Origin of the sequence: Flavihumibacter fluminis (assembly GCF_021491375.1) — a bacterium.
Lineage (GTDB): Bacteria > Bacteroidota > Bacteroidia > Chitinophagales > Chitinophagaceae > Flavihumibacter > Flavihumibacter fluminis.
In genome coordinates, this window is record NZ_JAKEVY010000001.1 from 115,343 (window position 1) to 172,723 (window position 57,381).

Annotated in this window: 54 protein-coding genes; 20 read left to right on the plus strand and 34 right to left on the minus strand. The window is 44.4% G+C overall.

Going from position 1 to position 57,381, the window contains the following annotated elements:
• The first annotated feature begins 87 nt into the window (after window positions 1–87).
• Complete coding sequence (locus L0U88_RS00505) at window positions 88–420, plus strand: tRNA-binding protein (protein WP_234863527.1); 333 nt, start codon at window positions 88–90, stop codon at window positions 418–420.
• A 3-nt stretch (window positions 421–423) separates the two neighbouring features.
• Here L0U88_RS00505 and L0U88_RS00510 read toward each other — a convergent pair whose 3' ends face one another.
• Entirely contained in the window at window positions 424–915 is a 492-nt protein-coding gene (locus tag L0U88_RS00510; protein ID WP_234863528.1) for a cytidine deaminase, read from the minus strand.
• 31 nt (window positions 916–946) lie between these two features.
• Entirely contained in the window at window positions 947–2,503 is a 1,557-nt protein-coding gene (gene lepB / locus L0U88_RS00515; RefSeq protein ID WP_234863529.1) for a signal peptidase I, read from the minus strand.
• Window positions 2,504–2,651: 148 nt separating this feature from the next.
• Here lepB and L0U88_RS00520 point away from each other — a divergent pair, with 148 nt between their 5' ends.
• Window positions 2,652–3,557 carry a MerR family transcriptional regulator gene (locus L0U88_RS00520; protein ID WP_234863530.1) on the plus strand — a complete coding sequence of 302 codons (906 nt, stop codon included), beginning with the start codon at window positions 2,652–2,654 and terminating at the stop codon, window positions 3,555–3,557.
• On the opposite strand, the gene L0U88_RS00525 is transcribed toward L0U88_RS00520, so the two are convergent.
• Entirely contained in the window at window positions 3,532–4,695 is a 1,164-nt protein-coding gene (locus tag L0U88_RS00525; RefSeq protein WP_234863531.1) for a sigma-54-dependent transcriptional regulator, read from the minus strand. The genes L0U88_RS00520 and L0U88_RS00525 overlap by 26 nt on opposite strands.
• 80 nt (window positions 4,696–4,775) lie before the next feature.
• On the opposite strand from L0U88_RS00525, the gene L0U88_RS00530 reads away from it, so the two are divergent.
• Together L0U88_RS00530 and L0U88_RS00535 are read left to right on the plus strand one after the other, a co-directional pair.
• Window positions 4,776–5,567 (plus strand): DUF4846 domain-containing protein, encoded by a 792-nt coding sequence (locus L0U88_RS00530; protein ID WP_234863532.1) that lies wholly within the window; start codon window positions 4,776–4,778, stop codon window positions 5,565–5,567.
• 108 nt (window positions 5,568–5,675) lie between these two features.
• The gene (locus L0U88_RS00535) at window positions 5,676–5,816 is read left to right on the plus strand and encodes a hypothetical protein (protein WP_234863533.1); all 141 of its coding nucleotides are present in this window, start codon (window positions 5,676–5,678) and stop codon (window positions 5,814–5,816) included.
• Window positions 5,817–5,997: 181 nt separating this feature from the next.
• Here L0U88_RS00535 and L0U88_RS00540 read toward each other — a convergent pair whose 3' ends face one another.
• The 8 genes from L0U88_RS00540 to L0U88_RS00575 form a co-directional block, all read right to left on the minus strand.
• Window positions 5,998–6,987, minus strand: coding sequence for a pyruvate dehydrogenase complex E1 component subunit beta (locus L0U88_RS00540; RefSeq protein WP_234863534.1), 990 nt, complete (start codon window positions 6,985–6,987; stop codon window positions 5,998–6,000).
• Between the two features lie 114 nt (window positions 6,988–7,101).
• On the minus strand, window positions 7,102–8,478 hold the full coding sequence (locus L0U88_RS00545; RefSeq protein ID WP_234863535.1) for a S41 family peptidase: 1,377 nt from the start codon (window positions 8,476–8,478) through the stop codon (window positions 7,102–7,104).
• A 75-nt stretch (window positions 8,479–8,553) separates the two neighbouring features.
• The gene (locus L0U88_RS00550) at window positions 8,554–9,087 is read right to left on the minus strand and encodes a GNAT family N-acetyltransferase (protein WP_234863537.1); all 534 of its coding nucleotides are present in this window, start codon (window positions 9,085–9,087) and stop codon (window positions 8,554–8,556) included.
• 9 nt (window positions 9,088–9,096) lie between these two features.
• Window positions 9,097–10,278, minus strand: a complete 1,182-nt coding sequence (locus L0U88_RS00555) for an acetyl-CoA C-acyltransferase (protein ID WP_234863538.1) — start codon at window positions 10,276–10,278, stop codon at window positions 9,097–9,099.
• A 66-nt stretch (window positions 10,279–10,344) separates the two neighbouring features.
• Complete coding sequence (locus tag L0U88_RS00560; protein WP_234863540.1) at window positions 10,345–11,370, minus strand: AI-2E family transporter; 1,026 nt, start codon at window positions 11,368–11,370, stop codon at window positions 10,345–10,347.
• A gap of 42 nt (window positions 11,371–11,412) precedes the next feature.
• Window positions 11,413–11,658 (minus strand): hypothetical protein, encoded by a 246-nt coding sequence (locus tag L0U88_RS00565; RefSeq protein ID WP_234863542.1) that lies wholly within the window; start codon window positions 11,656–11,658, stop codon window positions 11,413–11,415.
• Between the two features lie 106 nt (window positions 11,659–11,764).
• Window positions 11,765–13,900: an elongation factor G2 gene (gene fusA2 / locus L0U88_RS00570; RefSeq protein WP_234863543.1), complete on the minus strand. Its 2,136-nt coding sequence runs from the start codon at window positions 13,898–13,900 to the stop codon at window positions 11,765–11,767.
• A gap of 94 nt (window positions 13,901–13,994) precedes the next feature.
• On the minus strand, window positions 13,995–14,372 hold the full coding sequence (locus tag L0U88_RS00575; protein ID WP_234863545.1) for a hypothetical protein: 378 nt from the start codon (window positions 14,370–14,372) through the stop codon (window positions 13,995–13,997).
• A 136-nt stretch (window positions 14,373–14,508) separates the two neighbouring features.
• Here L0U88_RS00575 and L0U88_RS00580 point away from each other — a divergent pair, with 136 nt between their 5' ends.
• From L0U88_RS00580 to L0U88_RS00590, 3 genes are all read left to right on the plus strand, one after another.
• Complete coding sequence (locus L0U88_RS00580; RefSeq protein WP_234863547.1) at window positions 14,509–15,750, plus strand: ABC transporter permease; 1,242 nt, start codon at window positions 14,509–14,511, stop codon at window positions 15,748–15,750.
• A gap of 4 nt (window positions 15,751–15,754) precedes the next feature.
• Window positions 15,755–16,756, plus strand: a complete 1,002-nt coding sequence (gene tsaD, locus L0U88_RS00585) for a tRNA (adenosine(37)-N6)-threonylcarbamoyltransferase complex transferase subunit TsaD (RefSeq protein WP_234863549.1) — start codon at window positions 15,755–15,757, stop codon at window positions 16,754–16,756.
• Window positions 16,757–16,832: 76 nt separating this feature from the next.
• Window positions 16,833–17,495 carry a tRNA1(Val) (adenine(37)-N6)-methyltransferase gene (locus tag L0U88_RS00590; RefSeq protein ID WP_234863551.1) on the plus strand — a complete coding sequence of 221 codons (663 nt, stop codon included), beginning with the start codon at window positions 16,833–16,835 and terminating at the stop codon, window positions 17,493–17,495.
• Here the strand turns inward: L0U88_RS00590 and L0U88_RS00595 are convergent, their stop codons facing one another.
• On the minus strand, window positions 17,496–17,825 hold the full coding sequence (locus L0U88_RS00595) for a DMT family protein (RefSeq protein ID WP_234863552.1): 330 nt from the start codon (window positions 17,823–17,825) through the stop codon (window positions 17,496–17,498).
• 221 nt (window positions 17,826–18,046) lie between these two features.
• The gene (gene smc, locus L0U88_RS00600) at window positions 18,047–21,565 is read right to left on the minus strand and encodes a chromosome segregation protein SMC (RefSeq protein ID WP_234863554.1); all 3,519 of its coding nucleotides are present in this window, start codon (window positions 21,563–21,565) and stop codon (window positions 18,047–18,049) included.
• A gap of 291 nt (window positions 21,566–21,856) precedes the next feature.
• Here smc and L0U88_RS00605 point away from each other — a divergent pair, with 291 nt between their 5' ends.
• The 5 genes from L0U88_RS00605 (at window position 21,857) to L0U88_RS00625 (ending at window position 27,394) form a co-directional block, all read left to right on the plus strand.
• Complete coding sequence (locus L0U88_RS00605) at window positions 21,857–22,873, plus strand: threonine aldolase family protein (RefSeq protein ID WP_234863555.1); 1,017 nt, start codon at window positions 21,857–21,859, stop codon at window positions 22,871–22,873.
• Between the two features lie 29 nt (window positions 22,874–22,902).
• Entirely contained in the window at window positions 22,903–24,552 is a 1,650-nt protein-coding gene (pgi, locus tag L0U88_RS00610; RefSeq protein WP_234863556.1) for a glucose-6-phosphate isomerase, read from the plus strand.
• A gap of 423 nt (window positions 24,553–24,975) precedes the next feature.
• Complete coding sequence (accD, locus tag L0U88_RS00615) at window positions 24,976–25,893, plus strand: acetyl-CoA carboxylase, carboxyltransferase subunit beta (RefSeq protein ID WP_234863557.1); 918 nt, start codon at window positions 24,976–24,978, stop codon at window positions 25,891–25,893.
• 20 nt (window positions 25,894–25,913) lie between these two features.
• A complete protein-coding gene (gene smpB, locus L0U88_RS00620) occupies window positions 25,914–26,348 on the plus strand; it encodes an SsrA-binding protein SmpB (protein ID WP_234863558.1) in 435 nt (144 codons plus the stop codon).
• 68 nt (window positions 26,349–26,416) lie between these two features.
• Window positions 26,417–27,394, plus strand: a complete 978-nt coding sequence (locus tag L0U88_RS00625; protein WP_234863559.1) for a hypothetical protein — start codon at window positions 26,417–26,419, stop codon at window positions 27,392–27,394.
• Window positions 27,395–27,484: 90 nt separating this feature from the next.
• Here the strand turns inward: L0U88_RS00625 and L0U88_RS00630 are convergent, their stop codons facing one another.
• The 4 genes from L0U88_RS00630 to L0U88_RS00645 are packed head-to-tail and all read right to left on the minus strand — an operon-like array spanning window position 27,485 to window position 33,138.
• Window positions 27,485–30,007 (minus strand): DNA gyrase/topoisomerase IV subunit A, encoded by a 2,523-nt coding sequence (locus L0U88_RS00630; RefSeq protein WP_234863560.1) that lies wholly within the window; start codon window positions 30,005–30,007, stop codon window positions 27,485–27,487.
• A gap of 13 nt (window positions 30,008–30,020) precedes the next feature.
• Window positions 30,021–30,404: an SMU1112c/YaeR family gloxylase I-like metalloprotein gene (gene gloA2, locus L0U88_RS00635; RefSeq protein ID WP_234863561.1), complete on the minus strand. Its 384-nt coding sequence runs from the start codon at window positions 30,402–30,404 to the stop codon at window positions 30,021–30,023.
• On the minus strand, window positions 30,401–31,231 hold the full coding sequence (locus L0U88_RS00640; RefSeq protein ID WP_234863563.1) for a DUF1835 domain-containing protein: 831 nt from the start codon (window positions 31,229–31,231) through the stop codon (window positions 30,401–30,403). The genes gloA2 and L0U88_RS00640 overlap by 4 nt, the downstream gene beginning before the upstream one ends.
• 11 nt (window positions 31,232–31,242) lie before the next feature.
• A complete protein-coding gene (locus tag L0U88_RS00645; RefSeq protein ID WP_234863565.1) occupies window positions 31,243–33,138 on the minus strand; it encodes a DNA topoisomerase IV subunit B in 1,896 nt (631 codons plus the stop codon).
• A 358-nt stretch (window positions 33,139–33,496) separates the two neighbouring features.
• Here L0U88_RS00645 and L0U88_RS00650 point away from each other — a divergent pair, with 358 nt between their 5' ends.
• From L0U88_RS00650 to L0U88_RS00665, 4 genes are read left to right on the plus strand one after another with little or no spacing between them, the layout of a single operon-like run.
• Window positions 33,497–33,763: a hypothetical protein gene (locus L0U88_RS00650; RefSeq protein ID WP_234863567.1), complete on the plus strand. Its 267-nt coding sequence runs from the start codon at window positions 33,497–33,499 to the stop codon at window positions 33,761–33,763.
• Between the two features lie 35 nt (window positions 33,764–33,798).
• On the plus strand, window positions 33,799–34,065 hold the full coding sequence (locus tag L0U88_RS00655; RefSeq protein WP_234863569.1) for a hypothetical protein: 267 nt from the start codon (window positions 33,799–33,801) through the stop codon (window positions 34,063–34,065).
• Window positions 34,058–34,588 carry a YkgJ family cysteine cluster protein gene (locus L0U88_RS00660; protein ID WP_234863570.1) on the plus strand — a complete coding sequence of 177 codons (531 nt, stop codon included), beginning with the start codon at window positions 34,058–34,060 and terminating at the stop codon, window positions 34,586–34,588. The genes L0U88_RS00655 and L0U88_RS00660 overlap by 8 nt, the downstream gene beginning before the upstream one ends.
• Entirely contained in the window at window positions 34,585–35,280 is a 696-nt protein-coding gene (locus L0U88_RS00665) for a thioredoxin domain-containing protein (protein ID WP_234863571.1), read from the plus strand. The genes L0U88_RS00660 and L0U88_RS00665 overlap by 4 nt, the downstream gene beginning before the upstream one ends.
• Here L0U88_RS00665 and L0U88_RS00670 read toward each other — a convergent pair.
• Complete coding sequence (locus tag L0U88_RS00670) at window positions 35,277–36,011, minus strand: tRNA threonylcarbamoyladenosine dehydratase (protein ID WP_234863572.1); 735 nt, start codon at window positions 36,009–36,011, stop codon at window positions 35,277–35,279. The two genes, L0U88_RS00665 and L0U88_RS00670, sit on opposite strands and share 4 nt — an antisense overlap.
• A 58-nt stretch (window positions 36,012–36,069) precedes the next feature.
• Here L0U88_RS00670 and dnaG point away from each other — a divergent pair, with 58 nt between their 5' ends.
• Window positions 36,070–38,004, plus strand: coding sequence for a DNA primase (gene dnaG, locus L0U88_RS00675; protein ID WP_234863573.1), 1,935 nt, complete (start codon window positions 36,070–36,072; stop codon window positions 38,002–38,004).
• A gap of 6 nt (window positions 38,005–38,010) precedes the next feature.
• Here dnaG and L0U88_RS00680 read toward each other — a convergent pair whose 3' ends face one another.
• The 6 genes from L0U88_RS00680 to rpsO form a co-directional block, all read right to left on the minus strand.
• Window positions 38,011–38,682 carry a YdeI/OmpD-associated family protein gene (locus L0U88_RS00680; RefSeq protein WP_234863574.1) on the minus strand — a complete coding sequence of 224 codons (672 nt, stop codon included), beginning with the start codon at window positions 38,680–38,682 and terminating at the stop codon, window positions 38,011–38,013.
• 101 nt (window positions 38,683–38,783) lie between these two features.
• Window positions 38,784–39,596: a M48 family metallopeptidase gene (locus L0U88_RS00685; protein WP_234863575.1), complete on the minus strand. Its 813-nt coding sequence runs from the start codon at window positions 39,594–39,596 to the stop codon at window positions 38,784–38,786.
• Window positions 39,597–39,657: 61 nt separating this feature from the next.
• Complete coding sequence (plsY, locus tag L0U88_RS00690) at window positions 39,658–40,305, minus strand: glycerol-3-phosphate 1-O-acyltransferase PlsY (RefSeq protein WP_234863576.1); 648 nt, start codon at window positions 40,303–40,305, stop codon at window positions 39,658–39,660.
• A 77-nt stretch (window positions 40,306–40,382) separates the two neighbouring features.
• Entirely contained in the window at window positions 40,383–41,204 is an 822-nt protein-coding gene (prmA, locus tag L0U88_RS00695; RefSeq protein ID WP_234863577.1) for a 50S ribosomal protein L11 methyltransferase, read from the minus strand.
• 59 nt (window positions 41,205–41,263) lie between these two features.
• Complete coding sequence (locus L0U88_RS00700; protein WP_234863578.1) at window positions 41,264–43,438, minus strand: polyribonucleotide nucleotidyltransferase; 2,175 nt, start codon at window positions 43,436–43,438, stop codon at window positions 41,264–41,266.
• Window positions 43,439–43,553: 115 nt separating this feature from the next.
• On the minus strand, window positions 43,554–43,826 hold the full coding sequence (gene rpsO, locus L0U88_RS00705; RefSeq protein ID WP_234863579.1) for a 30S ribosomal protein S15: 273 nt from the start codon (window positions 43,824–43,826) through the stop codon (window positions 43,554–43,556).
• 129 nt (window positions 43,827–43,955) lie between these two features.
• On the opposite strand from rpsO, the gene L0U88_RS00710 reads away from it, so the two are divergent.
• The 3 genes from L0U88_RS00710 to L0U88_RS00720 are packed head-to-tail and all read left to right on the plus strand — an operon-like array spanning window position 43,956 to window position 47,191.
• Window positions 43,956–44,978 carry a Gfo/Idh/MocA family protein gene (locus L0U88_RS00710; protein WP_234863581.1) on the plus strand — a complete coding sequence of 341 codons (1,023 nt, stop codon included), beginning with the start codon at window positions 43,956–43,958 and terminating at the stop codon, window positions 44,976–44,978.
• Window positions 44,971–46,056, plus strand: a complete 1,086-nt coding sequence (locus L0U88_RS00715) for a glycosyltransferase (RefSeq protein ID WP_234863582.1) — start codon at window positions 44,971–44,973, stop codon at window positions 46,054–46,056. Before L0U88_RS00710 ends, L0U88_RS00715 begins: the two co-directional genes overlap by 8 nt.
• A gap of 7 nt (window positions 46,057–46,063) precedes the next feature.
• Window positions 46,064–47,191: a glycosyltransferase gene (locus L0U88_RS00720; protein ID WP_234863583.1), complete on the plus strand. Its 1,128-nt coding sequence runs from the start codon at window positions 46,064–46,066 to the stop codon at window positions 47,189–47,191.
• On the opposite strand, the gene L0U88_RS00725 is transcribed toward L0U88_RS00720, so the two are convergent.
• The 10 genes from L0U88_RS00725 to L0U88_RS00770 all read right to left on the minus strand — a co-directional run bounded on the left by L0U88_RS00725 (window position 47,172) and on the right by L0U88_RS00770 (window position 57,376).
• On the minus strand, window positions 47,172–47,861 hold the full coding sequence (locus L0U88_RS00725; protein ID WP_234863584.1) for a cell division ATP-binding protein FtsE: 690 nt from the start codon (window positions 47,859–47,861) through the stop codon (window positions 47,172–47,174). The two genes, L0U88_RS00720 and L0U88_RS00725, sit on opposite strands and share 20 nt — an antisense overlap.
• Window positions 47,862–47,907: 46 nt before the next feature.
• Window positions 47,908–49,155, minus strand: a complete 1,248-nt coding sequence (locus L0U88_RS00730) for a sulfate adenylyltransferase subunit 1 (protein WP_234863585.1) — start codon at window positions 49,153–49,155, stop codon at window positions 47,908–47,910.
• Window positions 49,156–49,172: 17 nt separating this feature from the next.
• Window positions 49,173–50,660, minus strand: coding sequence for a TSUP family transporter (locus L0U88_RS00735; protein ID WP_234863586.1), 1,488 nt, complete (start codon window positions 50,658–50,660; stop codon window positions 49,173–49,175).
• Window positions 50,657–51,346, minus strand: a complete 690-nt coding sequence (locus tag L0U88_RS00740) for a DUF2490 domain-containing protein (protein WP_234863588.1) — start codon at window positions 51,344–51,346, stop codon at window positions 50,657–50,659. Before L0U88_RS00740 ends, L0U88_RS00735 begins: the two co-directional genes overlap by 4 nt.
• Before the next feature lie 105 nt (window positions 51,347–51,451).
• Window positions 51,452–52,363 (minus strand): sulfate adenylyltransferase subunit CysD, encoded by a 912-nt coding sequence (gene cysD / locus L0U88_RS00745; protein WP_234863590.1) that lies wholly within the window; start codon window positions 52,361–52,363, stop codon window positions 51,452–51,454.
• Between the two features lie 23 nt (window positions 52,364–52,386).
• Window positions 52,387–53,097, minus strand: a complete 711-nt coding sequence (locus L0U88_RS00750) for a phosphoadenylyl-sulfate reductase (protein ID WP_234863591.1) — start codon at window positions 53,095–53,097, stop codon at window positions 52,387–52,389.
• 6 nt (window positions 53,098–53,103) lie between these two features.
• Window positions 53,104–54,015 (minus strand): cysteine synthase A, encoded by a 912-nt coding sequence (cysK, locus tag L0U88_RS00755; RefSeq protein WP_234863593.1) that lies wholly within the window; start codon window positions 54,013–54,015, stop codon window positions 53,104–53,106.
• 27 nt (window positions 54,016–54,042) lie between these two features.
• On the minus strand, window positions 54,043–54,855 hold the full coding sequence (gene epsC, locus L0U88_RS00760; RefSeq protein WP_234863594.1) for a serine O-acetyltransferase EpsC: 813 nt from the start codon (window positions 54,853–54,855) through the stop codon (window positions 54,043–54,045).
• Between the two features lie 12 nt (window positions 54,856–54,867).
• Window positions 54,868–55,665 carry a uroporphyrinogen-III C-methyltransferase gene (cobA, locus tag L0U88_RS00765; protein ID WP_234863595.1) on the minus strand — a complete coding sequence of 266 codons (798 nt, stop codon included), beginning with the start codon at window positions 55,663–55,665 and terminating at the stop codon, window positions 54,868–54,870.
• A gap of 1 nt (window position 55,666) precedes the next feature.
• On the minus strand, window positions 55,667–57,376 hold the full coding sequence (locus tag L0U88_RS00770) for an NADPH-dependent assimilatory sulfite reductase hemoprotein subunit (RefSeq protein WP_234863596.1): 1,710 nt from the start codon (window positions 57,374–57,376) through the stop codon (window positions 55,667–55,669).
• Window positions 57,377–57,381: the final 5 nt, after the last annotated feature.

Here is a 57,381-nt window from a genome sequence, read left to right on the forward strand (position 1 = left end):
TAGATGCCTGAATTTACGGTAGGTTTGTTTACCGATTGCGCATTGCATCAAAAAAAATCTATCATTTTGCGTTAATATCTTGGAAATATGTTCATTAACTGGTCAGACTTTGAAAAAATAGACATTCGCGTTGGAACCATTCTGGAGGTAAAGGATTTCCCAAAAGCGAGAAAACCAGCCTTCCAGTTAGTTATCGATTTTGGGGAATGCGGTATAAAAAAATCTTCCGCCCAGATTACAGAACTGTATTCAAAAGAGGAATTACCTGGCCGGCAGGTAATAGCCATCCTTAATTTTCCTCCCAAACAAATTGCCAATTTCACCAGTGAATGCCTGGTTTTGGGAGTATACGCTGAAAACAAAGAGGTGATATTATTACAACCAGATCGTCCGGTAAAAAATGGTTGGAAAATCGGATAGTGCTCAACCTTTATTTAATTCCTCCCCTGTAAAACTAAAGGGCAATAAATGACTCACTGAACTAATGACTAGTATACGTCCAACCTGTCCGCCTAATATTATTCTCATAGGAAACTGCTGCCTTTTTTCCTGCTCAATCAGTGATTGCCTACAAATACCGCAGGGGGAAATGGGGTGGTTACTTTCCGTTCCTGCTGAATGAAAACTAATCGCCATGGCATTGATTACAGCCCCAGGATAAACAGAAGAAACAGCAGCCAGTACCGTTCGTTCTGCACAAAGTCCGGCAGGAAAGGAAGCGTTTTCCTGGTTCGTTCCACTTAACAATTGTCCATTGTCCAATTTTACTGTTGCCCCTACAAAGAACCTGGAATAGGGTGCATAAGCCTGAGCCGTTACCTTACGGGCAGCATCCAGCAAAGCGGCATCTCCCTGCTGCAATTCCTCAATGGAACCGTAAACATCATAAGAAAATTCAAAGGAGTTGGCTTTCATACTGTTCGTTTTGGATTGCGATCCGGTTAGTTTAGTGAATCGTTCTGAAAAGGCGATTCCAGCGTATTCCCTTGTTCAGGCTCATCCAAATGATCCAGGCCTCTCCCACTACATGATCTTCGGGAACAAAGCCCCAAAAACGGCTATCCTGTGATTGGTGGCGGTTATCCCCCATCATCCAGAAATAATTCATCTTAAAGGTATATTGATTGGTGGACTGTCCATTAATAATAAACTGATCCCCCTGTCTTTCCAACTGGTTGCCTTCAAAAACCCGGATCGCTCTTTCGTAGATGGAATAATTATCCGCCGTTAGTGTAATTGTTGCCCCTTTTTTGGGTATCCAGATCGGACCATAAAAATCTTCTGTCCATTTATGCTTTCCATCATGCGGATAAATATCAATGGTGAATTTGGTTGGAGGCACTGCATCCGGACGAATCAGTAGTGGTGTTATCCTTTTTACCAACCCGCTTTTTTGTAATTTTTCGACTGCTTCTGCAGTGAGTAACATATTGAATACATTGCCACTGAGTCTTGCAAACTCCTGTTCATCGTTGATGTCGATATCGTATTCATCTTTCATGAACTCCGCATTCAGCGGCTGTCCGTTGGTTTCAATTTCATATAGCAACTGCGATTTGGGGGGAACAAATCCCGGCTCCCCATTTATATACACACGTCCTTCCCGAACCTCCAGGGTATCACCTGCGATTGCTACACATCGTTTGATATAATTTTCACGCTTATCTACTGGTCTTATTACCAGTGGATAGGTTTCAGGATCGCTGAGGATCATTTGTCTTCCCAAATCCATATTGCCGTTTCCAAATTGACGGGCAACATTGTAATATGGATACATCGACTGAAACTCCGGTTTATTGATAACAGTATCTCCATCCGGAAAATTAAATACAACTACATCGTTTCTTTTGACAGGACTGGCAAACCATCTGCTGTATGGCAATTTGATAAGTTCAGAATAGGATTTAGTGGTACTACCAGGTAATGAATGATGTACAAAGGGAACTGCGAGCGGTGTATTTGGAATCCTGGGCCCATAGCTTAATTTACTAACAAAGAGGAAGTCATTTACCAACAGTGTCTTTTCCATTGAACCGGTTGGAATCGTATATGCTTCAAAAATGAAGGTGCGGATCAGTGTGGCGGCTACAATTGCGAATATGCCGGCATCCACCCATTCCCGTACGGGTGTTTTTTTATAATGTTTTACTCCCTCCGGACCAATGAAACGGGTTTTTTGATCCATTCCGATCATTGGAAAATAAACGAATGGCAGCAAACAGGTTAATGTATGTTCCCAAAAGCTGAACTTATTAAAACACTTTACAAATTCAATCAGGATACCCATTGTAACGAACCATCCTACCACCGGAATAAATTGCCAGAAAAACCAGTGTTTCGGACGTTTGGCTATTTCCAGCATGGTCCAGGTATTGTAAAAGGGAACAAAGGCTTTCCATGCAGGCACTCCTGCTTTCTGAAAAAGTTTCGAAAGGCCAAAAGCCGGTAACATCACCAGTAAAAGGGAAATCAGGGATACGATCAAAATCTGATTCGTTGTCATTCAGGCAATTTTAGATGTGGGCAAAAATACCATTATAAGGTAATAATACTAGTTTCCTGCTCTATTTGTAACTGTTTTATGTAAATTATGACAGCGTAGCCCCCAAATTTTTGTTAATCGGAATATTTACCGCATTCTTGCAACCGTAATGAACAGGTTCAGCATTCGTGATATTGAAAAGCTTACAGGCATTAAAGCACATACTCTCAGGGTATGGGAGCAGCGGTACCAGTATGATTTCTCGAAGCGAAAAGAGGGTGGGCATCGATATTACGACGGGGAGGATTTAAAGAAAATACTACGACTATCCTTCTTATACAAAAGAGGAAACAAGATTTCATCCTTGCTGGAAATTGATCAGGAGCAATTGGCTTCTTATTGCCTGCAGGATTTAAACGCAGGCATTCATGCTGAGCCTTTCCGCCAACTATTGGAATCCGTTTCCAATTTTGACGAGGAAACGTTTAACCAGGTAGTTCATTTGCAGGTGCTTCACAATGGTCTTCAAAAGACGATGCTGGAAATCCTTTTTCCATTACTGAACCTGATCGGAAATAATTGGCTTTGCGACCGGGTAATTCCTGCCCAGGAGCACTTTTGCAGTGAGCTTGTAATGAAAAAGTTATTGCTTGCAATAGACGGATTAGAACCGGTATATGCTGAAAATAACAGAACCGTTTTATTATTTACACCTATTGGGGAATCTCATGAAATTCCTATTCTTTTTATGCAGTATCTGTTAAAAAAGAATGGTTCAAAATGTGTTTATTATGGCAAAAATGCAGATATCCAAGTGTTAAAGGATATTTGCGAAGTGCACCATCCTTCCCATTTGTATTTTCACCTGATCACACACCTGGATGACTGTCCGCTGGAAAAATACCTTCAGGAATTACTCAGCCATTTTCCTGACAAGAAAATAGTTGCCGCCGGGCCTGCCATGGAAAACCAATCGCTTCCTTCTCAACCATCTTTTACCTGGTTAAAAGACTGTGAGGCAATGTTGAAATTTGCAGCAGCTGACCAGGTTAATTCCTGGGTACCACATTATTGACAACATCTTCCTTCACGATTGTTTTGCCGGATAGAATAACCAGTCGCTCTACTACATTTCTCAATTCCCGGATATTACCTGTCCAGTTGTAATCGCGAAGCGCTTCCAGTGCATCTGCATCAATTTCTTTTTTGGCGATACCGTATTCCATACAGATATTCTCCAGGAATTTATCTACAAGCAGCGGGATATCATCTCTTCTATCATTAAGAGATGGAACATGAATCAGGATTACACTCAATCGATGATACAGATCGAGCCGGAAGTTTTTTTCTTCCACTTCTTTAAGCAGGTCCTTATTTGTTGCAGCTACCACACGAACGTCTACAGAAATTTCTTTATCACCCCCTACCCTTGTGATTTTTCCTTCCTGTAAAGCCCTCAATACTTTTGCCTGTGCAGATAAACTCATGTCTCCAATTTCATCCAGAAACAAAGTGCCTCCACTGGCCTGTTCAAATTTCCCAATCCGTTGTTTAATAGCGGATGTAAAGGATCCTTTTTCGTGACCAAAAAGTTCACTTTCGATTAGTTCGCCAGGGATTGCAGCACAGTTTACTTCCACTAACGGACCGGAAGAGCGATTGCTTTTCTCATGGAGCCAGCGGGCTACCAACTCTTTTCCTACACCATTTTCCCCGGTGATCAATACCCGGGCATCAGTAGGAGCTACTTTCTCAATCGTGTCTTTGATCCGCTGAATAGCAGGAGAATTCCCGATCATTTCCTGCACCTTACCTACCTTCCTTTTTAATACTTTGGTTTCCGTAACAAGGGAGGTTTTATCCATTGCATTTCGCAATGTAATTAATAGGCGATTCAGGTCTGGTGGCTTGGAAATATAATCAAAGGCACCTTTTTTAACTGCCTCAACAGCGGTTTCAATAGTGCCGTGACCAGAGATCATTATTATGGGTATATCCGGATTCGCTTCCCTTGCTTTATCCAGAAATTCGATACCATCCAGTTTCGGCATTTTGATATCACAGAGTACTACATCGAAATTCTTTTCCTTAAATTTTTTCAATCCTTCTTCCCCATCCGATGCTTCTTCGACCTTGTATCCCTCATAGGATAAAATTTCTCCCAATGTTTTGCGAATGGCTCTTTCGTCGTCGATAATTAATATTTGGGACATGTTAAAATCAGTTTATGGTATGGTATCGCTTGTGTAATTGAAATGGTATTGCATCTCAACTGTACCAAAAATACCGATTAATGCAATTGCCCCTGATACTGGCAATTATTTTGCCATTTTTTCCACGTGCTGATAAACTTAGTTCAATTGAATCCATTGCTGTTCCGGAGGGATTTGCCAGGCCGGTTGCTGCAAGAGGTAGCTATACAGACTTTCTACGCAAACTCGCATTAAAGGAAAACAAGACGGTTTATTACTATACCGGTCAGCCCAAGCCAAACCAGCAGGCTGCTTATGCAGTGCTGGACATACCAGTTCGGAACAATTCCCTGTTACAATGCGCGGATGCAGTTATGCTCATCCGGGCGACCTGGTTGTTTGACCAGAAGAAATATGAACAGATTCATTTCCTAGCAACCGACGGCACCTGGTTGAACTATATTGAATGGTGCAAGGGTGTTCGATATGTACTGAAGGGCAAAAAATTACTAACGGTAAGGCGTAGTGCTCAATCAGTTTCACCGGAATATCGGTCAAACCTGGATCGATTTCTTCAGCAGGTGTTTGCCTATTGTGGTACAGCTTCTCTTTCAAGGCAAATGAAACGAAAGTCACCCAACTCAAGTCCTGAAACGGGTGACGTATTTCTTCAACCCGGTCATCCAGGCCATGTAATGCTGGTTGTTGACATGGCAAAGAATGCAAAAGGAGAAGCCGTATTTATCCTGCTGCAGGGTTTCATGCCGGCTCAGGATATTCATCTGGTTAAATCCGTCCAAACACATTACCCGCAACCCTGGCAGCGCTTTACAGGAGGCAGCTTTCAGACGCCTCAATGGAATTTTCCGGCAGGCAGTCTGTACCAGTGGTAAAGTGAAAACGCTTCGTAATTGTACTAAAAAAAATGGGTAGAACTGTGATTGACAGGAGTTGTAAGGGATTGTATTTTTGAAGTATCCAAAATCCAAAAATATCCACCTATGAACAGACTACGTCACCCTTTGAAAAACACCCGCGAGATCAGCGTGTGGCAATTGACAACCAAACTTGTTTTATTGGCAGGCGTTTTAATGGCCTATTCGTATTGCTTCCTGCTAACGGTGGGAAGTATGTTAAAGTGAGACGTCAGACGTGAGACGTCAGACGTGAGACGTCAGATATGAAATGTGAGAAGTGAAAGCCACTTGAATCTAACGCCCTGAAAATTCAAAACCCGTAAGAGTATATTCTCCTACGGGTTTTTTTATATCGTTTCACGTCTCACATCTGACGTTTCAACTTTCACCTTTCACCTTTCACCTTTCACTTCTTCATATACATCACTTCCTTTACCAGCTTTACTGTTCTTGCTACATCGGGTAAAGCTGCTGCTACCAGGTTGGGTGCATAGTGCAACGGTGCATCTGCAGCTGTTATCCGGCGAATCGGTGCATCGAGGTAATCAAATCCTTCTTTTTGGATCCGGTAGGAAATTTCAGAAGAGATTGATGCGAATGGCCACTGTTCTTCAACGATTACCAGACGATTGGTCTTCTTTACACTTTCAAGGATGGTCATCCAGTCGAGCGGTCGAATGGTTCTAAGGTCAATCACTTCCGCATTTACGCCTTCTTTTTCCAGTTCAGCAGCTGCTCCTAAGGCAACTTTCATCATTTTATTGAAAGAAACAATGGTAACATCGGATCCTGCTTTTTTTACATCTGCTTTACCAAGAGGGATATAGTATTCTTCTTCCGGAACTTCAGACTTATCACCGTACATCAATTCGGATTCCATGAAAATCACGGGATCCTCTTCGTAACGGATGGCTTGCTTCAACAATCCCTTTGCATCATATCCATTAGACGGAGATACTACTTTGATACCCGGAATATTGGCATAATAACTTTCAAATGCAGTAGAGTGCTGGGCTCCTAATTGTCCGGCTGAACCATTGGGTCCACGAAAAACAATCGGGCAGGAAACCTGTCCGCCACTCATCGCAAGCATTTTAGAAGCAGTATTCAGGATCTGGTCGAGTGCCAGAACAGCGAAGTTCCAGGTCATAAATTCAACAATGGGACGCAGGCCATTCTGAGCTGCACCTACTGCAACTGCAGCAAATCCAAGTTCAGAAATAGGCGTATCGATCACTCGTTTTTCACCAAATTCATCGAGCATACCCTGGCTTACTTTGTAGGCTCCATTGTATTCAGCCACTTCCTCTCCCATCAGGAATACGCGATCATCGCGACGGAACTCTTCATTCATTGCTTCGCGCAGCGCTTCTCTAAATGCAATTGATCTTGCCATTCTTTTGTTTTTATAAGGAGTGGCAAATTTATTGGTTACACTCCAAATGCGCAAAAAATCCCCTATAAATGCCAAAAGCCCCGGCGAGGGGGCTTTTGACAAAACTATTTTTACTTAATTTTTTAGTTTTTCGGATAGATTATAACGGTCTTCCACCAATACTTTCATTTTCTTCATCGGCAGCCGCTGATAACTTTCCAGATAATCAGCCGTAAGGCGGCTGGATTCGCGGTTAGCAGCCCTGAAAGATCCGGTAGTCAGATACTTCATGGCGCTTGCCAAACAGTCTTCAGTCAGATCTCCCCAGGCCTTATCGAGCCCATCTGGAACCTGGCTTTCCGGAATAAATCCATTGAAATAACTTCCCTGATTGTTACTGTTCACTGTGCGGAAGCTTACCGGAAGAATATACCAATCTCCTACGGGGATCGGGAAATAACCAACCGGTTTACCATTGGACGCACTCGGACCAACGATTTTCACCTCTGTATGAGGGGTCAGGCTGTTGATAAGACCTTCACTGGCAGAGGCCGTGTTTTGAGATATGATGAAAACAATTTTTGCTGGGTTGACTGTACCTTTTTTCTCGAAATTCACAGTTTCATCAAACTGGCTGGCATATCTGTTGTTGAAACTTTGCCGGTACATTACCTTTCCATTAGCGGCTGTTGGTGCAAGGTAGTTACCCATTTCTTCCCATAAGGAAACAAATCCACCACCATTGTAGCGCAGATCAACTATTAATTCCGTTACGCCTTGCGCACCAAAATCTGAAAAAGTGGAAGCCATTGCAGCCTTGATCTGATCCTGATCTCCAAGGAAAGAATTCAAGACTACATATCCGATTTTTTTGCCTCCGTTTGTATATACTGTATCCAATGCCAGCGGATATTCCTGGTAGGTAACAGGAGTAAGCGTTATCTCCTGGGTGGTTCCGTCTGGTTTTTGAAATTCAACAGTTGCTGCATTTCCTCCGTAGATCGCATTCACGATAAAATTGATACTTGCATCGGATGTATTGATGCTACTGTTGCCATTGATTTTTAACAGCCTCCAGCTTCTCTGAACACCTGCTTTTCCAGCAGCTCCGTCTTTTTCAACATAAGTAACCCTCAGGTCATTGTTTGAACGGAAAAAAATACCCATACCCAGGTCAGCGGAAATACCACTGCTGGCATTGTCCCAGTCGGCTTTTTTAACGGCGAAACTCCAGCGATCAACAGGATTGGTAAAACCTGTTTCCTTACTGAAAGGCCGAATGGCTTCCATAATCTTGTTAGGATCTGCATAACTTTGTGCATTGAAGGTTGCCGGTATCTGGTTATACCAGAGGTAAATATCCCTGGTATACAGCATTACGGAATCCTTCAGTTTTTGTTCAGCTGTAGGAGGGGTAGGTCCGGGTGGGTTTGGTTCCGGGTCGTCCACTTTTTTCTGACAGGCTAAAAGTACCCAACCCGCCATCAGAGATAGCAACAGTATACGTTTCATACGGGATTTTATTTTCAATTTACGTTTAAGTTTCACTTTCAGTTGCTCTGTTCAGCGAGAAAATAGGATTTTGGTTCAAATTTTAACCAAATCCCCCAGTTCCTTAACCATTAACCAGTCAGTTTGGGAATCAGTACCCAACAAAAAGGGGTGATCCCCTTTTCTCTCAAACCCCCATTTCTGATAAAATCGGATGGCCCTTTCGTTGTGCTCCCAAACTCCAAGCCAAACCTGTTTTACCGTTTTCGATCTGGCAAAATCCAGCGCAAACTGCATCATGGCTTTTCCAACACCTTTCCCAATGGCAGCCTGGATGGCATATAAGCGGGTTATTTCCACTGTGGGTACTGAAGGCAAACAACTATAGGCCTGTGTTTGCCAAAACCTCAGTCGCATGTATCCCAAAGGCACTCCATCCTCCCAGGCTATAAAGAAATAATTATCCGGTTCGTCGGGTTCCGCCATTAGCTGGTCCCTGGTAAATTGTTTGTCCAGAAACAGCTGCATATCTTCCGGCTTGTTGTAAGACGCAAAAGTATCAACAAAGGTTTGCCGGCTCAGATCAGCCAGCAAACCTTTTTGTTCATTTGTTACAGCTAAGATATCCATCAAGGCAAGTTATGCCAGATTTTCAATTACCATAGCAGAAGCACCACCTCCGCCGTTGCAAATTCCAGCGGCACCGTATCTGGCGTTTTTGTCTTTAAGAATATGGATCAGGGTTACCAGAATCCTCGCTCCACTGCACCCCAGAGGATGGCCCAGGGAAACGGCACCACCATGAACGTTTACTTTGGCTGGGTCGAGTTGCATACGGCGACTATTCTCTATACCTACCACAGCAAAGGCTTCATTTAGTTCCCAGTAAGCAATGTCCTGCATGGACAAGCCTGCTTTTGCTACGGCTTTGGGAACAGCAAGGGAAGGTGTGGTGGTAAACCATTCAGGCGCCTGTTCCGCATCCGCATAAGAGAGAATCCTGGCAATAGGTTTCAGCCCGAGCTCCTCCAGCTTTTCTTTACTTACCAGGATAAGTGCTGCAGCTCCATCATTCATAGTAGAAGCATTGGCCGCGGTCACAGAACCATCTTTCTGAAAGGCCGGTCTCAGTTCCGGGATCTTTTCAAATTTTACATTCCAGGGTTCTTCATCTTTCGAGAAAAGTATTGGCTCACCTTTTCGTTGCGGAATGGGTACCGGAACAATTTCAGCATCGAATTTGCCTTCGTTCCAGGCTGCCTGGCTTCTTTTATAACTTTCAATCGCGAACTGATCCTGGTCTTCCCTGCTGATTCCACATTCACGGGCACACTTTTCCGCTGCATTTCCCATAGCAAGGCCATCATACACATCTGTCAGACCGTCTTTTGCCAACCCGTCAATCAGTGCAGTAGAACCATATTTGTTACCCCAGCGAAGCTGTTCTACATAAAAAGGAACATTGCTCATACTTTCCATACCACCAGCTACCACGATAGATGCATCACCCAGCATAATGCTCTGGGCACCCAGTGCAACGGATTTCATACCACTGGCACAAACTTTATTGATGGTAGTACAATTGACAGTATCCGGTAATCCCGCGAATTTGGCAGCTTGTCGGGCTGGAGCCTGTCCCAGGTTAGCCTGCAAAACAGAGCCCATCAAAACATCTTCTACCTGATCGGCGGACAGGCCGGCTTTCGCCAGGGCTCCTTTAATGGCAATCGAACCCAATTGGGTAGCATTAAGGTCTTTCAGTGTGCCGCCAAAACTTCCCATGGGAGTACGGACGGCCGCAACAACATAAACTTCCTTCATATGGTTTTTTCAGTTGAATGACGAAAATACGGAAACAGGTTCAAATGCTAACACTTGATAGTTTTTCTATTTGTCGTCTCCCAGTAACAATACAAGCGGGGTTCCCCCTTCTATTCTTTCAGCAATTAGTTTAAGGATAGCTGCAAAAGGCACAAAGAGGATCATACCTGCCGCCCCCCATAAAATTCCACCCACGATAATGGCGATGATGGTGAAAAGAGTATTTAATTCCAGTTTGCGGGAAACAGCCCAGGGGAAGATAATATTGGCTTCCAGGTATTGAACAACACCAAAAACGGCAATCACACCAATCGGATACCAGATGGAATTATAGGTGACCCAGGATAATGTAATGGGGAATAGCGAAGCCGCTAAAATGCCAACATAGGGAATAAAAGTAAGGACTGCAGCGATAACACCAAACAGGATCGCATGCGGCACCCCAAGCAGCAGCAGGCCGACACTGTTTAGAATCCCGACAATCAGGTAAACAGCCAGCATACCTTTGATAAAATTGTAATAAGATTGGATTGCCAACTGTACGATTTCGGTTATACGTGGTCGGTACTTATCAGGAATCAGTAAAACCAGGGCTTTCATCAACCGGCTCCGGTAATATAAAATGAGAAAACTGTAAATAGGAATCAGGAATAATAAAACCAGTGAAACGGCAGAACTGGTGATGGTCTTTTGTAAAAAACTGAACAGGTAACCCGGTGCATTTTTAAGAATCTGATCCGTATAGGTTTGTTGAGTAACACTATCAATTTTCCATTCATCATTGAGATAGACAGAAAGTCGACTGATTGATTGATTGATCTTCTCTTTTAAAAGTGGCCATTCCGAACCAAACTGTTTTAATTGATATACAAGCAGGAATATTATTCCTCCAAGCAACAAGGTCAGAAAAGTAAGATTGATCAGGATCGCCAGTGATTTGGAGAGGCCTTTTTCTTCCATCCATTTACAAATTGGGTAGAGAATGAAACTGATCAGCAAGGCGAAACTAAGTGGAATGAATAGGGAACGGCCTGCATATAAAATTATACAGGAGAGAACAACAAAAAGTAATACCTGGTTTAATCTGGGCATGTTATAAAGATAAAAAAGGGCCGTCATATCGGCCCTTTTTTATCAGTTGTTAAGTGGGGAGAAATAATACCCCACTTCGCAAAGAATGAACTCGTTTGGAACAATGTTGAATAGTGTCTGATACATGTGCTTTTGATAGCGTTGGCTGGTCTCCGGCAGATGCTCCACTAATTTCCAGTTGCGGATTTTCAGTACAGCCATTTTACTGGTGTCCTGCAAATGCTCCTGGATCAACTGAAACTTTTCGGCAATATGTGCCTGGTCGTTGAAGTACAACTGTTCGTTCATAGGTGTGGAAATTTTCAATGGGTACGTCGATTAAAAACGGAACAAAGCATAAACGATGCAGAAAATAAAATCATTGTTCCATTCATCGAAAAGCTACTTTGATAAGCTATTCGACCAGCTCTGCCTGCCTGTTGTATTCTTCCATAAGTTTTTTCTGTAATTCATAAGGTACGGGAGCATAGTGATCGAATTGAATACTGAACCTTGCTCTACCCTGGGTGATGGAACGAAGGGATGAAGCATATTCATACAGTTCAGCCAATGGTACTTTTGCACTGATCCTGGTGAAATGCCCTTCTGATTCGAGTCCCTCCACGATCGCCCTCCTTGTTTGTAAATCTCCCATGACCGATCCGGTTAGGTCATCAGGACAAGTAACTTCCACTTTCCCGATAGGTTCAAGTAGCTGTGGGTCGGCCTGTTGAAAGGCCTGGCGAAAAGCCTGCAAGCCTGCCAGCTTAAACGAAATGTCATTGGAATCAACCGGGTGCATTTTTCCATCATATACCGAAACCCTTATATCCCGAACATAACTTCCGGTTAAGGGTCCTTCCTGCATTTTTTCCATTACCCCTTTCAGAATGGAAGGAAGAAAGCGGGTATCAATGGCGCCACCAACAATACAGTTGTAATAAACAAGGCTGCCCCCCCAGGGCAGCTGATGCGTTTCCCGGTTCCGGACAGTTAAACCGTTTGGTTCGGGCATTCCTTCAAACCATGGTTCAATTCTGAGATGTACTTCCCCGAATTGTCCCGCTCCACCAGATTGTTTTTTATGGCGGTATTGGGCATCCGCCGGCTTGCGGATGGTTTCCCTGTAGGCAATGCGGGGTTTGGAAAAACGCACTTCCAGCCGGAACTGATTTTGTAATTTCCATTTAATGACTGCCAGGTGCATGTCTCCCATGCAATGCAGCAAGGTCTGTTTCAGTTCAGCGGATACTTCTACCCGAATGGTGGGATCTTCTTCTACCAGCATGTGAAGGGCTTGTGATAGTTTTTCCTCCTCTCCTTTTACCAAAGGGTCAATAGCCACGCTCAGATTGGGTGCAGGAAAACGGATTGGCACCAACTCAACCGGATTGTTTTTATCGCATAGCGTATTGTTGACATGGGTGTTTTTCAATTTGAGGGTCGCACCCAAATCGCCGGCAGCCAGTTCATTCACTGCTGTTCGCTTGTTTCCTTCAACAATAAACAGTTGGTTAATCTTTTCACTCACCCTGGTATTGGCATTCATTAAGTCCATTCCTGATTTGACCACTCCTGAATAAACTTTGAAAAAAGAGAGTTCACCCACATGCGGTTCAGAAACTGTTTTATAAACAAAAAGACAGGTGGCAGCATCTGACCGGCAGGGAAGATCTTTACCCTGTACGGTTTGCTGAGGGGGCATTTCATTGGCACTGGGACAAACATTATCAATAAAACCCATCAGGCGGCCACTTCCCATATTCCGTTCTGCCGATACACAAAAAAGCGGGAACAGATCATGGTTGATCATGGCTTTTTTCATGCCTTCCTTCATTTCATCTTCATCTAGCTCACCCTTTTCAAAGTAATGTTCCATGAGTGTTTCATCATTGCTGGCAACCGCTTCTACCAGTTCTTTGTGCAACTGATCCGCTTTTTCCCTTTCCTGCTCAGGAATTGGTAGTTTTTCTGGTTTGCCACCTGTATCGTGAAACTTGTAAAGGGTCATCCTGAGTACATCCACGATCTCATGAAAACCGGCACCCTGTTGTAATGGGTATTGCACCACCACGATTTTGTTACCAAAATGGTCTTTTGCCTCCTGGACAGTTTTGTCGAAGTCGGCTTTTTCATGATCAAGTTGATTGACTGCAAAAAGCATGGGCGTCTTAAACGACTCTGTGTATTGCCAGATGATATCGGTACCCACTTCAACTCCCATTGCCGCATTTAGTACCATCACGCCGGTATCGGCTACACGCAGGGAGGCGATCACCTCCCCACAAAAGTCATCGTAACCGGGTGTGTCAATAATATTGATCTTATATCCACGCCATCGGGTATACAGGAGCTTGGAAAAAATCGAGTTGCCTCTTTCTTTTTCCAATTCATGGTAATCACCCAATGTGGAATGGCTGGAAATGGTTCCCCGCCGCGGTATCAGTCCGGCTTCGTAAACCATACTTTCCGCTAAAGTGGTCTTGCCGGAACCGGCATGGCCGAGCAAGACAATGTTTTTGACGTGTGAGGTGTCGAATTCTGCAGACATAAGGAAGAATTGAGGTGAGACGTGAGATGTGAGACGTGAGAAGAAGGAATCCCTAGTTCATAAATTCATACTTCATAGTTCGTACTTCTTCTCATCATTCGATTTTGCGGACGAACTGGTAGAATTCATCCTCTACATGATCGAGGGTGTCATTAAGTTGTTCGTACTGCATCAGAATGTCTTCGTGCGCGGAGATGGTTGCGTCAGAGACCTGACCCTTTTTTTCTTTTTCCCAGCGGGCGATCTGTTCATGCTCTTTGATGGCATGTTTCAGGTCGTGGATGTTGATAAGTTGAATGTAGAACTGGTTCTGGAGGTGTTCAAGGTCTTTGAGTGTGTCATGGTCCTGGAGATTGGTGGAAAGCTGCTGGAGCTTTTCTCGGAGAGAAGTAAAGTCAGTTCTTTTTGTGCGGAGAGTGGTGATCCAGGATGCACACTCTCCAACCAACTGGGAGATGTCTGTAGTAACCATTGGAATTATATTTAAGTGATGAAATAATTTCCTCTGATTCAACGCTGGTACAGATAGTTTCCCGGGCGGATTGTTCTCTTCTAATTTAAGCTTCTTTTTTCACACTAGTTGCATCAGGAAGCAGTATTTTTGATTTATGCGTAAAACCCTCGAAATTCTGGGAACCGGATTAAAAATGGCACTGGGAGAGTTTCGTTCCAATAAACTCAGAACCTTTCTGTCCCTGTTTGGAATTACCATTGGTATATTCTGCATCATAGGTGTACTGGCTACTGTAAACAGCCTGGAGAAAAATGTTCAGAAAGATATAAAGGCACTGGGTAGCAATACCATTTTCATAGACAAGTGGGATTACAGCGGTCAGATCCCTTATTGGAAATTGCTCAACCGCCCCTCTCCAAAATACCATGAAATGGATCTGTTGCGAAAAGCGGTGCCCGAAGCAGCCAATATTGCATTTGCGCTACAGCGGATGGATAAAGTGGAGTTCCAGGATGAAAAACTGGACAATGTAAGGATGTATGGGATTTCAGAAGATTTCTCCAATATTCAGACAATAGAGGTGATAGATGGACGCTACCTGCAACAGACCGATTTTGATTATGCTTCCAATTCTGCGGTAATTGGTTATAAAGTTGCCGAAGAACTATTTGGTAAACCGGAACGCGCGGTTGGAAAAATGGTTAATATCTATAACAGGAATGTTAACATAGTCGGACTGATTAAAAAACAGGGTTCTTCCATTATTGGCGGTTGGGAATTTGATAACTGTGTGTTACTCCCATATGCATTTATGAAAACCCTGGTGAGAGAAGACCGCTCTGATCCTGTGATCATGTTGCAGGGAAAGGAAATGATTCCCATGAAAGCCCTGCGGGATGAGGTTACCGGTGCCATGAGATCCATCCGTAAACTCAAACCCACGCAGGCGGATAATTTTTCCCTTAATGATGTAGATGCATTTGGTGAATTCGCTGCCGGAATTTTTTCCGGTATCAATATGGGAGGCTTTTTCATTGCAATTCTTTCTCTATTCGTAGGTATGTTTGGTGTAGCCAATATCATGTTTGTGACTGTGCGGGAAAGGACTCCGCAAATCGGACTTAAAAAGGCGATTGGGGCCAAAAAAATGACCATCATGATGGAGTTCCTGATGGAATCCGCCTTCCTTTGTATTTTGGGTGGAATGATCGGTCTGTTGCTCGTATTTCTGCTGACACTCGCCATCTCAAGTTCCATTGGTTTCCCGATTACTATTTCCATTAAAATTATGACCATCGCCGTGTCGATCTGTATCATTGTGGGGGTGCTTGCTGGAATCATTCCAGCCTCCATCGCTTCAAAAATGGATCCTGTGGTCGCCATTCGCAGTAAATAATTCTATGCCAGTTCTATTAGCCATTGAAAGTTCCTGTGATGAAACAGCTGCAGCAATTTGTAAAGATGGACAGGTGCTTTCCAATATCGTTGCCACTCAGAAAGTACACGAACAATACGGCGGTGTAGTTCCCGAACTGGCTAGTCGTGCACACATGCAACACATTGTTCCGGTGGTAGACCAGGCGATACAGCAGGCAGGTGTATCACTGGAAGAGCTGGATGCGATCGCGTTTACGCAGGCACCTGGATTAATTGGTGCACTACTGGTAGGGGCTCAATTTGCCAGGTCAATCGCCCTGGCTCTTAATAAGCCGCTTATCTCTGTTCATCATATGCAGGCACATGTGGTAGCTAACCTGATCGATGACCCCAAACCCTGCTTTCCATTTTTATGCCTTACGGTTAGTGGGGGCCATACCCAACTGGTGCTGGCGGAATCACCCACTAATATGAAAGTTATTGGTGAAACCATTGATGATGCAGCCGGTGAAGCATTTGATAAATCGGCCAAGCTGTTAGGACTTCCCTACCCCGGCGGACCACTGATAGATGTGTACGCAAAAAAAGGGAACCCAAAAGCGTTCCGGTTTCCGGAGCCACAAATCCCGGACCTGAACTTCAGTTTCTCCGGATTGAAAACAGCTATACTATATTTTATCCAGGAACACCAGCAAGAAAACCCTTCGTTTATACAAGACCGTTTGCCTGATATCTGTGCTTCCATTCAGGATCGGATCGTATCAATTTTACTTAACAAGTTAAAAAAGGCAGCACTCGAAACCGGTATCAGAGAAATTTGCCTGGCAGGAGGTGTTTCTGCCAATTCCGGCTTGCGAAACGGACTGGAACAAATGGGAAAAAAATACGGATGGAAAACCTATTACCCGGCGCTACCCTACTGTACGGATAATGCCGCGATGATTGCGCTGGCTGCCTACTACAAATTCCTGGAAAAGGATTTTGCCGATCTTTCCGTAACCCCTACTGCCCGCGCTGGCTGGTAATATCAAACCCTGATTTATTTTGGCGAATACCTATTTTCAGTTTAAATCCTTTCGTGTCGATCAGGAAAATTGTGCTATGAAAGTATGTACAGAAGCCTGTTTGTTTGGGGCCTGGCTGGCAGAGGAATTTCGTGGTAAAGACATGGATTCTGCTCTTGATATAGGAACCGGTACGGGACTGCTGAGCCTGATGCTGGCCCAGGAAACAAAATTTGCGAAACTGGATGCCATCGAACTGGATGAACCTGCTGCAAAACAGGCTACAGCAAATTTTGAAGCATCGCCCTGGAGCCCAAGATTACATGTTTTTCAGGGGGATGCACTCAGGTTTTCATTTCCTCGTGTCTATTCGCTGGTTTTTAGCAATCCGCCTTTTTTTGAGCAGTCATTATTATCGCCGGATGCTCGACTCAACCAGGCAAAACATGAAAGCGACCTGGATCTAGCATCCCTCATTCAACTGGCGGAGAATATTACGGAAGAGAGCGGTTATTTCGCTATCCTGCTTCCTTATTTAAGAACTGAATCATTATTAGAAAAAATTGCATCCAGCAGCTTCCAGCTTTATAAACGGAAGAATGTATGCCAAACAGAAAAACATGCACCCTTCCGGTCTTTCTGTCTTTTTAGAAAAAATAGTCCCGTCAATATGCATGTTTCAACCATTTGCATCAGGGAAAATGGAGATTATTCTCCAGCATTCAGCCGATTGTTACAACCCTATTATCTTTATCTCTGATTATTTTTTGAACATAAAATAAACGGCTCCTAAAAGGAAGGCAAAACTAACCAGGTAATTCCAGCGAAACGGCTCTTTCAGATAGAGTACAGCAAAAACAGCAAAGACAACCAGGGTGATTACTTCCTGTGTCATTTTTAACTGGAAACCGGAAAATCCATTCGCATACCCCATCCTGTTAGCCGGTACCATCAGGCAATATTCGAAAAAGGCAATTCCCCAGGCAATCAGTATTGCTTTCCACAAGGAGAGGCCTTTTTGTTTCAGGTGTCCATACCAAGCAATGGTCATAAAAATATTGGACAGGAGCAGCAGTACGATGGTACGCATAGCTTGATCTTTTGGTGTGGCGCTAAAATTAAAAAAAACCGCACACCTGTGGCGTGCGGTTATGAACTGGTGAAAAACAAGATACAACCTCCATTGCCAAAATACAATGGAGCTGCTTTTCCTGCAATCGTAAAATTCCTCGATTTCTAAAAAAAGTAAAGCACCTCCTATCGGAGATGCTTTAACAGGTTGGACGGTTACTAATACTTAAATATAGGAGTTTAATTCAAATTTCTAAAATCTACCGGTACTAATTTACTTACTCCCGGTTCTTGCATGGTTACGCCATAAATTGCATCAACGGCGCTCATGGTCATTTTGTTGTGTGTTACTATAATAAACTGGCTTTCTTCACTGAAACGACGGATCATATTAGTGAATTTGCCCACGTTTGCATCATCCAGTGGAGCGTCCACCTCATCTAGAATACAGAAAGGAGCCGGTTTAATCAGATAGATCGCAAAGAGCAGGGCAGTTGCCGTCAGTGTTTTTTCTCCCCCACTTAATTGAGTGATGGAAGAAGGACGTTTTCCTTTGGGTTTAGCGATGATATCAATTCCTGTTTCAGCCAGGTTCTCCGGGTTTTCAAGGATCAGGTCGCACTGATCTTCTTCCGTAAACAGCGCTTTGAATACTTTAATAAAATTCTCTTTTACCTGATTAAAGGTGTCAAGGAATTTCTGATTAGCAGTACTCTCTACCTCTGCAATGGTTTGCAACAGACTGTCTTTAGCGGATACGAGATCGTTCTTCTGTTCCAGTATGAACTCATAACGCTTTTTCATTTCTGTAAATGCTTCGATGGCAGTAGGGTTAACCTCGCCCAGGTTCTCCAGTCGCTTTTTCATGCGCTCGGATTTTTCCTGTAATTCTTCTACCGGTGTTTCTGAAGTTCTTGGCTGGTCAATAATATCGTCCAGGTTGATGCGAAACTCTACCTGTAATCGCTCTTTCATTCCTGCCAGTTGCAGTTTCAATTCATTCAACCGGTCTTTGATGGCTCCCAGTGAATGTTCCAGCTGCTCCTTTTCTTTAACCTTGGTACGAAGTGCTGCCTCTTTTTCATTGAGCAGGTTACGAATGGTATAATAGGCCTGATCAGCCTGGTTCAATACTTTTTCATCGGCTTCCTTTTTCCTCATCATGTCCAGCAAACCTTCTTCAGCCTGGTTCAGCAAGTTTTCACTTGCGGTGATATCTTCCGATACCTGCTTCAACTGACTGCTGTTGATTTCTATCTGGTTGGTCAGATCGTTCAACTGGTTGCGTTTGAACTCCAGTTCCTGTTTAATGGAATTGATCCGGCTTTGCTGCCTTGTCAGTGATAAGTTGAATTCATTGTACACCGCATTGGCACTGTTGTATTCCTGCTCTGCGGTTTTATAGGATTGCTCAATCTCAACGAGCCGGGAGCCTGTTTCTTCAATCAATTGCAGCAATTCCGTTAATTCAGAGCGCGTCCCTGAAATGGATTGCTGACTCGTTTCCAACTGTTGTTGTAATTCTTCCAGCCGATTGCGACTGGTGGATTGCAACGCATGCAGGTTCTCCACTTTATTCTGCAATGCAAATACCTGGTTGGTCAGTTGGTTGATTTCCTGTTGGGTTTGTTTGATTGCCTGTTCTTTCAGCTGTTCATTGTAGCCGATCACTTCATTGTGTTTCTCCTGTATGGTTTGCCGGATACCAGTAACCACCTGCTCCTGGGTATGAATCTCTTCACTAAGTTTTTCCAGATTTTTAGCGCGACCAATCTTCTTTCCTTCAAATAACCCAACACTACCTCCTATGATGGAGTATTTTCCTTTTACATATTTACCGGTCTTTTCCAGGATGATATGTCCATTGCTGTTTTCCAATGCAGATTCATCCTCTGCAATAAATACATTGCCCAGTAAATGATAAGCAAGTGATTTATAAGTGGTATCTACTTCAATTACAGATAAGGCCGGTAATGTTCCTGCTGGCACACTGGTATTGGTTGCAGCATCACCAAACTGATCAAGCAGAAAGAAATTTGCCTTTCCTTTTTTGTGCTCATCCAACAAATGTATAGCCTGCAACCCTTCTTTCAGGTTGTTAACTACGTAATAGTTTAGATAAGGTTCCAGTACATTTTCTACTGCTGCCCGGTATTCTTCCTTTACATAAATAATATCAGATAGAATGGGCGCCTGGTGATTCCAGTTCGGATTATTGTGCAGGAACTTAACGCTTTCCGGGTAGCCTTCCATGGAATCAATCAGGCTTTTAAGGAGGTCATGTTCGTTTTTGCGCGCATCCAGCAGCCTGTTCTCTTCTGCCAGTTTCTGTCTTAATTGTTCCAGTTCCTGTTGAGTTTGCAGGATCTGTTCGCGCGTACGCTCGTGATGTTCCTGTAACTGCTGCAGGTCTTTCTGTTTTGCTTCAAGTTCCAACTCCTTTTCGGTTCTTTCTTCTTCCAGTTGTTTTAACTGGCTGCCTCTTAATTCACGTTCCTCTTCTATCTGATGAATGCTGCGTTGTAAATTCAATATGGAAGTATCCGCAACAGCCACTTTCTTTTCTGCTTCAAACTGACTGCGCTGTATCTGAAGGTTTTCACTTCGGATGGCATCCACTGCCTGCCGTTGGGCATCAAACTGGCTGCGCTTTTCTTCAACATCCGCTTTATATCCTTCCAGCTGCGATTCAAACGTTTCCAGTTTGCCTTCCTCCTCTTCCACCTGTTTGGCACTGAACGCGATGCTCTCTTCCAATCCTTTTAACTGTCCATCACTTTTCTGAAGAAAATCCTGAAGGCTGCCTTCTTTTTCGCGAAGGAAGTTCAAGCGCTGTGAGGCCAGGTTCTTTTCGTTCTCCTTTGTGCGTAACTGTTGGAGCAATTCGTTGAACGTGTATTGCAGGGATTGCAATTGCCGTTCCTTTTCAATGAAATCCAGTTTTTCCTGCTCCAGTGCTGCTTCTTCCTGGGCAATTACAGCATCCAATTGAGCTTTTTTATCCGTTTCGGCATTGGTCTGCTCGTTCAGATCGCGATAGGTCAGATTGAATCCTTCCAATGCTGCTTTTGCCAGCTCGATGGAAATCTCTCTGTAATCTTTTTTTATCTCGTAATATTTCTCTGCTTTTTTTGCCTGGTTCTCCAGGGTCTTCAACTGGTTGTTGATCTCAAATAAGAGGTCTTCAATCCTGGCCAAATCCTGTTCTGTTGCATCCAGTTTCTGACGGGCTTCTTTTTTCCGGGTTTTGTATATGGAGATCCCGGCGGCCTGTTCCAGCATTCGACGGCGACTGTTATCCTTATCCTTAATCAGGTCGTCCACCATACCCAACTCAATGATGCTATAGCTATCTGTACTTACACCGGTATCCATGAAAAGATTCTGGATGTCTTTCAGTCGGCAGCTTACATCGTTCAGGCGGTATTCACTCTCCCCGCTTTTATAAAATTTTCGGGTAATTGTAACCGTATTAAACTCAGTTGGAAGCAGGTTTTTGGTGTTCTCAAAAGTCAGACTCACTTCCGCCAGTCCGGATGCCGAACGCGTCCGCGATCCATTAAACACCAGGCTGTCCAGGTTCTCCGAACGCAACTGGCTAATCTTCTGTTCGCCGATTACCCAGCGGATACTGTCGATAATATTGCTCTTACCGCAACCATTCGGACCAACAATACCGGTGATATTCTGGTCGAAATGAACGACGGTTTTATCGGCGAAACTCTTAAAACCCTTTATTTCTAAGCTCTTTAGGCGCACAATTATCCAATTTTAGAGGGAAGCAAATATATAGGAATGATTTCAACTTGGATGGGGTCAATGTTCAATCTAACGCGATAATTCTGTACTTCTTTTGCACAATATTGAAGGTGGCTACTAAATAATGATAATTAATAAAAACAATAAAATTTGAAATAGTAATGAAATACAATTATATATTAATAAATACCGGTTTATAAATATGTTTATAATCTAGCCACTTTCATGCTTTTGATCTGATTTCAAATCACTAATTCCCACCGAAAAGCATACGGAATGTATATTTGGCGCATGAAAATTGACCTTCGTTCTGATACGTTCACGAAACCTACTCCGGGCATGCTGGATGCAATTGCCCGTGCCGAAGTGGGAGATGATGTCTTTGGGGAAGACCCTTCCGTCAATGAACTGGAATCACGTATGGCCAGCCTCTTTGGTATGGAAGCCGCGCTATTTTGTCCTACCGGTACCATGAGCAACCAGGTTGCTATAAAAGTGCATACCCGTCCGGGTGATGAAGTCATCTGCGAACAACAGGCCCATGTTTACATATATGAAGGTGGGGGAATCGCCTTTCATTCCGGCTCCCAGGTTAAAGCACTGGCTGGCAATCGGGGAAGAATAACTGCTGATCAGGTTGTTTCGGCCATTAATCCGGATGATGTGCACAAAGCCAGAACCTCACTGGTTTGCCTGGAAAACACGAGTAACCGGGGTGGTGGTTCCTGTTATAATTGGGATGATATCCTTGCTGTAAAACAGGTATGCCAAATCAATGGACTAGCATTGCACCTGGATGGTGCCAGGTTATTCAATGCCCTTGTAGCAACCGGACAAACTGCAAGGCAATATGGTCAAACATTCGACAGCATATCCGTGTGTTTCAATAAAGGAATGGGATGTCCGATCGGATCTGTTCTAATTGGAAACCGCGATTTCATTCGCCAGGCCCGGAGAGTCCGAAAAGTATTTGGTGGTGGTATGCGCCAGGCCGGCTTTATGGCGGCAGCTGCCATTTACGCACTGGATCATCATATTGATCGCCTGGCGGAGGATCACCAGCATGCACGTGAAATTGCAGCTTTGTTGGCAACCAAGGAATTTATCGGTACCATCCTTCCCGTTGAAACCAACCTGGTCATCTTTGAAGTGAAAGGGCGCTACACGGCCGCGACGCTGGTAGATACCTTAAAGCATTATGACATTCATAGCCTCGCGATCTCTCCTACCCAGATTCGGATGGTAACTCATCTCGATATCACCCGGGCTATGACAGATCGCCTGCTTCAAGTTTTGAATGAATTGTAACTTAGTCCTTTTGCAAGCAAACTAACAACATGTTACCAACCATTAACCCGAGTTCTACCAAGGCCTGGAAAGGGCTGCAACAACATTTTGAATCACTAAAAGACCAGCCCATGCGGAGCCTTTTTCAGGCAGATCCGCAGCGATTTGAAAAGTTTTCACGTCGCCATCAGGAGCTGGTGATTGATTTTTCCAAAAACAGGATTACCGATACTACCTGGCAATTGCTCCTTGAGCTGGCAACCGAATGCCAACTCGAACAGGCAATCAAGGCTATGTTCAATGGTGAGCTCATCAATAAAACCGAAGGCAGGGCTGTATTGCATACCGCTCTGCGTAATTTCTCCGGAAAGCCTGTGCAAACAGAAGGTAGAGATATAATGCCGGACGTACAGGCAGTTCAACAGCAGATGGCCCGGTTTTGTGAGCAGGTTCATTCCGGCAGTTGGAAAGGATATACCGGTAAAAAGATTCGATTCATAGTAAATATTGGTATCGGGGGAAGTGATTTGGGACCCTTAATGGTAACGGAAGCACTCAAGCCATTCTGGAAAGAAGGCATTCAGCCTTATTTTGTGTCCAACGTTGATGGTACCCATATTGCCGAAACGTTGAAGAAGATTGATCCGGAACAGACCCTTTTCCTGATTGCCTCCAAAACATTTACCACACAGGAAACTATGACCAATTCGCATACTGCCAGGAATTGGTTTCTGCAATCGGGTGCTTCCGAGCAGGACATCGCCCGACATTTTGCCGCGCTGTCTACCAATGAGAAAGAGGTAGTGAAATTCGGCATAGATAAAGCCAACATGTTTGGTTTCTGGGATTGGGTTGGTGGCCGCTATTCCTTGTGGAGTGCGATTGGTTTATCCATTGCTCTGACCATCGGTTACCCTGCTTTTGAGGAATTATTGAAAGGAGCCTATGCAGCTGATGAGCATTTCCGCTCGACCCCATTTGAAGATAATATACCGGTGCTCATGGCCATAACCGGACTCTGGTACACGAATTTTTTTGGTGCCCAGACGGAAGCCATTCTACCTTACGACCAATATATGCACCGTTTTCCAGCCTATTTCCAGCAGGGCAATATGGAAAGCAATGGTAAATCTATAGATCGGAACGGGAATAAAGTAAACTATTCAACAGGGCCGATCATCTGGGGCGAACCAGGTACGAATGGGCAACATGCATTTTATCAGCTCATCCACCAGGGTACACCACTCATTCCCTGTGACTTCATTGCGGCAGCGAAATCATTCAATCCAGTTGGTGATCACCACCAGAAACTGCTCTCCAATTTCTTCGCTCAAACGGAAGCGTTGATGAATGGAAAGTCGGAAGTGGAAGCCCGGGCGGAACTGGAAAAAGCAGGAATGTCGTCTGAAAAGATCGCTGAACTATTGCCCTTCAAAGTTTTTGAAGGTAATAAACCAACCAATTCAATTTTAGTTAAAGAGTTGAATCCCTTTACATTAGGGCAATTAATAGCTTTTTATGAGCATAAGATTTTCGTACAGGGTATTATCTGGAATATCTACAGTTTTGATCAGTGGGGAGTAGAACTGGGTAAACAGCTGGCAAATAAAATACTGCCGGAATTGCTGGATGATACCCCGGTAAGCTCTCACGACTCCAGTACAAATGGACTCATTAATCTGTATAAAAAAATGAGATAAAAAGGTTTTCAGGAGCAGCTTTCGGGCTGCTTTTTTTATCTTTAAATAAAACATGTTTCGATCCGGCTTGCTTCTACTAAGCTTAGTCTTATTGGTGATTGATGCAAATAGTCAGACAGGGTATAAATTTCCATCCATAAAATTCAAAGGGTTAGATATTGTTCCTTTCAATTTCAAACCTGGGGAAAGGGTGGATCTGTCTGAATTGAATAGTTTGCTAAACGGCAATTCAGGAAAAATAAAGCCAGTTGAAATACCAACTGCAAAAATCCCGGAAACATTTACTGATCTCATGCCAAATGGCTGGCCCAAAAGTAGGGTTCTACCCTTTATTCCGAATAGTATTCCAGTGGTACCGGGTGAAAGAAAATAAAATAGGCTGAGGTTTCTTATCTTAGCCGCCAGTCTAAACATATTCGTAGCATGGCACCACAACATGAAGAAGATTTTGATGCGAACCTGGCTGGTGAAGAAGGTCAATCTGAAGAGACTAAATCCAGTTGGTTTAAGCGGATAAAAAAAGGAATTCTGACTAGTACCGCAGAGAAGAAGGAAACTCCGGAAGGTCTTTGGACCAAATGCCCGGAATGTAATTTTATCTGTACCATGAATGAATTGCGCGAGCAGTTATTTGTCTGTCCAAAATGTAATTACCATCACCGTATAGGCAGCGACGAGTATTTTGATATCGTATTTGATCCCGGGACGATGCAGGTAATGTTTGAAAACATCCGTTCCAAAGATTACCTGGGTTTTACCGACCTCAAACCTTATGAGAAGCGTTTACAAGAAATCTGGAGCAAAACAGATATTACTGATTCCATCCGGGTGGCAGCTGGAAAAATAAACGAACAGCACATTGTAATTGCCTGTATGGATTTTGAATTCATCGGTGGTTCACTGGGAAGCGTGATGGGTGAGCGTATATCAAGGGCAGTAGATTATTGCCTGGAGCATTCCACCCCTCTCATGATCATTTGTAAGTCAGGCGGTGCCCGAATGATGGAAAGCGCCTTTTCACTGATGCAGTTAGCCAAGGTATCGGGTAAATTATCGCAAATGACAGATGCCCGCATTCCCTATATTTCGTTCCTTACTGATCCATCTTTTGGAGGTATTTCCGCTTCTTTTGGTATGCTGGGCGACTTGAATATAGCAGAACCAGGTGCTTTGATTGGCTTTGCTGGTCCACGTGTAATCAAGGAAACTATCAAAAAAGACCTGCCGGAAGGATTCCAGCGCAGTGAGTTTTTGCTGGAACACGGATTCCTGGACTTCATTGTAGACCGTAAAGAATTAAGAGAGCGCCTGAATACCCTGCTCATACTATTCAATAATTAAGCATAAAGAAGGGAGTTGTTGTGGAATTGAGGAACCGGTCTGCCTTTCATGAGTATTTTTTTGAAACCACCTACGTGGCCGGTATTGTATTGGTAGGAACGGAAGTAAAATCGCTCAGAGCCGGTAAAGTAAGTTTCAATGATGCTTATTGCCAGTTTCACAAGGGTGAATTATACGTCAAGAACCTGCATATTTCCGATTACGCATTTGGTACTACCCAACGGCATGAGCCTACTCAGGAGCGGAAATTATTATTGAAAAAGAAGGAGTTGCGCAAATTGGAGGCTAAAATCAAGGAAAAGGGGTACACCATTGTACCGCTTAAAATCTTTTTTAATGACCGCAACCTGGCCAAAATAGAAATTGGTTTAGGAAAGGGTAAAAAGCTCTACGATAAACGGGAAACCATCAAAAAAAGAGACGTGGAGCGCGACCTAAAACGTTATGTAAAGTAATTTATTGTATGTAAAATATCCTATAGTAAAAGTCCATTATTACTGTGTTTTTTCATTAATTTGACCCTATGCATCGTTTAATTCTGATATCCTTATTATGTATTGGCCTTCGTTCAGAGGCTCAAACACTGGCTGGTAGCTGGTACGGAAAGGCTGACGTGGTGCTGGATGGCACGTTCAACAACTATCTCACCCAACTTATCATCAAACAGAAGGGAAATAAAGTGGAGGGCATTTTCGGATACTATTTCCGGAATGGTTACCAAAGCTTTTATGTAAAGGGAACCTATGATCCCAAGACCCGCCAGGTTACTATCAAAGACATACCCGTTGTATTTTATAAGGAAAACTCTATTGATGGAGTTACCTGTAATATGAGTTTTGAAGGAACGCTTCGGGTATCCAAGGTAGGTAGTTTTGTGCGGGGTAATTTCTTGTCTGATGGTCAGTATAAATATACCTGTCCCGAGTTAAGAGTTCTTTTCTCCTTAGACTCGCTTGTACAGGAAGACTCCGTAATCAATGAAGGTCTTGCCAAAAAAGTTTGGCAACCATCAGTGGAAGATGTGATCGTGATGGATGACGAGGACGGTCCGGAGATCCGGAAAGCAACTACCCTACCCGGACTAACCAGAGAAACCGTAAAAGGTCCAAGCCTGGACGCGAATTCCCTGATCTCAAGATTTAAACAACGCCAGACAATCATCACATCTGAATTGAAAGTTTCCTCGGATTCTATAAGAGTGAGTTTCTATGATAATGGTGATATTGACGGTGATAGCATTTCTGTATTCCTGAATGGAACGCCGGTTTTGGAGAAACAAATGATCTCTGCTAAAGCGACAACCATCTATATCAAACTGGATCCGTCCAAGGAATTCCATGACCTTGCCATGTTTGCAGAAAACCTGGGAAGAATTCCGCCGAATACGGCACTAATGGTAGTTTACGATGGTGATACACCACAGGAAGTATTCTTGTCCAGTAATTTGCAGCAGAATGGTTCGGTGAGGATACGGAAGAAAGAAGTGAAAAGTCAGAAGTGAGATGTGAAAAAGTGAAAGGTGAAAGGTCAAAAGTGAAATAAAAAAGGCCGGCCCCCATTTTGGAGGCCGGCCTTTTTATTGATAGTATCCTTAATTATCTAAGAAAAGATTTCCCTGTGGACCATCTTCTTCAAGAGGTTTTTCCCATTCCACCTCGGTGGTTTTGGTGAAATCGGCCAGTTTGTTTCCGACCGCCTTCCAACCCATTACATCAATGAAGTCGGCTACCTTGATTTTCTGTGTGCGACTTTGCGCTCCCCTTCCTGAATGAATTAACAGTACAGGTTTGCTCTGGGTGGTTACAGCTTCCAGCCGGTTACCTTTTCCTTCTTTAATAAATAGAAACTTACTCTGCAGAGTGGAGGTTTCAATTTTGAATCGCTTGATGTTAAATTGAAGCTTTTCATTATCGAGGTACACCGCAGTAATGACTTTTTCCGGGTTGAATTTTTCCAGCAGCAGGATTTTCTCCGAATCAAAACGCTGTGTCATCTCCAGATCGGTTAATTCGTAATTACCATCTTCATAAATAACCAACAGCTTTTCAGACCCGTCAAAATTACCCAGGTACTGTCCCTTTTCTTCCGTATTCAGACGTCCGAACTTATCGTCAAACCAGAGTTTGATGGCGCTCAGGGTGGATTTACCAGCTTCCTTGAGTTTAACCGATTTTATGGGGTATTTGGTAACTTGGTTGCCGATTGCTCCCCTTCCCTTGATTTCCATTTCCTCAAAATAGAATTCAAAGGCTTTATTCCGGGCGGAGCAATTAGGGCTTAATACAATGCTAACCACTTCCGCTTCCCCATTTGGATTAGCTGTGAAGTAATGTACCTTACTTTTATCGGACCCTTTGGTGAGATCGTATTCTTTGTCGCGGGTTATTCCCGTTACATTGAAGCGCTTCGCGAAACTGGTGCCGGATCCACCATCCACATAAATCATATTATAAGTAGTCCGTTCATCGTTTTTCTGGAAGACGGCTACGTGAATAATGTCCTTTCCAATGTACACTTTCTCCCCTACCCGAACCACCTTCATCAATCCCCTGCGGGTGAAGACAATGATATCATCCAGGTCGGAACACTCAAATGCCAGTTCGTCTTTTTTCAGGGAGGTACCAATGAAGCCATCGTTCCGGTTAACATAGACTTTCGTATTGGCGATGGCCACCTGCTTGGCCTGGATTGCTTCGAAAGGTTTGATCTCTGTTTTTCGTTCCCGCCCCTTTCCGAATTTTTTCAGGAGGTTTTCGTAATAGGCGATGGCAAATTCTGTCAGGTGATCCAGGTCGTATTTAACCTGTTTGATATCTCCTTCCAGTCCTTTGATCTGGTTGTTCAGTTCCTCGATATCCAGTCTGTAAATTCTGCGGACGGGCTTCTCCGTTAGTTTGAGAATATCTTCCCGGGTGATATCACGCTTGAGTTGTTTTCTGAATGGAGCAAAGCCTTTGGAAATGGCTTCCAGTACTTTTTCCCAGGTCTCGTGTTTTTTTTCCAACTCCTTGTAAATCTTTTCTTCAAAGAAGATTTTTTCCAGTGAGGTGTAATGCCACTTTTCTTCCAGTTCGCCCAGTTTGATCTGTAGTTCCTTTTGGAGCAGCTCTTTGGTATTATCGGTGGCGTTAATGAGGAGGTCCTGTACGCTCAGGAATCTTGGTTTCTGATCTACGATTACGCAGGCATTTGGAGAAATACTGATTTCACAATCCGTGAAAGCATATAAAGCATCAATCGTAATATCCGGTGATATACCAGGTGCAAGATCTACCTGGATCTCTACTTCAGCGGCTGTATTATCCGTTACTTTTTTGATCTTGATCTTACCCTGGTCATTTGCTTTGATGATAGAGTCTATTAATCCGGATGTGGTAACCCCATAAGGAACACTTTTAATCAGCAGCGTCTTCTTATCAAACTCTTCAATGATAGCTCTGACCCTTACTTTACCCCCCCTTTTTCCTTCATTATAATTGGTTACATCAATCATACCCCCTGTCTGGAAATCGGGAAAGATTTCAAACCGCTTTCCTTTCAGGTATTTGATGGATGCATCAATAAGCTCACAAAAGTTGTGGGGCAGAATTTTGGTGGATAACCCTACTGCAATCCCTTCCGCACCCTGAGCGAGCAGCAATGGGAATTTCATAGGAAGGGTGATCGGCTCGTTTTTACGACCATCGTAACTCAGTTGCCATTCCGTAGTCTTTGAGTTGAAAGCAACTTCCAGGGCAAACTTGCTAAGCCGGGCTTCAATATAACGTGGCGCGGCTGCCTCATCCCCTGTACGCACATCTCCCCAGTTTCCCTGGGTTTCAATGAGCAGGTCTTTTTGTCCCATATTCACCAGGGCGTCTCCAATGCTGGCATCTCCGTGGGGATGGTACTGCATGCTTTGTCCAATAATGTTGGCAACCTTGTTAAAGCGGCCATCATCCATTTCCTTCATGGCATGCAGGATCCTTCTTTGCACGGGTTTTAATCCGTCTTCAATAGCAGGTACCGCACGTTCCAATATTACATAAGAAGCATAGTCCAGGAACCAGTTTTTGTACTGTCCCTGTACTCCTGAATCCTGCAAATAGCTTTCGTTTTGTTTCCCTTTCGACATTTTCCTTTCTTATTTATTGTTCATACAGTTCCAATGGTAAACCGTCCGGATCCTGGAAAAAACTAAATCGTTTTCCGGTATTTTCATCTGTACGGATGGGGTCTGCTTTCACGCCTTTCTTTTCCAGAGAATGGATTGCCTGTTCCAGGTTTTTTACCGCAAAAGCAAGGTGACGTAAACCCCTGGCTTCCGGCTGACTTGGCCTTGGTGGTGGATCCGGAAAAGAGAACAGTTCGATTACATACTGACCGTTTAAAGCCAGATCCAGTTTCCAGGAATTTCGTTCTTTCCTGTATACCTCCCGTATGGGCTCCAAGCCAAGCACCTCCGTATAAAATTTTTTACTTAGCTGGTAATCACTCGCAATAATGGCAATATGGTGAACTGCCTGGATCATGCCGTTTCCGATACCGTAGCACCAGCCAGTTTCAGTTCAAAGTCTTTCATGTTCTTCAGTTCCCCCTGTACTTCAAGACCTCCGGCTGCTGCCAGTGTTTTAAGTCGCCAAAGCAGGTAGGCATCACCGGTAGTCTGTTTGTTTTTGGACAGAAACTGGTGGATGATTTTACTGGCTTTCTGCCAATCCGCTGTGATGAACTTTCTGAGGTCGGCATCATAGTAATCGTACTCATACTGAGCCAGTTTTTTACCTCCTTCCAGGATGCGCACACCTTTATTTTCGGCAGCAAGTTTCAGCCATTCATCCGGATCAACTTCAAATTCACTTAAAGTAATTGGCCTGGCCAGTTTTTTGGCTTTTAAGTATTCTTTTGGGGGAATGGTGCTCAGCCAGGTTGGATAAAATAATTGCCCTTTTTCATTCAGGAATGGCAGGTTATTTAAATACAGAATAAATATTCTTCCCTGGAACTCTTTCATGAAATGCAGCAGCCAGTAATATCCGCTTACATCGTGTTTATTCTGGGCGGCCCAGATCCAGACAATTTCTTCCGGATTACGTCGGAGTGTACCGACCAATTCAGCAACCGTTTTGTAATCGTCCACTTCGGATGATTCTATCTTACTCTCATAGTCGCCTCCTGCAAGTACCTCTTTCCACCATAACTGCCGGGCTTCCCGCCCTTCACCCCGGTATAAATCCTGGATAGGACCAACCGCGTAGTCGTCGCGGATCACCAATACTTCTCCCTGCAGGCTTTCGTCCATTTCAATCGCCTGTTTTAAAACAGCGATATCCGGTTCATTGAAAACAATATGAATCATGATTCCACAAATTATTGAGGCAGTTCTTCTGCCAGGTCCAGTTCAATCTTAAGATTGTCGATGATAAAATCCTGCCGCTGCGGTGTGTTTTTACCCATATAATATTCCAGCAATTGCTGGATATGGGTTTCCGGCATCACCAGCACGGGTTGTTTGCGCATGTCTTCGCCGATAAAACGGGCGAATTCATCCGGCGATATTTCGCCCAAACCTTTAAATCGGGTTATTTCAGGTTTGTTGCCCAGCTTTTTAATGGCTGCCTGTTTTTCAGACTCATCGTAACAGTAAATTGTTTCCTGTTTATTGCGGACACGAAATAATGGGGTTTCCAATACATAGACATGTCCGTTTTTAACCAGGTCGGGAAAAAACTGCAGAAAAAATGTCAAGAGCAACAGCCGGATATGCATACCGTCCACGTCGGCATCGGTTGCAATTACGATATTATTATAGCGCAGGTTTTCAATACCATCTTCTACGTTCAACGCATGTTGCAGCAGGTTGAATTCTTCGTTTTCATACACTACTTTTTTGGTAAGTCCGAAGCAGTTGAGGGGCTTACCTCTTAAGCTGAACACAGCCTGGGTTTCCACATTGCGGGCTTTGGTTATGGATCCACTTGCTGAATCACCCTCAGTGATAAAGATGGTACTTTCGCGTTGTTTCTGGGCAACCGCCTCTTTGTCTTTCCCTGTTGGTTCCTCATTGTAATGGAACCGGCAATCGCGCAGTTTTTTATTGTGCAGGTTTGCTTTCTTGGCCCTTTCGTTGGCGAGTTTTTTAATACCGGCGAGTTCCTTTCGTTCCCGCTCACTTTGTTCAATCCTTTTCTTAAGAGCCTCAGCGGTTGAAGGATGTTTGTGCAGGAAATTATCAAGTTCCTTTGCCAGGAATTCCAGCACAAAATTCTTCATACTCTGTCCGCCTTCTTCAATATACTGCGAGCCAAGTTTGGTTTTGGTTTGCGATTCGAATACTGGTTCCACCACCCGAACTGCTACTGCTGCAACAATGCTTGCCCGGATATCCGCGGCCTCATAATCTTTCTTGAAAAAATCGCGGATTACTTTTACATAGGCTTCCCGAAAAGCCTGCTGATGGGTGCCGCCCTGTGTGGTATGCTGACCGTTTACAAAACTGAACAGCTCTTCACCGTAATCATTATTATGAGAAACAGCAACCTCAATATCTTCTCCTTTTAAATGGATGATCGGATAGCGCAACTCATCTTCATTTGTTTTACGTTGCAGGAGATCCAGCAAACCGTTTTTACTGACAAATTTTTTCCCGTTGAAAACGATTACCAGTCCGGCATTGAGGAAACAATAATTCCAAAGCAGGTTTTCAATATATTCTTCCTGGAAATGAAAATTTCTGAACACCGTATCATCCGGGAAAAACTGAACCTGGGTACCGTTGGCTTGCTGGGTGCTGCTTTCCTTATGTTCTTTGGTAAGTACACCACGTTCAAATTCTGCGGACTTTTCTTTGCCTTCGCGATAGGCTGTAACTTTAAAATAGGTGCTGAGGGCATTCACTGCTTTTGTACCTACACCGTTTAATCCCACGCTTTTCTGAAAAGCTTTGCTGTCATATTTGGCTCCGGTATTGATCTTACTCACCACATCCACAACCTTTCCCAAAGGAATTCCCCTACCATAGTCACGAACCGTTACCGACCGGTCTTTGATGGTTATTTCAATCTGCTTTCCATACCCCATCATATGTTCATCAATACAGTTGTCGAGCACTTCTTTGATTAACACATATATACCGTCATCCGCACTGCTGCCATCCCCCAGTTTACCAATATACATACCGGGTCTAAGCCGGATATGTTCCCGCCAGTCGAGGCTTCTGATTGAATCTTCGGTATACTCCGCTCCTTTTTTACTAATTTCTGCCATACGCTTTCGATTTTATAGCTGCCTTTCGATCTATGCTGCTCAAGCGGGCAAATATAAAAAAGTAGGACCATCTGGCCGCACCGGCTTTCTGCACGGCTGTGGATAACCCGATTTTGGAACTAAGTAGTTGAAAATCAATTAAGATAAATTAAGCCTTAATTAAATTTGTAGCAAGGTTAAAACCCCGTTGCAGAGCTGCCGGATTAATCCTATTTTTGATCTCCCGCACCGGTTAACAAGCTTCAATTGCCTCCTTACTAACCCACGGCAAAGCCTTAACCTTACGGTCCAATACTAACCCGTATAGTTCTGATTTACAACCCGTTATATTAGTTTAATTGTTGAAAAATGGTAGCGTATGTATAACTATTCCTTATTGGAGACGAGTTGTTATTATCTGATCCAGGAGCAGCCGGAAGGGCCCATTTCACTGATAAAAGTGAATCTGGAAACTGATTACTGTCTGTTCATAACCAGGTTTGGGGAGACAGAAACAACAGAATGGAGAAAAAAACAGGATTCCATTCATGAGATCCTGGAGTTATTGTCGGAAGAGAAAATTAAAGAATGGCAAGCGGCCTATTACAGCAGTGAGGATGCCTATTATGAGGATGGGGAGGAATAAGCCAGATTAGGTAGAGACCCGTAAAAACAAATTATATGGCAACTTATGCTGACTTACAACCAGGTAATTTTTACCTGCTGAGAGGCGAAAAAGATACCGATATCGAATTGATCTCGGTATTGGCACTGACAGACAAATGTATGCTGCTCCGGAGTTTCGGACAAATCGAAGAGGATTTCTGGAAGAAGAGAACCGACCCGATTGAAGAAATTGTGGAGGAACTGGATTATGAAAGTGCTTCCGCTGTCTTGTCTCTTTACGACGAAGAGGAAGAAGAAGAATGGGAGGAGGAGGATGAATAATTCCTCCACCTATCCCATCGACCTCGGATTTATTGCAAGGGAGTCTGAAGAGCGGTTACTGGAGAACGAGCAGTTCAGACGCTTTCTTGGAGCCTATGCTGGTAATCTTGATGAATTGGTTCATGACCTGAATTTCCGAATATCGGCAAAGGTTGATTGTACGGCCTGTGGCAATTGCTGCAGGAGCCTGATGATTAATGTAACCCGGCAGGAAGCCAATGAATTGGCGGAACGTTTGGGCTGTACACTATCTGAGTTAAAGGATTCTCATTTGGAAGAAAGCATGGGCGGCCAATTGATTATTAATACCATTCCCTGCCATTTTCTGCATGAAAATAAGTGCACAGTTTATGAAAAACGGTTTGCAGAATGTCGTGAATTTCCCGGATTGCACAGGGATGGTTTCCGCGATCGGATTTTTAGTACACTCATGCATTATGGCAGATGTCCGATTGTATACCATTTGATTGAAGAGCTGAAAGGGATCACTAACTTTGTAGCTGAAAAAAAGGAACACACATGAAAACTTGGCTATCTATTTTTTTGCTGGCTGCTATTTGCTGGAGTTGCAACCTGAATGGGCAATCCGGAAAATCTGTTTCTCCTGCAGCATTCCAGGCTTTATTACAGGAAGGTAAGAGTTACCAATTGCTGGATGTTCGTACTGCCGAAGAATTCAAAGGTGGTTTTATCAAAGGAGCTTTGCAGGCAGATTGGCTCAATAGCCAGGAGTTCGCAGAGCGTACCAAACACCTGGATCCAGCCAAGCCAATTTATATTTATTGCGCCAGTGGTATCAGAAGTGCGGATGCGGCAAAAGCCTTGCGCAAAAAAGGTTTCCAGGTTACGGAAATGGCAGGCGGGTTTAATTCCTGGAAAAAACAGGGACTTCCGGTTGAACAACAGGAGGCAATCAAACAGATAAGCAGTGTAGAGTATGAGAACCTGATCCGTTCTGCGGATGTGGTTTTGGTAGATGCCGGAGCCAGTTGGTGTCCTCCCTGCCGCAAAATGGAACCGGTATTAAAACAATTACAACAGGATCTTCCTACCCAATTCAAACTGGCTCAAATTGATGCCGGTGTTCATACGGAATTAATGAAACAACTTAAAGTGGATGCGCTGCCACATTTCTTTGTGTACAAGAAGGGGCAGCTGGTTTGGCAACAGCAGGGAGTTGTGAGCCTGGAGGAATTGAAAGCAAAAATCCTTTAAGCTTCAATTTCAGGTTGTATCAGTGCCCGAATAACCACGCTCGCGCACTGGCATCCAAAAATTGCCGGCATATAGGGAATGGTGCCGATCAGGGATTTTTTGGGATAGGCTTTTTCTGTTACGATTACTTTTTCCGGATCGATTTTTTCGGGGGAATAAACCACTGTAATTCCTTTATAAATGCCGTGCTTGTGCAAACGCTTTCTCACGTAACGGGCCAGCGTACACTCTTTCGACTCTTCCAGTGGCGCGATGGTAACCAATGAGGGATCCAGCTTCCCTCCCGCTCCCAGTGAACTTACCACCGGAATTCCGGCTTCTACACAGGCTTTAAGCAGCATCACTTTGGGAGACAAGGTATCTATGCAGTCTACAATGAAATCATAGGGGGCAGATTGAACCAGTTCCGCAGCTTTTTCTTTTTCCATATAGGTTGAGAGAACGGTCAGGTCCAGTTCCGGGTTGATATCCCGAAGACGCGCTGCCATAACTTCCGCTTTCAATTTGCCTGCGGTGGAATGCAGTGCCGGAATCTGTCGGTTGCCATTGCTGAGATCAACTGTATCAGCATCTACAATCGTCATCTTTCCTACCCCGGATCTCGCGATCATTTCAGCGCAAATCCCACCAACACCACCTAACCCGACAACCAGCACGTGACTACCCATAAGTTTTTCAATCGGTTCATCACCCAATAGTAGCTGGGTCCTCGACATCCAGTAAGGAATCATAGAAACAAATTTTGAACCCGCAAAACTAGTTGAAATAAGGTGTAAATTGCACAACCCCATGATCTCTCAAACTACCATACAGCAAATCCTGAACAGGATTGATATTATTGATGTGGTGGGTTCTTATGTGAAGCTAAAAAAGAGGGGAACGAATTACCTGGGCCTCTGTCCTTTTCACAATGAGAAGACACCCAGTTTCACTGTTTCCGCTAATAAAGAGATCTATAAATGTTTTGGTTGTGGCAAAAGCGGTAATACCATCAGTTTCCTCATGGAGCATGAGAAGTTCTCCTATGTGGAAGCTTTACGGTGGCTGGCCAATCGATACAACATTGAAGTAGAAGAAACGGAAGTAAGTGCGGAAAAGCGCCAGCAACTACAGGTAGCCGATAGCCTTTATATCCTGAATAATTTTGCACAGCAGTATTTCTCCAAAACACTGCTGGAAGATGAAGAAGGTCAGACAATTGGTCTGGCTTACCTGAAAGAACGTGGATTTACTGATGAGATCATAGAAAAATTTCAAATCGGTTATTGCAAGGAGGAACGAACAGCTTTTGTGCAGGAGGCATTGGCCAAGCAATACAACCGCGACCTCCTTGTCAAATCCGGACTGGCGGCAATCAGAAACGAAGAGCTGGTGGATAACTACCGGGGCAGGATCATATTTCCTGTACACAATACCACGGGAAAAGTAATTGGGTTTGGTGCGCGGATTATTAAAAAGAATGATCGGGCTCCCAAGTATATCAACACGCCTGAAAATGAAATCTATGTCAAAAGCAGGATTTTATATGGCATGTATTTCGCACGCCAGGTAATTGATAAGCTGGATGAATGCCTGTTGGTGGAAGGGTATACGGATGTTACTTCACTGCACCAGGCTGGGGTTGAAAATGTGGTGGCCAGTGGAGGTACTTCACTCACTACGGATCAAATACGTCTCGTAAAAAAATACACCAATAATCTCACCATTGTATATGATGGCGATGCGGCTGGAGTGAAAGCTGCGCTTCGGGGATTGGATATGGCATTGGAAGAAGGTCTGAATGTGAAGCTGGTGCTGATTCCGGATAAGGAAGACCCGGATAGTTACGTTAAAAAGGTTGGTGCAGAAGCCTTCCGCCAATTTGTTGCCGATAATAAAAAAGATTTCATCCTTTTTCAGGTCGAAGTTTCACTTAAGGATGCTGGTAATGACAGTCAGAAAAAAGCGGCGGTTGTGAACCAGATCGCAGAAACATTATCCAGGATTAATAAAGCGGAAGACTTCACCAAACAACAGGATTATATCCGGCAATGTGCTGCTTTACTGAAGATTGAAGAAGCCGGATTGAATAACCTCGTGAACAAGTTTATCCGGGAGAAAATTCAGAAGCTGGAAGTAAAGGCTGCACCTGATACAGATGTCCCTTATTTCGAAGGGAATCCAGATACAACTGAACAATACGATGAAAGTTTTTTCCTGCTTCAGAAAGATGAATTGCAGGAAAAGGCCGTAATCCACGCATTGATCGAATTTGGATTAAAGCCCTGGGATAGTGGGAAGCGAGTTGCGGATTTCCTGTTTGAGGAACTGGATGATGAGGAACTGTTTGACAACAAACAATTATGGGAGATTGCCGAAACCTATAAAACCTGGTACCAGGCAGGTATGGAACCTACTCCGCGGCATTTCTATTATATGGAGAATCAGGCAATGAGTGCGCTGGTGGTTTCCCTCATGGAGTTTCCCTATGAGGTGAGCGATAAATGGAAAAACAAATTCCGTTTACCGGTTTCGAGCAGGGAGGAAATGTACAAGGAGGAAGTACTTGCAACACTGCGTTATCTTAAACTCCGTAAGATCAAACGCATGATGGAAGAGAACCAGCAGGACCTTGAAAAACCCCATAGTCCGGAGGAGCAGCTGACACTCCTTCAAACACACCAGGCCTTAAAGCAGATGGAAAAAGAGTTATTACAGCAACTGGGAACTGTAATCGTGCGATAAGGTTCTCTATTTTTCAGATGGATTCTTTTTACCAGCCAGTAATTTTTCAACAGTAGCGCTTAATCGGTTCTGACGAGTCTCTTCCTTTTTGGCACTGGTTATCCATTGTACATATTCTTTCTTGTTCGTGAAAGAAAGTTGTTCAAAATTTTCAAGCGCCTTTTTATGTTTCTTAAGCTGTAATTGTTGCTGTAGCGCTTCAGGAATTTCGATTGTACGGGAAACAAAATCAACTCCTTCAATTGCTGCTGGTACTCCACCATTGGCGGAAGCTCTGCTTAGTTGGGGAATTTGTTCATTTTTCTTAAAACGTAAAGCACTCCAAACTGAATCGAGTGCAACCTGGCGAACTTCCTGGTAGCCTGCACTCACGACCCTTTCCCAACTGCAATCGCGGTTGAGATTGGTAGCAATTTTGGAAGCGGCCTTAGGATATGCAATCCAGAGTTTGCTTTCCTCGTGCAGCGCCGGAAGCACATCTTCCAGAATATTGTTTAACTGATTTTCATTGATCGCAAACACCAGCGCAAAATCAATCCTTCTGCTTTTCAACAGCGGGGTAACATTTTTTGCGAAAGTGAGCTTGTTAAATTGCTTTTCGATGGAGGATGGTAATCCTTGAATGAGCAGATTTTTTTCTTCTTTGTACTGGAGCTTTTCCAACAAAGCCTGCGACATATCAGAAACTTTTTAATATAAAAGATCAATGAACCGGCTACAAAGGTAAAAAAAATACCCGCCTTTGGCGGGCTAATCGGGTATTTTTTGACCTGATTAATTTATTTATTGCTAACCGGCTTATAATATTTCAGTGCTTCGGGCATCATTTCCTTCAGTTTTTCTATCCTTGTTTCCTCTGCCGGGTGGGTGCTGGCAAATTCCGGAGGGCGATTCCCTCCACTTGCTGCTGCCATGCGTTGCCAAAGGGGAATTGCTTCCTGTGGATTATATCCTGCCATTGCAGTGAAAATAAGGCCGAATTTATCTGCTTCCAGTTCATTACTTCTTGAGAAAGGCAGCATTGCTCCATAAGTAGAACCAAGACCGTAAGCAGTCATGAATAATTGCTGCGTTTGGGCAGGTTTATTGGCTGTAGCAACCGCCAGGGCTACTCCACCCAATTGTTGAACCATTCCCTGGCTCATTCTTTCATTGCCATGTTTGGCAAGGGCATGCGCAATTTCATGACCCATAACTACTGCCAGCGCCGCTTCGTTTTGAGTTATTGGCAATAGTCCTGTGTACACTACAATTTTTCCCCCAGGCATACACCAGGCGTTTACTTCCTTGGAATCTACCAGGTTATATTCCCATTTGTAACCGGCCAATTCACTCTGAAGCCCTTTTGAAGTATAATATTGGGTGACTGCATTTGAAATACGGGTGCCAATCCGGCGAACCATTTCAGCATCTTTGCTCACGGAAGTGCTGACAACTTTATTCTGACTAAGGAAAGATTGATATTCTGACGCGGCCATGGTTTGGATTTCTGCTTCAGAAAACAGAGACAACTGATTTCTGCCTGTAATCGGGTTCCGGGAACAGGAAGCCAGGCTGCCAATGACCAAAAGGGACAACAGTATTTTTTTCATTGTTGTAGCGGGTTTATACCGGTATATTCAATTCTTGTACCAGACGGGTACAAAGCTACGATCAGGATTTCATTTTTCGTTTCCGGTCGCGGTACTTGAGAATAGGAACTTTGCTTTCACTACCCTTGAGCAGACGGCTGATGTTTTTCTGATGGGTAAGGATTACCAGTAGTGCAACAACAATTGCAAAGACCCGGTAAGCATGGTTATCCACGTTAAAAATAACCAGGATAAATATCGGGAAAGCAATACTGGCAAGAATCGAACTAAGCGAGACAAAACGCGTTAAATATAATACAAGCAAGAAGATTCCAGAGCAACACAGTGCAGTCCAGGGAGATATCCCTATGACCAGTCCGAATAATGTTGCAACTCCTTTACCCCCTTTAAACTGAGCCCAGATGGGGAAAATATGCCCCAGTACAGCCGCCATACCTAATCCGATTTGGAAGTTGGTAAGTGCGAGATCGTTTTCAATATAGTATGGTAGTAACAAGGCCAGTTTAACTGCAGCAAGTCCTTTAAGCACATCGATCACCATCACAAGGGTACCCCATTTAGAACCCAGTACGCGGAAGGTATTTGTAGCACCGGCATTTCCGGAGCCGTATTCACGAATATCAATCCCAAAATAGTACTTACTTACCCAAACAGCCGTTGGAATAGAGCCAATACAATAGGCAAATATAATCAGAAGAGCCTCTTTCATGCGAGTGTTGAGTTGGATTTCAAAAATAAGGAAATTAAGATACGAAAAACCTTCGTTTTAATTTCATTTATCCGGCGTCAGTTCCGTTCAAGGCACCAACATAACCAACTATCCTTATTTGTTTGTTTTATTAACGAAACTGGGAGTTCTTCTATTGCGGCACGCAAATCCGGTTCATCACCAACCAGCAGACCACTGATTAAAATCTTAGCTCCCGGTGCGCAATGAGTTGTCATACTTCCAATCTGTTCCAGTACCACCCTTTTATTGATATTTGCCAGAATGATGTCAAAAACCGGTAAATCATCCAGGCGGTCCAGTTCTAAGACTGAAATCCCCTCTACCTGGTTGCGTTCGATATTTTCTTTTGTATTTTCAATGCTCCAGCTATCATTATCAATTGCCACCACAGTAACAGCCCCCATTTTGGCAGCCAGGATTGCCAGGATGCCCGTACCGGTGCCGAAATCGAGTACTGATTTACCGGTAAAATCGAGTTCCTGCATCGCATCCACCATTTGATAGGTGGTGGCATGATGGCCTGTTCCGAAACTCATTTTTGGTGTGATGATCAGGTCGTGGCGAACGCTGTCCGAGCCAGGGTGGAAATCGGCGCGGATCAGGCAGAAATTTCCCACCTGAACGGGTTGAAAGCCAGCCTCCCACTCCGCATTCCAGTTGCGTTGCTGTATGGTTTCTGTTTCTGAAGTAAGCCCAAACGGATGCAGCAATTCGGATAGTATTGCAGCATCATACTGTTCTTCCGGGATATAGGCCAACAGCTCTTCCCGGCTTTCTTCAAAACCTTCGTAACCCGTATCTGCCAGCAGTGCAATTAAAATTTCCCTTGTCTCCTGCTCTTTTACCGGAATCCGAATCTGTTGATATGAATTTGCCATAGTTTAAATAACAAACCCCGATACAGGACCGGGGTTTGGAGTTTATTTGATCAGAGAAATCAGTTTTCACCTTCCTGTTGACGGGGAGCACCCTGTCCTTCAGGTTTTGGCAACAACACCTTTCTACTCAGTTTGAACTTGCCTGATTTGGGGTCGGTTCCAGTAAGTTTTACTTTTACCACATCGCCCTCTTTCAGTACACCTTCCAGTGTTTCAAGACGCTTCCAGCTTACTTCAGAAATGTGGAGCAGACCCTGCTTGCCTGGGAGGAATTCAACAAATGCACCATAAGGCTGAATGCTCTTAACGGTTGCTTCGTAGGTATCTCCAACAGTTGGTTGTGCAGCGATTCCTTTGATCCATGCCATGGCACGGTCAACGCTTTCTTTCTTGGTACCGAAGATGGAAACTTCACCCTGGTTATTCTTTTCTTCGATATTGATGGTAGTTCCGGTTTCACGCTGCATTTCCTGGATCACTTTACCACCCGGACCGATTACCGCACCGATGAATTCTTTGTCGATAATTATCTTAACCATACGAGGTGCGTGGGGCTTAACATCTTCACGGGCACCACCCATGGTAGCATACATCGCATCCAGGATATGAAGACGACCTCTCTTGGCCTGCATCAGCGCCTGGCGCATAATGTCCATGCTGAGACCATCCACTTTGATATCCATCTGAACACCACAAATACCTTCTTTGGTACCGGTTACTTTGAAGTCCATATCACCCAGGTGATCCTCATCTCCCAGGATATCGGTCAAAACAGCAAATTTTCCTTCTTTGGTGATGAGTCCCATTGCCACACCTGAAACGTGTTTGGGCAGGGGTACACCGGCATCCATCAAGGCCAGGGATCCGGCACAAACAGTTGCCATGGAAGAAGAACCATTGGATTCCAGGATATCACTTACCACGCGCACGGTGTAAGGGAAATCATCTCCGGGCATCATTTGCTTCAAAGAACGCATGGCCAGGTTACCGTGACCAACTTCCCGACGACCGGGACCGCGCATCATTTTCACTTCACCAGTTGAGAAGGGAGGGAAATTATAATGCAGGATGAATTTGGTATAGTCAGAAACCGCAGCACTCTCCACCAGCAGTTCATCCAGGGGAGTACCGAGGGTAACAGTTGTAAGAGACTGGGTTTCACCACGGGTGAACAGAGCCGCTCCATGGGGAGAAGGCAGTACGTCTACTTCCATAGCAAGCGGACGAACATCTTCCAAACCACGACCATCCAGGCGCACGCGGTCATTCAGGATCATATCCCGAACTACGTAGTACTGCAGATCGCTATAGTATTTCTTGGCCAGCTTTTTAATGGAATCTTCCAGTTCTGCACCTTCGGCAACATTGTAAGCTGTTTTCAGGTGCTCCATAAGTTCGGTGCCAATCGCTTCGAAACGATCACTGCGCTCATGCTTGGGAAGAGCCGACTTGGCAACTTCGTAAATTTTATCTTTAGCGAAAGCCTGCACCTTAGCGAGCAGTTCTTCGTTTTCTTCAGGCTTCTTGTATTCACGTTTGCCTGTTACGCCTTTTTTAGCGCGCAGTTCATTCTGAGCCTGAACCTGGATCTTGATGGCTTCGTGGGCAGCTTCAATAGCTTTCACCAGGTCTTCCTCGCTGCACTCTTTGGATTCACCTTCCACCATCATGATGTTCTTTTCAGTAGCACCAATGATGAAATCCATATCAGCTTTCGCCAATTCGGAGCGGAATGGGTTGATTACATATTGTCCGTCAATGCGGGCAACACGTACTTCAGAAATGGGTTCCTGAACCGGGATATCTGAAACAGCCAGCGCAGCAGATGCAGCCAGACAGGCCAGTGCATCGGGCATAACTTCCGGGTCACTGGAAATCAGGGTAACCAGAATCTGCACATCGCAGAAATAATCTTCCGGGAACAGGGGGCGTAAAGCACGATCAATCAATCGGCTGGTTAAAACCTCATAATCGTTCAGTTTGCTTTCGCGTTTGAAAAAGGAACCGGGGATTCTACCGGCTGAGGCAAATTTTTCCTGGTAATCTACCGTAAGGGGAAAAAAGCTCTGACCCTCTTTGGGGTCTTTGTTGGCAACGGCGGTGGCAAGAATGATACAGTTGCCTTGGCGAACTGTAACGGCGCCGTCGGCCTGGCGTGCCAGCTTGCCTGTTTCGATGGAAACCGTGCGGCCTCCACCCAGGTCGATGCTGACAGAAATAGGTTGTGTTAACATGTTAATTCGGATGGTTTAATGCTGTTAGTAAAAGTCAAAAAGGGATGGCATGCAAAAAACTATTCCCAACATGAGGTTTTCAGTTGGGAATAGTACAGCAATATCATCTTTACTCTTATTTGCGGATACCGAGTTTTTCAATCAGCTGACGATAACCAGTCAGATTGTGTTTGCTCATGTAGGTCAACAAGCGCTTACGCTTACCTACCATTTGCATCAGACCGCGGTGAGTTGAGAAATCCTTTTTGTTAGCCTGCAGGTGCTTTGAAATAGAACTGATACGTTCAGTCAGCAGTGCAATCTGTCCTTCAATAGAACCAGTGTTCGCAGCATTACCCCCAAATTCAGCGAAAATATTCGCTTTTTTTTCTTTAGTTAAATAAGACATCTTTGTGTTTTTTACGAAACATCCAATTTTATAAACTTCTTAAATTGGCGGCAAAGCTACTAAAAATCCTACAATTCATTTGAGTTCTCCTAATTTTTTTGGATTTTGCTTCCTTATTTTTTAATAACCATGCAGTACCGGATAGCTGTTCTCGGATGTGGACATATTGGACGGAAACATGCTGCCCTGGCTGCGCGGTATGGCAAGCTGGTGGGAGTAGCTGATACAGACCAGGAGAAAGCGGGGGCTATTGCGAAACTGTACCAGGTTTCTGCCTATAGCAATCTAACGGAATTATTGGCTCAGGCTGAACCCGAAATCGTGGTTATCTGCACGCCGAATGGCTTGCACGCAGAACATAGTAAGGAAGCATTCAGAAGCAATGCGCATGTATTATGTGAAAAACCGATGGCACTCAACAGTAGAGACGCCACCGAAATGATTCAAACCGCCAGATTGTTTAATAAAAAGCTATTTGTAGTTAAACAAAACAGGTTCAATCCGCCCGTTGCCTGGGTAAAGCAGGTACTGGACCGGCAACAACTTGGTCGGTTGGTTGGCTTTCAGCTAAATGCTTTCTGGAATCGAAATCCTGCTTATTTCCGCCAGTCTGCCTGGCGGGGCAGTTTAAACCTGGACGGCGGCCCGCTATTCACACAATTCAGTCATTTTGTAGATCTGCTCTATTGGTACCTGGGGCCAATGAAAGAAGTGGCATTTGCAACAGCTGAAAACCGGTTGCATCCTGACTGTATTGAATTTGAGGACCAGGGAATGGCTGTTCTTGAATTTGAATCTGGTATCAGGGGATCTATTCATTACAGCCTGAATGCTCATGGCAGAAATATGGAAGGTTCTATTACGCTTTTCGGGGAAAAGGGAACCGTAAAAATCGGAGGGTCTTATTTAAACGAAATAGGTTATTGCAATATTGAAGGTGTTGAGGTGCCTGCATTTCCTATTTTGGAATCGAATCAATATGGAACTTACGAAGGGAGCAGCAGCCAGCATCACCTGGTTTATGAGGCCATGCTGAAAGCACTTGAAAACCCAGCCAATCGTTTTCTCGAACCCGAAGAAGCCTTGCAGTCGGTAGCTATCATTGAAGCCATTTATGCCAAAATGGGAAACCGGAGGAAGGAGCATGAATAAGCGCATCATTTTTACCGTTACCAACGACCTGAACTTTGACCAGCGTATGCAACGGATTGCCGGTTCACTGGCCGCAGCTGGTTATGAAGTTTGCCTGGTGGGTGTAAAGAAGAAAAACAGTCCGCCCTTGCTTGCCCTTCCCTTCCATCAAAAACGCATTCCTGTCTGGTTTGAGAAAGGCAAATTGTTTTACCTGGAATACATGCTGAAATTGTTATGCTGGTTATTGTTTCAGCGCGCTCAGGTGCTTTGCGCTATAGACCTGGATACTATTCTGCCTGTTTACCTGGTTTCAAAGCTGAAAAGAATTCCAAGAGTGTATGATGCACATGAACTGTTCTGTGAAATGAAGGAAGTGGTCAGTCGCCCGCTGATTTATAAAACCTGGAAAAAAATTGAAACTTTCTGCGTTCCCTGTTTTCGCATAGGCTATACCGTGAATGAACCCATTGCCCGTATATTCGAGCAGGAATATGGGGTGCGATATAGTGTCATCCGGAATGTACCCAAATTATCGGAAAGCCAATTTTTGTTGGAGAAAGAGCCCTTTTTGCTGTACCAGGGGGCGGTAAATGAAGGTCGGCTATTTGAAGTACTGATACCCGCAATGCAGTATGTACAACTGCCCTTGCACATCTATGGCGATGGAAATTTCCTGGATCAAACCAGTGAGCTAATCAGACGGTACCGCCTGGAGGACAGGGTCTTTCTCAAAGGCAAACTTGCTCCCTCCGAATTAAAAGTTATTACCGCCAGGGCTAGCCTGGGATTTACTCTTTTTGAAAACCAGGGACTCAGTAATTATTATTCCCTGGCCAACCGGTTTTTTGATTATGTGCATGCAGCTACTCCGCAGGTGGCTGTTGATTTTCCGGTTTATCATCAACTAAACAGGGATTTTCCGGTGGCGGTACTGATCAATACCACAGATCCGGCTGAATTGGCTGCTGCCATAAACAATTTGCTTGAAGATGGGTTACTATATAAGCAACTGCAAGAAAACTGCCTGAAAATGCGCCAGGAATGGAACTGGGAGAAGGAAGAAAAAGCATTACTGGCTATTTATCAATCAATATAGAGTCCTGGTGTCAGAAGGAAAGACCATACATATCGTTAGTCATGACGTACCCTATCCCCTGGATTATGGTGGCGTGCTGGATATTTTTTCAACCATCCAGGCCCTGCATGAACAGGGAGTGCAAATCATCCTGCATTGTTTTGAATATGGCAGGGGTGCGCAACCCATTCTGAATTCGTATTGTAAGGAAGTTCATTATTACAAACGACTGGAAGGCCACAAGGGATTCTGTTTTCATCTTCCCTATATTGTATGCTCAAGAAGCAGTGAGGAATTGCTGGACAGGCTTAGTCAGGATAACCATCCGATCTTGCTGGAGGGCATTCATTGTTCAGCCTTATTGGACGATGCCCGATTCGAGCATCGTAAAATCATTCTCCGGTTATTTAATGTAGAAACAACTTATTATAAGGAACTATCCCGCCACGAACGTTCCTTTTTCAAGCGAATTTATTTCTGGAATGAAAGCCGGCTGCTTTCTAAACAGGAAAGGAAAGTAGCTGCTTCCTGGCCTGTTCTCACTTTGTCAGAACGCGATCAGGAACATTACAATAAAGAGTTTCATGGAAAATGGGTGCATTACCTGCCAGTTTTTCATCCTTTCAGTGAAGTGAAGTCTGCGGAGGGCGTCGGTTCGTTTTGCCTGTATCATGGCAATCTGAGTGTGGCAGAAAATGAAAAAGCTGCGATCTGGCTACTTACAGAGGTATTTGACAAATTGAAAATCCCGTTTGTAGTTGCCGGCAAAAATCCATCTTCCAGGTTACAGCGGATCGCTCATCAGAACACGCATACCTGCCTGGTTGCGAATCCTGAAGAAAGAGAATTACAGGATTTGATTGGAAAGGCACAAATTAATATTCTACCCTCCTTTAATAAAACTGGAGTTAAACTGAAACTGTTGAATGCCCTGTATAATGGACGGCATTGTATTGTAAACCAGACAGCTGTGGAGGGAAGTCCGTTAGCCCCGCTTTGTCATATTGCTGAAACTGCTACCGCAATGCAGCGAATTGTGCAACAATTATATCATCTGCCATTCGGGGAGGAAGAAATTCGCCTTCGTAAGAATTTGCTGCAACAGCATTTCGATACAGCAACCAATGCAAAAGCGCTTATAGCATATTTATCGTAGCGTTATCCTCAACTCTGCCTTTTTCTGTTCTCAATGTTCTTGCCGGGTACTTCTGGATAACCGGGTAATCGTGTGTTGCCATCACTACCGCTGCACCATAATCACGGCTGATATGAAACAGCAACTGCATGATTTCATCAGAGGTTTCAGGATCCAGGTTACCTGTAGGTTCGTCGGCAAGTATAAGCTTGGGTGAATTCAATAAGGCGCGTGCGATATCAACCCGCTGCTGCTCTCCGCCCGACATTTCAAACGGGTACTTAAACCCTTTTGATTTCAGGCCAACTTTGTCGAGCACATCCGCGATTTTTTCATCCATCAGTTGCTCATCTTTCCAGCCGGTTGCGCGCAGCACAAATTTGAGGTTGTTGTTTACATTTCTGTCGGTCAGCAATTGAAAATCCTGGAATACAACTCCGAGGTTACGGCGCAGGAAAGGAACTTTTTTCCAATCCATTTCCTTGAGATTGAAACCTACCACCTGGCCCTCTCCTTCTTTCAAAGGCAGGTCGCCATAGAGGGTTTTTAACAAACTGGATTTACCTGTTCCCGTTTTACCAACCAGGTATACAAACTCACCCCTGTTGATGGTGATATTAACATCCTGAAGAATGAGATTACTGCCCTGGTATATATTCGCGTTTCTGAGTTCGATTATCTTTTCTGCCATAGCTGGTACCTGATTGATACGGGCAAATGTAACGGTAAATGATAAGTTAACCAATAAAGCCCACCCCTACCGTACTGTTGGAGCCCTCATCTATCAGGATAAAACTACCATTCCGTTTGTTAGCGGCATAGGTGTCCGCATTTACCGGTTTGGCAGTTTTCAGGGAGATATAACCAATTTCATTTAGTCCGATTTCTTCCACATCATCAATGGTCTTATAATCGAGTACATTGATACTGGCATAGAGGTTGGTGATTTTTGCTTTCACCCGATTGCTTCCATGCTGTAACAGGTAAGTCTTGCCTGCTTTAAGCGGCGTATGATCCAGCCAGCAAACCTGGGCGGAGATTTCTTTAAGAGCAGCCGGTTGTTCTGATTTTTTTACAATCATATCACCGCGACTGATATCAATTTCATCTTTCAATGTGATAACTACCGAATCACCGGATTCAGCCTGATTGAGTGACTCTTCAAACTTGTAAATATCCTCAATAACAGATTCCTGCAGGGAGGGCAATGCTACAACAGTATCGCCTTTAGACAGCGTGCCACTGCTGAGTTTGCCAGCGAATCCCCTGAAATCATGCCATTGATCTGACTTTGGACGGATCACATACTGCACCGGGAAGCGGGCCGGAAGCTGGTTCTGGCTTGCATGCCAGTCGATACCTTCCATGAACTCCAGCAAAGATGGACCATCATACCAGTCGAGTTGTGAAGAGCGGGTAGATATATTATCGCCATACAGGGAAGATGCAGGAATAAACTGCAGGCTTTGTTCCTTGTAGTTTGCTTTTTCAAAGAGTTCTTCAAACTGCTGGCGAATCTGATTGAAAGGTTCTTCCGCGTAATTCACCAGGTCCATTTTATTGACGCAAACCACTACATAGGGTATACGCAATAACTGGGTGATATAGAAATGCCGATGGGTTTGTTCCACAATACCATTTCGGGCATCAATCAAAATAATGGCTACCTGTGCATTACTGGCACCGGTGATCATATTGCGGGTATATTCAAAATGGCCCGGTGTATCAGCTATGATATATTTGCGCGTAGGCGTTGAAAAATAAATATGGGCTACATCAATGGTGATGCCTTGTTCTCTTTCAGCGATGAGTCCATCTGTTAAAAGAGAAAGATCTGTATAGTCCACTCCTCTCCTCTTACTTGCTCTTTCGATTGCTTCCAGTTTATCCGCGGTAATGCTGTTGGTTTCATACAGCAGTCTTCCAATCAGGGTGCTTTTCCCATCATCCACACTACCAGCTGTTGCAATTCTTACGATATCCATACAAGAAACATTAAATATTAAACAAATGATTTTATGATTAAACGAATACTCCAGATCATAACGATGATGCCTACCCCAATCATCATGGTTTTGGCGGGCAGTTTACCTGCGAGCCTGGCTGAAATGGGGGCAGCAATAACACCTCCGATTATCAGTCCTGCTACTACCGGCCAGTGTCCCAACCCTGCTGTAAAAAAGAAGGTTGCAGCACTAGCCATGGTTATAAAAAATTCAGTCAGACTTACCGTACCAATGGTATACCTCGGACTTTTTCCTTTTGAAATCAGGGTACTGGTTACGATAGGACCCCAACCGCCACCTCCAAACGAATCAAGAAAACCACCACACCATGCCAGCCAGCCTACCCGCTTGATTTTTTTATTGGGAGTTGAATTCTGAAATGCCCGGCTGAATATTTTAAATCCAAGGAACATAGCGTAAAGCGCGATGATGGGCATCAGCCAATCGCCGGCTGTTTCTCCCAGGAAAACCAGCATGGCAGCTCCCAGGATAGCACCCAACACGCCCGGAATCACGAGGTGCTTGAATAATTTTTTGTTCACATTACCAAAGCGATAATGACTGTATCCACTTACCCCGGCTGAAAATATTTCTGAGGTATGGATAGCTGCACTCACTGAAACAGGATTAACCCCGGCGGTGATTAAACAGGTGGCAGAAGTAACACCATATCCCATGCCCAGTAAGCCATCCACCAGTTGTGCAAGAAAACCAGCCAGCATGAAATACAGGAAATTCTGATTGATATATTCCCTGGTACTTGCCCAGATTTCAGGCAAGGGAGGAAGCGGTATGGAGGACAGGATCAGATGTCCAACAATCATTGCAGCAAACAGGATGATCAGTTTGGTTGCAATGGATTTCCATTTTTTTTCTTCGTTAATTTTTCTGGGTTGCGTATCATCTACAAGTACCCGGGTGATATCATTGAGCTGTTTTACCTTCTCGGAAAAATTCCCGTTCATACGGGACCTAAGCACCTGCATATTGTCCAAAACCTGGTCCATTTCAGACGGGATGGCATCATTCAACAATTCTTTCAGGCGCTTGGCTACGGTAGGTGATTTACCATTGGTGCTGATAGCGATTTTCAGGTCTCCCTTATTAACAATGCTGCCCAGGTAAAAATCACAGAGATCCGGTGTGTCGGCGATATTGGCCAGAATACCTTTTGCTGCTGCCGCTTCTTTCACTGCGGCATTCAGGATTTTGTCATTGGTAGCTGCAATCACCAGATCCTGCCCGTCGAGATCAGATTGCTCAAATAGTTTTTCAACGAGCTGCAATTTTTCGAAGCTGCCTTGCAATTCTTTAATAGCCGGACTGATCTCTCTTCCCACCAGTTTAATGCTGGCATTGGGACAGGATTTCAGCAGGGAATTGAGTTTTTCCTCACCCACATAACCGCCTCCCACAACCAACACCTGTAGCTGGTCGAGTTTTAGAAAGACTGGATATAAATTATTAACTGCTGTGGGTGTCATTTTCCTTTAGCTTTTTTATAACCGTTTACCTGAACATACAGGTTTGCCTGTAAGCCGGTATTGTGAAGAAAAATTGATTGGTTGTTTTGCTTCCTCTGGAGCTGCTGGTGGATATGAATTACACCTGCTTCCAGCTGACAGTTTTTGGAAAAATGATATCCCGCCAGTACTCCGACGCGATTCTGATCATAACGGTTGGTTGGCACATTTTTACCAAATGCTACCATGATTTCATCATATACCTGCAGGTAAGGATAACTGGCCTGGCCGCTTTTCCAGGTAATCGGTACCTGTGCTTTTATCTGGTATCGAACCCTGTTCGCATACTGATAACTGTTGGTCCTTTCCAGCCAGCGCTGTTCAGTCATTACCCGGTGACGGATGTCTAAACGACTCAGCTGGTGACGAAAGGCGGCCATCTGGTAGGTTCTGTGTTCATTGGTGAACAGCCCTTCTGAATTGAAAGGGAAATCTCCATATGGCCGGTTTTCAACCCATGCATAGCCTGCTCTGAAATGCCATTTGATATTGGGTTTGAAATTGACACCGGTTCTGACCAGACGCTGAAAGAGCGAGCCCGTAAAAGGTGCGTAACGCTGGTTATAATCCAAATGCAAGCCCCATCGCTTTCCAATATTGGTAGTAGTATTGAGCTGATACCATCCAATGGAATTATGGTCATGCAAGCCACTTGTTTGGGCTGAGCTCACCGAGGGGGACAATATGTAACTTATAGTGGCCAGTGTTGCCAGTTTTTGGGTGAAAGAAAGCATATCCGTTTCGAAGCCTCCTTAAAAATATCCTTCTTTTTTACGCTGTTCCATAGCAGCTTCACTTCTTTTGTCATCCATGCGCGCACCGCGTTCAGAGATCTTAGCAGAGAGAATTTCCCGGATGATATCATCAATTTCATTTGCGGTGGAAGCAACAGCAGCTGTGCAGGTCATATCTCCTACAGTTCTGAATCGTACTATTTCTTCAAATGGAACTTCATCTTCGCTGGTGTTCAGGAAATCCGAATAAGGCCAGATCATGCCATCCCTTTCAATTACCTGGCGCTTGTGCGTGTAGTATATAGAGGGTATTGCCATGTTCTCTTCCTTGATATAGGTCCAAACATCGAGCTCGGTCCAGTTGGAGATGGGGAATACACGAACATTCTCTCCAATATTGATTTTGCCATTGAGCATTTCAAACAATTCCGGGCGCTGTTTTTTCGGATCCCATTGACCGAAATCATCCCGTACGGAGAAGATTCTTTCCTTGGCACGGGCTTTCTCCTCATCTCTCCTGGCACCACCGATACAGGCATCAAATTTGAACTCCTCGATCGCATCCAGGAGCGTTACTGTTTGAAGCACATTACGGCTGGCATATTTGCCGGTTTCTTCCTTCACTTTACCTGCATCAATGCTGTCCTGCACATACCGAACAATGAGTTCAGCACCTGTTTCACGCACGAGCCAGTCGCGGAATTCAATTGTTTCCGGAAAATTGTGCCCTGTATCCACATGCAATAGCGGAAATGGTATTTTTCCGGGCCAGAATGCTTTCTGTGCGAGGCGAACCAGGGTAATGGAATCCTTTCCTCCACTGAATAACAATGCCGGTCTTTCAAATTGGGCAGCTACTTCCCGCATGATATAAATACTCTCGTCCTCTAACATTCTCGGAAAGGCGGGTATGATACTGTTGGCTGACATAGTTGTTCTGCTTTTCTTTCTGTTTAATTCAATTTTATACTGGTTTCCTGGTGCAATCCACATTCTTTCTTGGAAGCTTCCCACCACCATCTGCCGGCGCGGATATCTTCTCCCGGTTCAACGGCCCTGGTACAGGGCGCACAACCGATACTCAGAAATCCTTTATCGTGCAGTGAATTGTAGGGAATGTTTTCCTGTTTTATGAAGTCCAGTAATTGGTCGTAGGACCAATCCAGCAATGGATGTATTTTGATCAACTGGTGAGCGGCATCCCATTCTGCAAATGGCAGGTTGGCGCGGTTTTCACTTTGATCGGCGCGCAAACCGGTAACCCAAACCCTGGCTCCTTTGAGCGCACGGTTCAGTGGTTCCACTTTTCGGATGAAGCAACATTCTTTCCGGTTTTCAACAGATTCGTAAAAACTGTTTGGACCTTTTTCGGTGAGCAATTGCTCAACAGCAGCTGCCTGCGGAAAAAATGCCTGGATGCGCACTTTGTATCGTGCGATGGTTTTATCCAGCAGGTCGTAGGTTTCCTGGAAGAGCCTGCCAGTATCCAGTGTAAACAACTGAATAGGCAAAGACTGCCGGGCGATCAGGTGGGTAATCACCTGGTCTTCCTGCCCCAGGGAGGTTGAAAATACCATCCCCTCCGGAAACTGCGCACTCATCCACTTCAAACGTTCTGCGGCACTGAGTGAAGCCAGTTGTTCATTTATTTGCTGTACATCCATGAGTTCTTAATAAAGTCCTTCGATTGATAAATAACGTTCTCCGGTATCATAGTTGAACGTGAGCACCGTACTGCCTGCAGGGATCTCGGCCAGTTTTTTAGCAACCGCTGCCAGGGATGCGCCGGATGAGATACCCATGAAAATGCCTTCTTCTTTAGCAGCACGCTGCGCATAAGCAAAAGCATCATCTTTGGAAACCGGGATCACCCCATCGATAACAGCTGCGTTATAAATACCCGGAACAAAACCGGCACCAATACCCTGGATCGGGTGTGGAGCAGGAGAACCACCACTTAATACGGGTGATAATTCCGGTTCAACAGCAAACACTTTCAGATTAGGGAATTTTTCTTTCAGGATTTCAGCGCAACCTGTTATATGGCCACCAGTACCAACACCTGTTATCAGGTAATCCAGCCCGTTAGGAAAATCTTTTATGATTTCCTGGGCTGTAGTACGACGATGCACTTCGGTATTGGCAGGATTATCAAATTGCTGGGGCATCCATCCGTGTGGAGTGCTTGCAACCAGTTCCTTTGCTTTTTCAATAGCACCTTTCATGCCTTTTTCACGGGGCGTCAGTTCAAAACTGGCTCCATACAAACTCATCAGGCGGCGTCTTTCGATGCTCATGCTTTCAGGCATTACCAGGATCAGTTTATATCCTTTTACAGCAGCAACCATAGCAAGACCAATACCTGTATTACCGGAAGTTGGCTCGATGATTACACTATCCTTGTGAAGCAGGCCTTTCTTTTCGGCGTCTTCCACCATTGCAAGCGCAATACGGTCTTTGATACTGGCACCCGGATTAGCTCTTTCCAGTTTGATGTATACAGAATGGTCCGAACCAAAAAGGCGGTTCAATTTTACATGCGGCGTGTTGCCAATTGTTTCAAGGATGTTTTGTGCAATCATGGTTTCTGATTTAAGGTGAAGGATAATTTATATAACCCAGTTTAATGGTTCTGTAAAATCTTTTTTGTTCTTAACAGTAATGATGGGCTGGTGATACACTATGCTCATGGCAGGCACTGACTCAACAATGAAACAGTTACCGCCAATGATGCTATCGCGACCAATAATCGTTTTTCCACCCAGGATCGTACTGTTCGCATACACGATCACGTTATCTTCAATCGTAGGGTGGCGTTTGGTTTCTGCTTCTTCTTTCTTGACAGCAAGGGCTCCAAAGGTTACGCCCTGGTATACTTTTACATTCTTACCAATTAGGGTGGTTTCTCCAATTACCACACCGGTTCCATGGTCAATCATAAAGGGCACACCAATAGTGGCGCCTGGGTGAATATCAATACCTGTGGTAGAATGAGCATGTTCACTAATGATCCTGGGGATCAGGGGAACCTGCAGGCGATACAGGATATTGGCAACCCGGTAGGCGGCAATAGCCTGGAACCCGGGATAAGTAATCACCACTTCTTCAATGGATTTGGCGGCGGGGTCAAACTGCAGCATAGCAGTGGCATCTTCCAGCAGGCAGGATTTGCAGGCTTCCAGCTCTTCAAAAAAAGCGGTGGCAATTTTTTCTTCATCCAGCTGATAGGCTTCACTGAAAGCATACAGAATTTCCAGCAGACTGTTTCTCAAACTGTCAGCTTTCCGCTTGTGTTTGTTTTCGTAATTCTTTTCGTTTTCAACTACCGGAAACAGGTATTCGAAAAGATCCAATGAAAATTCAATTACTCTTTTTTTCTGTGGTACCGAAGCACTCAGGATATATCCCTGTTTTAAACTCATTTACTTTCGTTTTTAGGCAATTCGTTGATGATACTGTTCCTGTATGCTGGCAAACCAGTTGATTTCCTGGTGGTATTTGACAACTTCACCTACTATAATGAGGGCTGGTGTTCCGATGCCGGCAGCTTCCACCTCCTTACCGATTGTAGTAAGCGTTCCGGTTACCACTTTTTGTTGAGGAAGGCTTCCATTTTCAACAACGGCCACCAGTGTTTCAACCGATTTTCCGGCATTTACCAGGTGGCTCGCAATTTCGCCAATATTTTTAACCCCCATATAAAAAACAATGGTCCCGTCAAAGGCTGCCAACATTGGCCAGTCAAAATTCAATCCGGTCTTTTTGCCTTTCTTAGTATGCCCGGTTACAAAGAGCACCATCTGGGACGCATCCCGGTGTGTCATAGGAATACCACTGTAAGCGCCGGCTGCGAGGGCACTGGTTACACCCGGCACGATTTCAAATTCGATTCCATTCTCTTTTAGAAAAGCTGCTTCTTCTGCACCCCTGCCGAAGATCATGGGATCTCCACCCTTTAAGCGAACCACCTGTTTCCCTTCCAGTGCCTTGTCCACCATCCATTGGTTGATGGTTTCCTGTGTGATCACAGAACAATAAGGCAACTTGCCTACAAATATTTTTTCCACTCCGGGTTTTGCCCAATCGAGGATGTCCTGGTTCACCAGGTTATCAAACAAAATGGTATCAGCCAGCTCAATCACTGCTTTGGCGCGGAGGGTGAGCAGTTGGCTATCACCAGGACCAGCCCCGGTGATATACACTTTTCCAGGTTGTGGGTTTGCGGGTTTCATATTATACCAGGTGAAAATCAGCTTTGGAATAATTATGCTTAATGATTTCCTTTCTCACAAGGAAATCTCCGAAATGCTCATTGGGTGTACGTTCTGCTGCATATTGGGCAATCAGGGGATCCAGTTCAGCCAGGATCTCTTCTTCACTGAGCGCTTCCTTATGTAATACATTCATACGGTCACCATTAAACGAAGCACCGAGATAGAAGTTATACTTTCCGGGTGCGCGGCCCACAAATCCGATTTCTCCCAGGTAAGGGCGACCGCAACCATTCGGGCAACCTGTCATACGTATGGTGATTGGTTGATCAGGAATGCCGTATTTCTCCAGTATCGCGTGAATTTTTGTGATCAGGCTGGGCAGGTAACGTTCTCCTTCAGCATTGGCAAGCGGACAAAGATTCAATGCCACACAGGCGATGGAATGCTGGTGCAGAGGAGTTACATCCTGGTGGGCTTCCAATCCGTGTTGTACGAGGAGTTCCTGTACTTTGGGTTTCAGCGCTTCGGATACATTTCCGATTACAATATTCTGGTTACCGGTAAGGCGGAAATCACCACCTTCCAGGATTTCAGCAATCGCACGAAGTCCCTTGCGCAATTGAAACTGCTCGGTGTCTTTTACCCGACCACCTTCAATATAAAGTGTATTAAACCAGTTGCCATTGGCGCCTTTCACCCAGCCATAGCTGTCGCCATTGGTGGTGAAAGTATAGGGCTTAGCTGGTTCCAGGTCGTATCCTAATCTTTTATTCAGTTCTGTTTTGACAAAATCCAGTCCCTCTCTTTCGATGGTGTATTTGAAGCGGGAGAGTTTTCTGTTTTCCCGGTTGCCATAATCGCGCTGGATGGTAAGCAGTTTCTCACATACATCCACCGCTTTATCAACCGGCGCATATCCCAGGAGGTTACCCAGGCGGGGGAAGGTATTCTCATCACCAAAGGTCATGCCCATACCACCACCAGCTGTGAAATTGAATCCGGCCAGTTTTCCGTTTTCTTCAATAGCAATCAAACCAATGTCATGTGCGTACACATCGGTATCGTTATAAGGAGGAATGGCAAAGGTGATTTTAAACTTCCGGGGCAGATAGGTTTTCCCGTAAATAGGTTCTTCTGTGATATCTTCAACCGGACCAGCCACCTGTTCGTCATTCACCCAGATCTTGTAATATGCTTTTGTCTTCGGAGTAAGATGTTCACTAACGGCCAGGGCTACCCGTTGAACATCATCGTGAATGTTGGAGGTGTACGGATTCACTGTACACATCACATTCCGGTTTACGTCACCACAGGCTGCAATGGAATCCATCAGGGATTCATTGATCTCCTTGATGGTTGGTTTCAGGTTGTGTTTCAGAATACCGTGCAGCTCGAAAGCCTGGCGGGTAGTGAGTTTCAGGGTAGGCATCCCGTATTTGTCGGCCAGGTTGTCCATGGTAATCCACTGAGCCGGACTAGCAACACCACCTGGCACGCGCACCCTTATCATGAAGGAATACAGGGGTTCCAGTTTCTGTGCCTTTCTTTCTTTGTCCAGTTCGCGATCGCTCTGTACATAACTGCCATGAAACTTGATGAGTTGCTGGTCCTGCGCATACAGGTTACCGGTAACCTCATCTTTCAGGCTGTCCTGAATGGTACCTTCCAGAAAGCGGCTTCTTTCCTTTATGTGTTCAACTTCACTGAGTTTGGATTTATCCTGATTCATGTGGA

What these genes read in the sequence shown, in the direction of transcription:
- L0U88_RS00580 (WP_234863547.1), top strand. Translation starts at nt 14,509, where the DNA reads ATGCGTAAAACCCTCGAAATTCTGGGAACCGGATTAAAAATGGCACTG.
- tsaD (WP_234863549.1), top strand. Translation starts at nt 15,755, where the DNA reads ATGCCAGTTCTATTAGCCATTGAAAGTTCCTGTGATGAAACAGCTGCA.
- dnaG (WP_234863573.1), top strand. Translation starts at nt 36,070, where the DNA reads ATGATCTCTCAAACTACCATACAGCAAATCCTGAACAGGATTGATATT.
- L0U88_RS00730 (WP_234863585.1), bottom strand. Translation starts at nt 49,155, where the DNA reads ATGGATATCGTAAGAATTGCAACAGCTGGTAGTGTGGATGATGGGAAA.
- L0U88_RS00770 (WP_234863596.1), bottom strand. Translation starts at nt 57,376, where the DNA reads ATGAATCAGGATAAATCCAAACTCAGTGAAGTTGAACACATAAAGGAA.
- L0U88_RS00680 (WP_234863574.1), bottom strand. Translation starts at nt 38,682, where the DNA reads ATGTCGCAGGCTTTGTTGGAAAAGCTCCAGTACAAAGAAGAAAAAAAT.
- plsY (WP_234863576.1), bottom strand. Translation starts at nt 40,305, where the DNA reads ATGAAAGAGGCTCTTCTGATTATATTTGCCTATTGTATTGGCTCTATT.
- L0U88_RS00525 (WP_234863531.1), bottom strand. Translation starts at nt 4,695, where the DNA reads ATGTCCCAAATATTAATTATCGACGACGAAAGAGCCATTCGCAAAACA.
- L0U88_RS00510 (WP_234863528.1), bottom strand. Translation starts at nt 915, where the DNA reads ATGAAAGCCAACTCCTTTGAATTTTCTTATGATGTTTACGGTTCCATT.
- L0U88_RS00640 (WP_234863563.1), bottom strand. Translation starts at nt 31,231, where the DNA reads ATGATTCATATTGTTTTCAATGAACCGGATATCGCTGTTTTAAAACAG.
- pgi (WP_234863556.1), top strand. Translation starts at nt 22,903, where the DNA reads ATGTTACCAACCATTAACCCGAGTTCTACCAAGGCCTGGAAAGGGCTG.
- L0U88_RS00625 (WP_234863559.1), top strand. Translation starts at nt 26,417, where the DNA reads ATGCATCGTTTAATTCTGATATCCTTATTATGTATTGGCCTTCGTTCA.
- L0U88_RS00595 (WP_234863552.1), bottom strand. Translation starts at nt 17,825, where the DNA reads ATGCGTACCATCGTACTGCTGCTCCTGTCCAATATTTTTATGACCATT.
- L0U88_RS00670 (WP_234863572.1), bottom strand. Translation starts at nt 36,011, where the DNA reads ATGATTCCTTACTGGATGTCGAGGACCCAGCTACTATTGGGTGATGAA.
- epsC (WP_234863594.1), bottom strand. Translation starts at nt 54,855, where the DNA reads ATGAGTTTAAAACAGGGATATATCCTGAGTGCTTCGGTACCACAGAAA.
- L0U88_RS00715 (WP_234863582.1), top strand. Translation starts at nt 44,971, where the DNA reads ATGAATAAGCGCATCATTTTTACCGTTACCAACGACCTGAACTTTGAC.
- fusA2 (WP_234863543.1), bottom strand. Translation starts at nt 13,900, where the DNA reads ATGTCTGCAGAATTCGACACCTCACACGTCAAAAACATTGTCTTGCTC.
- L0U88_RS00605 (WP_234863555.1), top strand. Translation starts at nt 21,857, where the DNA reads ATGAAAATTGACCTTCGTTCTGATACGTTCACGAAACCTACTCCGGGC.
- L0U88_RS00710 (WP_234863581.1), top strand. Translation starts at nt 43,956, where the DNA reads ATGCAGTACCGGATAGCTGTTCTCGGATGTGGACATATTGGACGGAAA.
- L0U88_RS00550 (WP_234863537.1), bottom strand. Translation starts at nt 9,087, where the DNA reads ATGGATATCTTAGCTGTAACAAATGAACAAAAAGGTTTGCTGGCTGAT.
- L0U88_RS00685 (WP_234863575.1), bottom strand. Translation starts at nt 39,596, where the DNA reads ATGAAAAAAATACTGTTGTCCCTTTTGGTCATTGGCAGCCTGGCTTCC.
- gloA2 (WP_234863561.1), bottom strand. Translation starts at nt 30,404, where the DNA reads ATGATCCAGGCAGTTCACCATATTGCCATTATTGCGAGTGATTACCAG.
- cobA (WP_234863595.1), bottom strand. Translation starts at nt 55,665, where the DNA reads ATGAAACCCGCAAACCCACAACCTGGAAAAGTGTATATCACCGGGGCT.
- L0U88_RS00735 (WP_234863586.1), bottom strand. Translation starts at nt 50,660, where the DNA reads ATGACACCCACAGCAGTTAATAATTTATATCCAGTCTTTCTAAAACTC.
- accD (WP_234863557.1), top strand. Translation starts at nt 24,976, where the DNA reads ATGGCACCACAACATGAAGAAGATTTTGATGCGAACCTGGCTGGTGAA.
- L0U88_RS00520 (WP_234863530.1), top strand. Translation starts at nt 2,652, where the DNA reads ATGAACAGGTTCAGCATTCGTGATATTGAAAAGCTTACAGGCATTAAA.
- lepB (WP_234863529.1), bottom strand. Translation starts at nt 2,503, where the DNA reads ATGACAACGAATCAGATTTTGATCGTATCCCTGATTTCCCTTTTACTG.
- L0U88_RS00700 (WP_234863578.1), bottom strand. Translation starts at nt 43,438, where the DNA reads ATGTTAACACAACCTATTTCTGTCAGCATCGACCTGGGTGGAGGCCGC.
- L0U88_RS00665 (WP_234863571.1), top strand. Translation starts at nt 34,585, where the DNA reads ATGAAAACTTGGCTATCTATTTTTTTGCTGGCTGCTATTTGCTGGAGT.
- L0U88_RS00535 (WP_234863533.1), top strand. Translation starts at nt 5,676, where the DNA reads ATGAACAGACTACGTCACCCTTTGAAAAACACCCGCGAGATCAGCGTG.
- L0U88_RS00660 (WP_234863570.1), top strand. Translation starts at nt 34,058, where the DNA reads ATGAATAATTCCTCCACCTATCCCATCGACCTCGGATTTATTGCAAGG.
- L0U88_RS00545 (WP_234863535.1), bottom strand. Translation starts at nt 8,478, where the DNA reads ATGAAACGTATACTGTTGCTATCTCTGATGGCGGGTTGGGTACTTTTA.
- L0U88_RS00560 (WP_234863540.1), bottom strand. Translation starts at nt 11,370, where the DNA reads ATGCCCAGATTAAACCAGGTATTACTTTTTGTTGTTCTCTCCTGTATA.
- L0U88_RS00540 (WP_234863534.1), bottom strand. Translation starts at nt 6,987, where the DNA reads ATGGCAAGATCAATTGCATTTAGAGAAGCGCTGCGCGAAGCAATGAAT.
- L0U88_RS00530 (WP_234863532.1), top strand. Translation starts at nt 4,776, where the DNA reads ATGCAATTGCCCCTGATACTGGCAATTATTTTGCCATTTTTTCCACGT.
- rpsO (WP_234863579.1), bottom strand. Translation starts at nt 43,826, where the DNA reads ATGTCTTATTTAACTAAAGAAAAAAAAGCGAATATTTTCGCTGAATTT.
- cysK (WP_234863593.1), bottom strand. Translation starts at nt 54,015, where the DNA reads ATGATTGCACAAAACATCCTTGAAACAATTGGCAACACGCCGCATGTA.
- L0U88_RS00590 (WP_234863551.1), top strand. Translation starts at nt 16,833, where the DNA reads ATGAAAGTATGTACAGAAGCCTGTTTGTTTGGGGCCTGGCTGGCAGAG.
- L0U88_RS00645 (WP_234863565.1), bottom strand. Translation starts at nt 33,138, where the DNA reads ATGGCAGAAATTAGTAAAAAAGGAGCGGAGTATACCGAAGATTCAATC.
- L0U88_RS00750 (WP_234863591.1), bottom strand. Translation starts at nt 53,097, where the DNA reads ATGGATGTACAGCAAATAAATGAACAACTGGCTTCACTCAGTGCCGCA.
- L0U88_RS00630 (WP_234863560.1), bottom strand. Translation starts at nt 30,007, where the DNA reads ATGTCGAAAGGGAAACAAAACGAAAGCTATTTGCAGGATTCAGGAGTA.
- prmA (WP_234863577.1), bottom strand. Translation starts at nt 41,204, where the DNA reads ATGGCAAATTCATATCAACAGATTCGGATTCCGGTAAAAGAGCAGGAG.
- L0U88_RS00565 (WP_234863542.1), bottom strand. Translation starts at nt 11,658, where the DNA reads ATGAACGAACAGTTGTACTTCAACGACCAGGCACATATTGCCGAAAAG.
- L0U88_RS00555 (WP_234863538.1), bottom strand. Translation starts at nt 10,278, where the DNA reads ATGAAGGAAGTTTATGTTGTTGCGGCCGTCCGTACTCCCATGGGAAGT.
- L0U88_RS00505 (WP_234863527.1), top strand. Translation starts at nt 88, where the DNA reads ATGTTCATTAACTGGTCAGACTTTGAAAAAATAGACATTCGCGTTGGA.
- L0U88_RS00655 (WP_234863569.1), top strand. Translation starts at nt 33,799, where the DNA reads ATGGCAACTTATGCTGACTTACAACCAGGTAATTTTTACCTGCTGAGA.
- L0U88_RS00575 (WP_234863545.1), bottom strand. Translation starts at nt 14,372, where the DNA reads ATGGTTACTACAGACATCTCCCAGTTGGTTGGAGAGTGTGCATCCTGG.
- L0U88_RS00650 (WP_234863567.1), top strand. Translation starts at nt 33,497, where the DNA reads ATGTATAACTATTCCTTATTGGAGACGAGTTGTTATTATCTGATCCAG.
- L0U88_RS00725 (WP_234863584.1), bottom strand. Translation starts at nt 47,861, where the DNA reads ATGGCAGAAAAGATAATCGAACTCAGAAACGCGAATATATACCAGGGC.
- cysD (WP_234863590.1), bottom strand. Translation starts at nt 52,363, where the DNA reads ATGTCAGCCAACAGTATCATACCCGCCTTTCCGAGAATGTTAGAGGAC.